The 57,671-nt window shown below is 60.5% G+C and carries 43 protein-coding genes and 3 pseudogenes (1 of these 46 running past the window's edge); 19 read left to right on the plus strand and 27 right to left on the minus strand.

The annotated features are described in order from the left end of the window. The 4 genes and pseudogenes from ACERIM_RS16890 to ACERIM_RS16905 form a co-directional block, all read right to left on the minus strand. Positions 1-225 (minus strand): annotated as a pseudogene (locus ACERIM_RS16890) (hypothetical protein); the annotation flags it as partial. 97 nt (positions 226-322) lie between these two features. Beyond that, on the minus strand, positions 323-1,936 hold the full coding sequence (locus tag ACERIM_RS16895; protein WP_373633547.1) for a Mur ligase family CapB protein: 1,614 nt from the start codon (positions 1,934-1,936) through the stop codon (positions 323-325). After that, positions 1,933-3,099, minus strand: a complete 1,167-nt coding sequence (locus ACERIM_RS16900; RefSeq protein ID WP_373633548.1) for a poly-gamma-glutamate biosynthesis protein PgsC/CapC — start codon at positions 3,097-3,099, stop codon at positions 1,933-1,935. Before ACERIM_RS16900 ends, ACERIM_RS16895 begins: the two co-directional genes overlap by 4 nt. Before the next feature lie 53 nt (positions 3,100-3,152). After that, the gene (locus tag ACERIM_RS16905) at positions 3,153-3,524 is read right to left on the minus strand and encodes a response regulator transcription factor (protein ID WP_373633549.1); all 372 of its coding nucleotides are present in this window, start codon (positions 3,522-3,524) and stop codon (positions 3,153-3,155) included. A 151-nt stretch (positions 3,525-3,675) separates the two neighbouring features. Here ACERIM_RS16905 and ACERIM_RS16910 point away from each other — a divergent pair, with 151 nt between their 5' ends. Next, entirely contained in the window at positions 3,676-7,581 is a 3,906-nt protein-coding gene (locus ACERIM_RS16910; protein ID WP_373633550.1) for a PAS domain S-box protein, read from the plus strand. A gap of 276 nt (positions 7,582-7,857) precedes the next feature. Continuing rightward, the gene (locus ACERIM_RS16915) at positions 7,858-9,162 is read left to right on the plus strand and encodes an RNA-guided endonuclease TnpB family protein (RefSeq protein WP_373633551.1); all 1,305 of its coding nucleotides are present in this window, start codon (positions 7,858-7,860) and stop codon (positions 9,160-9,162) included. 486 nt (positions 9,163-9,648) lie between these two features. Here the strand turns inward: ACERIM_RS16915 and ACERIM_RS16920 are convergent, their stop codons facing one another. The 5 genes and pseudogenes from ACERIM_RS16920 to ACERIM_RS16940 form a co-directional block, all read right to left on the minus strand. After that, on the minus strand, positions 9,649-10,155 hold the full coding sequence (locus ACERIM_RS16920; protein ID WP_373633552.1) for a twitching motility protein PilT: 507 nt from the start codon (positions 10,153-10,155) through the stop codon (positions 9,649-9,651). Then, positions 10,155-10,520 (minus strand): UPF0175 family protein, encoded by a 366-nt coding sequence (locus tag ACERIM_RS16925; RefSeq protein ID WP_373633553.1) that lies wholly within the window; start codon positions 10,518-10,520, stop codon positions 10,155-10,157. Before ACERIM_RS16925 ends, ACERIM_RS16920 begins: the two co-directional genes overlap by 1 nt. Positions 10,521-11,426: 906 nt before the next feature. After that, positions 11,427-11,771, minus strand: a pseudogene (locus ACERIM_RS16930) (type II toxin-antitoxin system PemK/MazF family toxin). Next, positions 11,768-12,139: a MarR family transcriptional regulator gene (locus ACERIM_RS16935; protein ID WP_373633554.1), complete on the minus strand. Its 372-nt coding sequence runs from the start codon at positions 12,137-12,139 to the stop codon at positions 11,768-11,770. Before ACERIM_RS16935 ends, ACERIM_RS16930 begins: the two are co-directional and overlap by 4 nt. Before the next feature lie 723 nt (positions 12,140-12,862). Then, positions 12,863-14,092 (minus strand): HAD-IIA family hydrolase, encoded by a 1,230-nt coding sequence (locus ACERIM_RS16940; protein WP_049905428.1) that lies wholly within the window; start codon positions 14,090-14,092, stop codon positions 12,863-12,865. A gap of 333 nt (positions 14,093-14,425) precedes the next feature. Between ACERIM_RS16940 and ACERIM_RS16945 the strand changes: the two genes are divergently transcribed. After that, entirely contained in the window at positions 14,426-15,229 is an 804-nt protein-coding gene (locus tag ACERIM_RS16945) for an IclR family transcriptional regulator (RefSeq protein ID WP_373633555.1), read from the plus strand. Positions 15,230-15,320: 91 nt separating this feature from the next. Here ACERIM_RS16945 and gdhB read toward each other — a convergent pair whose 3' ends face one another. Both gdhB and ACERIM_RS16955 read right to left on the minus strand, forming a co-directional pair. Next, positions 15,321-16,610, minus strand: coding sequence for a glutamate dehydrogenase GdhB (gene gdhB / locus ACERIM_RS16950; protein WP_006648164.1), 1,290 nt, complete (start codon positions 16,608-16,610; stop codon positions 15,321-15,323). Positions 16,611-16,727: 117 nt separating this feature from the next. Beyond that, positions 16,728-18,038, minus strand: coding sequence for an aspartate aminotransferase family protein (locus tag ACERIM_RS16955; protein ID WP_049905426.1), 1,311 nt, complete (start codon positions 18,036-18,038; stop codon positions 16,728-16,730). A 1,367-nt stretch (positions 18,039-19,405) separates the two neighbouring features. On the opposite strand from ACERIM_RS16955, the gene nhaC reads away from it, so the two are divergent. Next, a complete protein-coding gene (nhaC, locus tag ACERIM_RS16960) occupies positions 19,406-20,872 on the plus strand; it encodes a Na+/H+ antiporter NhaC (RefSeq protein WP_373633556.1) in 1,467 nt (488 codons plus the stop codon). Between the two features lie 291 nt (positions 20,873-21,163). On the opposite strand, the gene ACERIM_RS16965 is transcribed toward nhaC, so the two are convergent. The 4 genes from ACERIM_RS16965 to ACERIM_RS16980 all read right to left on the minus strand — a co-directional run bounded on the left by ACERIM_RS16965 (position 21,164) and on the right by ACERIM_RS16980 (position 26,606). After that, complete coding sequence (locus ACERIM_RS16965) at positions 21,164-22,483, minus strand: aspartate aminotransferase family protein (protein ID WP_373633557.1); 1,320 nt, start codon at positions 22,481-22,483, stop codon at positions 21,164-21,166. Between the two features lie 166 nt (positions 22,484-22,649). Then, positions 22,650-23,606: an arginase gene (gene rocF / locus ACERIM_RS16970; RefSeq protein ID WP_373633558.1), complete on the minus strand. Its 957-nt coding sequence runs from the start codon at positions 23,604-23,606 to the stop codon at positions 22,650-22,652. A 520-nt stretch (positions 23,607-24,126) separates the two neighbouring features. Then, complete coding sequence (locus ACERIM_RS16975; RefSeq protein ID WP_006648169.1) at positions 24,127-24,927, minus strand: IclR family transcriptional regulator; 801 nt, start codon at positions 24,925-24,927, stop codon at positions 24,127-24,129. A gap of 146 nt (positions 24,928-25,073) precedes the next feature. Beyond that, a complete protein-coding gene (locus tag ACERIM_RS16980) occupies positions 25,074-26,606 on the minus strand; it encodes an aldehyde dehydrogenase family protein (RefSeq protein WP_006648170.1) in 1,533 nt (510 codons plus the stop codon). A gap of 389 nt (positions 26,607-26,995) precedes the next feature. Here ACERIM_RS16980 and ACERIM_RS16985 point away from each other — a divergent pair, with 389 nt between their 5' ends. Both ACERIM_RS16985 and ACERIM_RS16990 read left to right on the plus strand, forming a co-directional pair. Continuing rightward, positions 26,996-28,678: a Na+/H+ antiporter NhaC family protein gene (locus ACERIM_RS16985; RefSeq protein ID WP_373633559.1), complete on the plus strand. Its 1,683-nt coding sequence runs from the start codon at positions 26,996-26,998 to the stop codon at positions 28,676-28,678. A gap of 187 nt (positions 28,679-28,865) precedes the next feature. Beyond that, positions 28,866-30,512, plus strand: a complete 1,647-nt coding sequence (locus ACERIM_RS16990; protein ID WP_373633560.1) for a thiamine pyrophosphate-binding protein — start codon at positions 28,866-28,868, stop codon at positions 30,510-30,512. Positions 30,513-30,562: 50 nt separating this feature from the next. Here ACERIM_RS16990 and ACERIM_RS16995 read toward each other — a convergent pair whose 3' ends face one another. From ACERIM_RS16995 to ACERIM_RS17015, 5 genes are all read right to left on the minus strand, one after another. Then, entirely contained in the window at positions 30,563-31,843 is a 1,281-nt protein-coding gene (locus tag ACERIM_RS16995; RefSeq protein WP_373633561.1) for an RNA-guided endonuclease InsQ/TnpB family protein, read from the minus strand. An 881-nt stretch (positions 31,844-32,724) separates the two neighbouring features. Further along, entirely contained in the window at positions 32,725-33,495 is a 771-nt protein-coding gene (locus ACERIM_RS17000; protein WP_006648173.1) for an IclR family transcriptional regulator, read from the minus strand. Positions 33,496-33,635: 140 nt separating this feature from the next. Then, on the minus strand, positions 33,636-34,427 hold the full coding sequence (locus ACERIM_RS17005) for an enoyl-CoA hydratase/isomerase family protein (protein WP_006648174.1): 792 nt from the start codon (positions 34,425-34,427) through the stop codon (positions 33,636-33,638). A gap of 77 nt (positions 34,428-34,504) precedes the next feature. Beyond that, complete coding sequence (locus ACERIM_RS17010) at positions 34,505-36,076, minus strand: acyl-CoA carboxylase subunit beta (protein WP_006648175.1); 1,572 nt, start codon at positions 36,074-36,076, stop codon at positions 34,505-34,507. Beyond that, on the minus strand, positions 36,073-37,749 hold the full coding sequence (locus ACERIM_RS17015; protein ID WP_006648176.1) for an AMP-binding protein: 1,677 nt from the start codon (positions 37,747-37,749) through the stop codon (positions 36,073-36,075). The genes ACERIM_RS17010 and ACERIM_RS17015 overlap by 4 nt, the downstream gene beginning before the upstream one ends. Before the next feature lie 127 nt (positions 37,750-37,876). Here ACERIM_RS17015 and ACERIM_RS17020 point away from each other — a divergent pair, with 127 nt between their 5' ends. From ACERIM_RS17020 to ACERIM_RS17030, 3 genes are read left to right on the plus strand one after another with little or no spacing between them, the layout of a single operon-like run. Then, positions 37,877-38,146, plus strand: coding sequence for a hypothetical protein (locus ACERIM_RS17020; protein ID WP_006182226.1), 270 nt, complete (start codon positions 37,877-37,879; stop codon positions 38,144-38,146). After that, on the plus strand, positions 38,143-39,576 hold the full coding sequence (locus tag ACERIM_RS17025; RefSeq protein WP_373633562.1) for a sodium:solute symporter: 1,434 nt from the start codon (positions 38,143-38,145) through the stop codon (positions 39,574-39,576). The genes ACERIM_RS17020 and ACERIM_RS17025 overlap by 4 nt, the downstream gene beginning before the upstream one ends. Before the next feature lie 9 nt (positions 39,577-39,585). After that, positions 39,586-40,134: a hypothetical protein gene (locus tag ACERIM_RS17030; RefSeq protein WP_373633563.1), complete on the plus strand. Its 549-nt coding sequence runs from the start codon at positions 39,586-39,588 to the stop codon at positions 40,132-40,134. Positions 40,135-40,588: 454 nt separating this feature from the next. Here the strand turns inward: ACERIM_RS17030 and ACERIM_RS17035 are convergent, their stop codons facing one another. Beyond that, a complete protein-coding gene (locus ACERIM_RS17035; protein ID WP_049967052.1) occupies positions 40,589-40,945 on the minus strand; it encodes a winged helix-turn-helix domain-containing protein in 357 nt (118 codons plus the stop codon). An 81-nt stretch (positions 40,946-41,026) separates the two neighbouring features. Then, entirely contained in the window at positions 41,027-41,410 is a 384-nt protein-coding gene (locus ACERIM_RS17040; RefSeq protein ID WP_373633564.1) for an ArsR/SmtB family transcription factor, read from the minus strand. Between the two features lie 155 nt (positions 41,411-41,565). Here ACERIM_RS17040 and ACERIM_RS17045 point away from each other — a divergent pair, with 155 nt between their 5' ends. Beyond that, complete coding sequence (locus ACERIM_RS17045; RefSeq protein ID WP_006648181.1) at positions 41,566-42,150, plus strand: response regulator transcription factor; 585 nt, start codon at positions 41,566-41,568, stop codon at positions 42,148-42,150. Between the two features lie 6 nt (positions 42,151-42,156). On the opposite strand, the gene ACERIM_RS17050 is transcribed toward ACERIM_RS17045, so the two are convergent. Both ACERIM_RS17050 and ACERIM_RS17055 read right to left on the minus strand, forming a co-directional pair. Then, complete coding sequence (locus ACERIM_RS17050; RefSeq protein WP_373633565.1) at positions 42,157-43,806, minus strand: bacterio-opsin activator domain-containing protein; 1,650 nt, start codon at positions 43,804-43,806, stop codon at positions 42,157-42,159. Then, the gene (locus ACERIM_RS17055; RefSeq protein ID WP_373633566.1) at positions 43,799-44,920 is read right to left on the minus strand and encodes a sensor histidine kinase; all 1,122 of its coding nucleotides are present in this window, start codon (positions 44,918-44,920) and stop codon (positions 43,799-43,801) included. Before ACERIM_RS17055 ends, ACERIM_RS17050 begins: the two co-directional genes overlap by 8 nt. A gap of 284 nt (positions 44,921-45,204) precedes the next feature. On the opposite strand from ACERIM_RS17055, the gene ACERIM_RS17060 reads away from it, so the two are divergent. The 4 genes from ACERIM_RS17060 (at position 45,205) to ACERIM_RS17075 (ending at position 49,515) form a co-directional block, all read left to right on the plus strand. After that, the gene (locus tag ACERIM_RS17060; RefSeq protein WP_373633567.1) at positions 45,205-46,119 is read left to right on the plus strand and encodes an ATP-binding cassette domain-containing protein; all 915 of its coding nucleotides are present in this window, start codon (positions 45,205-45,207) and stop codon (positions 46,117-46,119) included. Beyond that, positions 46,116-46,925 carry an ABC transporter permease gene (locus tag ACERIM_RS17065; protein WP_373633568.1) on the plus strand — a complete coding sequence of 270 codons (810 nt, stop codon included), beginning with the start codon at positions 46,116-46,118 and terminating at the stop codon, positions 46,923-46,925. Before ACERIM_RS17060 ends, ACERIM_RS17065 begins: the two co-directional genes overlap by 4 nt. Beyond that, positions 46,922-47,734: an ABC transporter permease gene (locus ACERIM_RS17070; protein ID WP_373633569.1), complete on the plus strand. Its 813-nt coding sequence runs from the start codon at positions 46,922-46,924 to the stop codon at positions 47,732-47,734. Before ACERIM_RS17065 ends, ACERIM_RS17070 begins: the two co-directional genes overlap by 4 nt. A 119-nt stretch (positions 47,735-47,853) precedes the next feature. Further along, a complete protein-coding gene (locus ACERIM_RS17075) occupies positions 47,854-49,515 on the plus strand; it encodes an ATP-binding protein (protein WP_373633570.1) in 1,662 nt (553 codons plus the stop codon). 107 nt (positions 49,516-49,622) lie between these two features. Here the strand turns inward: ACERIM_RS17075 and ACERIM_RS17080 are convergent, their stop codons facing one another. Then, a complete protein-coding gene (locus tag ACERIM_RS17080; RefSeq protein ID WP_233274389.1) occupies positions 49,623-49,811 on the minus strand; it encodes a TM2 domain-containing protein in 189 nt (62 codons plus the stop codon). A gap of 1,218 nt (positions 49,812-51,029) precedes the next feature. Here ACERIM_RS17080 and ACERIM_RS17085 point away from each other — a divergent pair. The 3 genes from ACERIM_RS17085 (at position 51,030) to ACERIM_RS17095 (ending at position 52,660) form a co-directional block, all read left to right on the plus strand. Then, positions 51,030-51,293 (plus strand): HalOD1 output domain-containing protein, encoded by a 264-nt coding sequence (locus ACERIM_RS17085; RefSeq protein ID WP_373633571.1) that lies wholly within the window; start codon positions 51,030-51,032, stop codon positions 51,291-51,293. Positions 51,294-51,514: 221 nt separating this feature from the next. Then, positions 51,515-52,099: a hypothetical protein gene (locus tag ACERIM_RS17090; RefSeq protein WP_373633572.1), complete on the plus strand. Its 585-nt coding sequence runs from the start codon at positions 51,515-51,517 to the stop codon at positions 52,097-52,099. A gap of 9 nt (positions 52,100-52,108) precedes the next feature. Then, the gene (locus ACERIM_RS17095) at positions 52,109-52,660 is read left to right on the plus strand and encodes a hypothetical protein (protein WP_373633573.1); all 552 of its coding nucleotides are present in this window, start codon (positions 52,109-52,111) and stop codon (positions 52,658-52,660) included. 44 nt (positions 52,661-52,704) lie between these two features. Here the strand turns inward: ACERIM_RS17095 and ACERIM_RS17100 are convergent. Next, positions 52,705-53,338, minus strand: a pseudogene (locus tag ACERIM_RS17100) (IS6 family transposase). A gap of 565 nt (positions 53,339-53,903) precedes the next feature. Between ACERIM_RS17100 and ACERIM_RS17105 the strand changes: the two are divergent. After that, positions 53,904-56,342, plus strand: a complete 2,439-nt coding sequence (locus ACERIM_RS17105) for a heavy metal translocating P-type ATPase (protein WP_373633574.1) — start codon at positions 53,904-53,906, stop codon at positions 56,340-56,342. A gap of 26 nt (positions 56,343-56,368) precedes the next feature. Here ACERIM_RS17105 and ACERIM_RS17110 read toward each other — a convergent pair whose 3' ends face one another. Then, complete coding sequence (locus tag ACERIM_RS17110; RefSeq protein ID WP_373633575.1) at positions 56,369-57,013, minus strand: heme-binding protein; 645 nt, start codon at positions 57,011-57,013, stop codon at positions 56,369-56,371. 432 nt (positions 57,014-57,445) lie between these two features. Here ACERIM_RS17110 and ACERIM_RS17115 point away from each other — a divergent pair, with 432 nt between their 5' ends. Further along, positions 57,446-57,671, plus strand: the 5' portion of a protein-coding gene (locus ACERIM_RS17115) for a universal stress protein (protein ID WP_373633576.1). Its footprint extends 200 nt past the window's final position; only the first 226 of its 426 coding nucleotides appear in the window; its start codon is at positions 57,446-57,448; its stop codon lies beyond the right edge, outside the window.

A 57,671-nucleotide genomic window follows, 5' to 3' on the forward strand; every position in this document is an offset into this window, starting at 1 on the left:
CCTCCGACGACGAGGCTTCTCTTGTAGGAAGCCCCGTCCTTTAGGACGGGCGAGGATGTCACGATGCGTGAACCAAACTCCTGAGACGATCCGGACATCCGACTCTAATCCGGCAAGTGAGGTGCGGTCGTACAACGGTGTCGAATCGTACGCTGGCCACTCAACGTACGACTGTCGTACAATTTGTCGAAAGACTGTTTTCCGAGATTCAGTAGTAATGGGCACTACCGGACAATCGTTATGGCCCCCTCAAGAACACGTCTACGTCTAACGAAAAGGCCAGCTTCTTACAGAAGCTGATGTTTTATCGTGACTTTTTGGTTTAGTCGCTTCCCCGTTCAGAACGGTCAACAGCTTCGCTTGCCGAGGCAGCCTGTTTTTTCTCTTTCACTCGTTGTTCAATCGACGCCTGCATCTCACGCATGAACTCGTCCACCGTGTTCCCCATAAGGATGACCGGTCGGCCATCGGTGAACAGTTCAGTTAGAACCTGCTCCGGGTCCGCATTCTGACTGTGGCACTCGGTCGGAACATCGACGTTTTCGGCGAACGCACGTGTATTAGCCCCACCGACGTGGGCTTCATCGATTAACTCTCGCTCGAATAGCAACTCGATATATTGAGCAAATGACGCTGTACGCCCTCGCCGGTCTCTTCGGAGGTACACGAACGGGGTGATACATTCGTCATCGACGAGTACCCGTCGAACCATCTCAGTACTTTCGACGTCGTTCACTTCGGCAGCGTTGAAGATACGTCCGTCTTCGAGTTCTATCCACGTTGGTTGGATCGCACTGAGGAATGATTCGATTTCTTCGGCTGGAAGTGGCGGTTCGCCAACAGCATCTAACACCGCATTGACTGCGTGAATCGTTTCAGAACCGATCAGTCCGTCGTGTTCGTCGGGAATTTCAACCTGCTCGATAGTCCCTCCGCGACGTTCGATTTCTTTTCGCATATATTCGTGCAACACCGGGTGTTGCTCACCGCTCACGACGTGTGTTCCCGCCGGAACCGACCGCGCAAACGAACGTGCAAGGTCTGTCCGAGTCTTCCCAAGGGTATCTGTGTGGTCCTGGCGGACGTTTGTTAACACGATGATGTCAGGGTCGGTCAGACGCTGATTGAACAGTCGGGTCGTATATTCTGTGATTCCCTGATTCTCGAAGATTGCTATGTCGTCCGGTTCGTACGCATCGAGTTCGGGGACGAACTCAGCGATGAGACTAATATTCTCGTAGAGCGTCGTTCGAGGCCCCCGTCGTTCGATAGGATGGACCTCGCCGTTATGGATCAGTAGTGGATGGTTGCCGGTGATCTTCGTGAGTGTATCATACCCCCGACGGTTGAAGACATCGTCGAGGCGCTGGGTAGTAGACGATTTACCACGAGTCCCCGAGACGACAATCTGAGTATCGATTCGATCGAGAATCTTACGATGTCGGATACCTCTCGTCACTTCACTCACCAGTCCTGTCAAACTCGACGACCCGACTTCGATTGGGTTCGGACCGGTCTTCCACTCGTATTCGGCCCCGACGAGAAACATCGGAAGTGCCCCCGCCGCATAGTCTAAGAACTGGTCCGCTGCGGACTGTGCCGACACTTCTGTCGGGAAGCGATCGGCACTATGCCCCAGTACCCCGTTTGCAGTTTGGAGCCGCCAGACCCAGTTGTTTCGTTCCTCCGGGAGTTCTCCTGACGGTGTGGCCTCTTGTTCGACGATGATGTCGGGCGCGTCGACATCGGTGTCTCGGAAGGACTTTTCATTTCCCGATAGTTCTGCAACAGCGGCGCGAACAATGTCAATTGCTTCGCGTGCTGCTCGGGACGTATCGTAGTGGCGACTGCCGGTTGCTAGTACTTCCGCTGGACCCCTAAGACGCCACGACCAGCCGAACCCACGGCCGTATATCTCGAAGGCGGTCTGACTCATCTTTCACCCCCTTCAGAGAGAACCGATGCAGAGAGAACCTCCGCTTCGCTCGGAGGTGATACCGTATACCAGTACGCGATACCCAGGGCAACCACCCAGAGAACCGCTGCAATCCCCAGGACAGGCAACGTCAACTCTTGTGGAAACCCACGAGATTGGGGTACACTGAACAGTCGAGCAACGATCAAAGCGGGGACGAAGACCACGATCTGAAGCGGGACGACGAGACGGCGCTCGAAGGGAGCCGACGCATGCGCGTTGTACGCCCCGACACCCGCCAAGATCGCAGTGAAGAACGCCGACAGTCCACGCTCAATCGGCAAGACAAACGTCAGCGATACCGCAGCGAAGATCGCGACTGCGACAGTCACTCCGAGAAGGACTCGTCCGTACCGGAGTGTGAGGAAGTTCGAAAACTGGATGAATCCGAACGATAGCGCAAGCAAAAGGACGTACAGGATTACGAGCCAGTAGCTCGCTAGTGCATAAATCGCGAGGAGGACCGCACCGATGATTCCGACACGAACACCGAACCGATCCCGGAGCCGTTCAGAGAGAACGAGGCCACCAGCGAACAGTCCGGCCACGATTTCTCGAGGGAGTATAACAGATTCGGGGTCGATGGGCACTGCAACACCTTTGTAGATAGCGACATCCGCCGTCGAAGAGAAAAGGACTGGCGGTGTCAGCGTACCAAATTGACGCGCAAACCCATTGGAGACCAGTACCCAGCCGAGCGCAGTGAGGGTAACGAATAACCCGACACTCGCCAAGAGGTCGTTTCGGCGATATTCCGGTTTGATTCGATGGTAATTATACGCTGCTAGTCCGGGGAGAATACTACCCAGAAACGCAACTACTCCCACCTCAAGGCCTAACTGCAAGATGAAAAAGAGCGTGACCACTGGAACAGCTGTTCCGATGACCATCGCTGCGATAAGCTCGTCACGCCCAAAAATCAACGTTCGGCGACGGAGGATCCACAGACCGACGTACGCGGCTGCCGCGCTCAACACAAAAACGGGGAGCATGACGAAATTCTTCAAACAGTACACGGCAAGAACGGGAATGGTGATTGACCCTCCCATACGATACCCGGTGAACTGAGTGATGGCTCCGACGCTCAAGAGACCGATAACGGCGACTAGTGTGGCCACCCACATTGTAACGGTCTACCAGCTAATACACCTTTATAGTTTCAATTCTGTACGGTCGCTTACTGGAGAGTTTGCTGTACACGTCCGTAAAGCTCTGATTTATTAAATGGCTTAGCCAGGAAATCATCCGCGCCTGCCTCAAGTGCTCGAACGATGTCCTCCTCCCGACTCCGTGATGTTAGCATAATAACCGGCATATCCTGCATCTCGTCGTTCTCTCGGATATGGTCCAGAACCGAAAATCCATCCATCTCTGGCATCATGACATCAAGGATAACAGCTTTCGGTAGCGAATCCGAGTCCTTTTCTAAGTACTCCCATGCTTCCCGACCATCATTCACCGTCTCCACGTCGAACTCCTCACTAAGACTAACATCGATCATCGCTCTGATGTCTTCGTCGTCGTCGGCAGCCAGAATTTCCGCAGGCATACTAGCAGCGTATCGCCCCTTTTCCTTATATTGACCGGCATACGGAAATTCCCTTGATTATTGGGCTTTTCCGTCCTCAGAGACCTCGATAGCCCACGAGGGGGTCTCGCAAGAAATATTTAACCAGTCAGACGGTCAAGTCTCTGTAACTGTGCTCGGTACTACTGACGAACTGGACGACCCAATCCGCGTCCTCTACGTGAACTCCGATCCCGCGTTTGCGGAGTTGGTTCAAACCAAACTCCAACAGACGAGTACCGAGATCGACTGTATACCTGCCGACGGTATCGACGAAACACTGCACAATCTTGCTACGGAACGAATCGACTGTATCGTAACGGCGTACTCGCTCGAAGATTCCGACGGCATCGGGCTTACGGAGTCGATTCGCCAGCAGAACGACGATATCCCGATACTCCTCTTTACTGGACAAGGGAGTGAGGAGATCGCGAGCGAAGCGACTCGTGCCGGCGTCTCGGACTACATCCCAGTCCGATCGGAGCGTGATAACTTCACACTACTCGCGGCCCGCATTCGAACGCTCACGAAGGCTGCTCGTAAACAAACGGAGGCCGAGCAGACCAAACGGCGCTTCCGGCGAACGCTCGAGCGCGCAACTGACGCGATTTACGCCGTCGATGGCGACTGGCGCATCGAGTATATGAACGAAAAAATGGCCGAGCGAATCGGCCGTGACTCGGACGCGGTCGTCGGCGAAACCATCTGGGAAGAGTTCCCGTCGATCGTCGGGACGGAACTCGAAGACAAGTATCGAACGGCGATGGACACTGGTGAACCGGTATCGTTCGAACAGCGTCTGGGAGAGCCGTTCGACTACTGGGTCGAAGTGCGAGCGTTCCCAGATGACGACGGGTTGACCGTCTTTTCACGCGAGATTACGACCGAACGAGAACGAGAACTGAAGCTAGAGCGCAGTGATTCGATTCTGGAGAACATCCACGACGTCGTGTTCGTCCTCGACGAGACGGGGAACATCGAGTTCTCGAATACGGCCGCGAAGCGGTTGCTCGCAGGGAATCAGTCGGCCCAACTCACAGGACAACAGCTCGAAACGGTCATCGGTGACCGCATTAGCAATTCTGCTGTAACGCGATTCTCCCAGGCAATCGAATCGACGCTCGACGAGGTCGAGAGCGATGATGGATCCACCGGGCTGTACGATACAGACCTCCAATTCGACGTCGTGGCCGGGGGCAGTCAGCGAACGTTCGACGTCCGGATAACGCCGTTCCAGAGTCGAAAAAGTAAACAGATACTCGTTGTCGCTCGAGACGTTACCGAACAAAGCGAGGTGAAGCGGCAACTGGAACGAGAGCGGGACGCACTCCAGGCCCTCCAAACCGTCATGGCAGAAAGCGATGTCTCGGCCGAATCACGCCTCCAGAATCTACTGGAAGTCGGCTGCCAGACGCTCGGGCTCGAAATCGGAATCGTCTCGCGGATTCAGGACAGCGACTACATAGTCCAAGCAGTTCATGCACCAGAGGCCGATATCGAAACTGGCGATCAGTTCGATCTCGAATCGACGTACTGTGCAGAAGTCGTCGGCACGGATTCGGTCTGTTCGTTCGTCGACGCCGTTAGCGACGGGAAAGAGACGCATCCTGCCTACCGTGACTTCGAGTTAGAGTCGTACATCGGCGTGCCACTCGTCGTCGACGACACGCGTTACGGAACCGTCAATTTCTCGAGTCCAACGACGCGAGTCGCTCCGTTCGGAGCACTTGAACGAACGTTCGTCGAGTTGTTAGCCCAACTCGTGAGTGCCGAGATTTCGCGCAGTCGTGACCGTGCCAAACTTGAGCGTCAAGAGTTCCTGTTCGACCGCGTTCAGGACATCGCGGATGTCGGTATCTGGGAATTCTTCCCATCGAGCGGCGAGCTCATTTGGTCTGACGGGGTCCGTCAGATTCACGGTGTCGACGAGGACTACGAGCCCTCCTTCGACGACGCGATCGAGTTCTACCACCCCGACGACAGAGAGATGATTACCGCAGCAGTCGACCGGGCAATCGAAAACGGGGAGCCGTACGACCTCGATCTCCGAATCGTTCGACCCGACGGAGCGGTGCGTGACGTTCGGGCGTGGGGTGAATACGTCGACGACACACAGCGCGGCGACTCAGCACTTCGGGGCGTTTTTCAGGATATAACGGAGCGAAAAGCGGAAGGGCGTGAGCATCAAGAGCTCGCGGAGGAATACGAGGCGTTGCTCGAAACATCAGGGGACGCGATATTCTTGCTTGACGTTGATACTACTGGTGAGGACCCTTCATTCGAGTTTGCTCGACTCAGCCCCGGATACGAGACACAGACCGGGCTCACAACTGAGGAAGTTCGCGGCAAGACGCCGCGAGAAGTGTTCGGCGACGAGCAGGGTACTGATCTCGAAGTCAATTACACTCGTTGCGTCGATCAGGGTGCCCCGATCTCGTATCGTGAAGAACTCGATATCAGTGACGATGCTCGGTTCTGGGAGACGAGTCTCGCACCGGTCATCGTCGATGGCGAGACCGTTCGAGTTGTGGGCATCGCTCGAAACGTCACCGAGCAGGTCGAGCGCGAGCGCGAACTCGAAGCAACGAACCAGCGACTGGAATCACTCATCGAGGCCACGCCACTCACGGTCATGGAGATCGACACTGACGGCACCGTCATTCGTTGGAACGATGAGGCTGAAAATATGTTCGGCTGGTCGCGGGAAGAAGTACTTGGCGAGTTCAATCCGATAGTCCCGGACGACCAGGAGGCCGAGTTTGCGTCACACAAGCAGCGCGCCCTGAGCGGCGAGCGAATTCGAGCGAAGGAGATACGCCGGGAGACAAAAGACGGAGACGAGTTGGACCTGCTCTTGTCGGTCGCGCCGATTACAGATTCCGACGGGGAAACCACGAGCATCCTTGCCGTCTTGGAGGATATTACTGAACAGAAACGGTTGGAAACCCGCCTTCGATCGCTTCAGGAGACCGCACAGCAGCTTAGCGGTGCTGAATCAAGCGAAGAGATCGGAGCTATCGCCGTTGATGCGGCAGCCGAAATAATTGACCTTGATATTACTGGGATCTGGGAATACGACGAGCGAGAGGACGCACTCGTCCCAATCACAGAGACTCCCACAGCACGAGACCTATTTGGCGCTTCTCCCAGATTTACCCCCGGGGACGGTCTCGCTTGGGACGCGTTTGAGGCCGGAGAAACCCAGGTATATGATGATGTCCAGACCGAGGGTCAACCCCACAACCCGAACACAGAGATCCAAAGTGAGATTCTCGTCCCACTAGGAGAGTATGGGCTCATCTCGACAGGATCGATTTCCACGCAGGCCTTTTCTGAGACAGACGTCGATCTGTTTCGAATTCTCGGTGCGACTGTCGAGGCAGCACTCGCACGAGCGAGTCGAGAAGCGGAGTTACATCGACAGAACGAGCGACTTGACCAGTTCGCGAGCGTCGTTGCCCACGACTTGCGGAACCCGCTCTCCGTCGCAATGGGATTTCTCGAGATCGCGGAGGAGACCGGGAACGCGGAACACTTTGAAAAAGTAGAATCTGCACACGACCGAATTGAACGGCTCATTGAGGACCTTCTGACGCTGGCACGTGGGGAGACGACGATCGAGAATGCAGAAGAGATCGACCTCGAGAGTATTACGACGGAGGCGTGGGGATACGTCGACACGGAGGAGGCAACGCTTACAGTTGCAGATGAAGTCCTGACAGTCACCGGGGATGCAGGGCGGCTGACCCAACTCTTAGAGAATCTATTCCGGAACGCAATCGAACACGGTGGTGCCGATGTCACGGTGACTGTGGGTGGACTAGACGGAGACGATGGATTCTACGTTGAGGATACCGGCAGCGGGATTCCCCAGGAGAAGCAAGACGACGTGTTCAAACACGGCGTCACGTCCAGCGAGGGGGGAACTGGCTTCGGGCTCTCGATCGTGGCCGACATCGCGAAGGCGCACGGTTGGACGGTTTCGGTGACAAACGGAACCGATGGCGGGGCACGCTTTGAGTTCAAGCGGTCCAAATAGTACTCGTTGTCAGTGAGCAAACCGTGCCTGCGACCTATGCATTGAGACGACCGGTCTCAACTACTAGTGTACTTTGGAAGATGAGAAAGCTTCCAATTTCCATATCTTTAGCATATTGGGGAGTCGATCGGGTATCATGCCTTCCAGAAGACGGTTTCTAAACGAAAAACAGCGCGAGTTCCCCCGCCCCACCGTGGGCGGGGGTGAAGCGCGTGCGCTCGACTGCCGTCAGGAGAACTACCCACATTTTTGAGAGAGTGAATGCCAAATCGAAGTATGGGTGAGGAAGCCACGAAGACGATTCAGACGCGCCTTCACGTAGCGTCTGGTGACCGATCGTGGCTCCACGACGCCCGCCTCGCCGCACGCGAGATCTTCAACCAAACCATCCGCCTCAAACAACAAGGGTACACTCGCACCGAGATACAGAAAGAGGTTGACCGCGACGACTTCTTGCGGAACAACAAGTGCGCAGTCGTCGGCAAAGCCCTCCAGACGTGGGACTCCTATCAGTCACTTCTCGACTGGTGGCACGAACAGGACGATCCCGACGGAGGGAAGCCGACGCCACCGAGTACCGACAAATCTGGTGCGTACCCGCTTGTGATGGCGCACACGGAAGGCTACCGGCTCACCGTTGATGACAACACGAACCGCGTCCAGTTTCGTATCAGCCCGAAGCCCTACAAGAAGGTGACGGGGAATCTGCGCGGTGAGTCGGACGCGATGGACGAACTTCGGGACGCTCTCACATCGCATGAGGTGGATGTGGGACAGGCCGAACTCCTGTACCGCGATGGCGTGTATTACCTACACGTCACGGTCACACGCGAGTTCAACATTTCTCAACCCGAGACTAGCGATACGGTAGTCGGCGTGGACATCAACGAGCGCAACGTCGCTCTCACCGCCCTCGACCGTGAGACGATGCAGACGAAGGGTACGCTCGTCCTCGACTACGGACGAGTCAAGCAAGAACGCCAACGCTACCACACCATCACTACTCGCTGTCAGGAACACGGTAAAACGAGTATTCATCGGCAATTCGGTGACAGGGAAGAACGGTTCACCGAGTGGGTATTGCATCGTCTCTCCCGTGCTGTCGTGAAGTTTGCAGAGCAGTTCTCGAACCCGGTCATCGTGTTCGAGGATATGAGTGGTATCCGCAACGAAATGCAGTACGGGTCATACATGAACCGACGGTTGCACAAACTGCCGTTCCACAAGTTCGAGAGGTTCGTGTCGTACAAGGCGACGTGGCAAGAGATACCCACGGACACGGTGGATGCCTACTACAACTCGCGGACGTGTTCGTGCTGTGGTGAGCGTGGAGATCGGCAGGGGCGGCGGTTCCAGTGTCCGAACGACGAGTGTGACGTGGCGCAAGACCACGCCGATCGGAACGCATCGGTGAACATCGCGTGGCGCGAGAAGGCGAAACTCGGCGATACGGATACGGATTACCGGACTCACAAAACCCAGCCGCAAGTTCGGTTGGTGCGTCTGTCCGGGTCGGGGCGCGTAAGCCGCCCACCCTCATCCCGTTCCCTCGCGGAACAGGGAGTGCTAGCGCACGCCTGAGGGAATTACAAAAGCCTCGGGCAACCGCGCCCGAGGCTGTTTACATCAGACCTCTCGGTAACAGTCAAAACAACCGACCACTCACCATCAGCAACCTTCGAGAGCGTGGTTCCATCGGGTGATACCGAGATTCGGCGTGAGTTCGTATCAGCTCCGGCTGGAACGACTGTCACGCTGAAGGTGCGTGTCGAATCGTTTGCCGAGGATTGGATTTCGTTCTCATTTATCCCGAGCGGAGACGGCTCTGAGAGTGATACTCCGCCACAATACGTCCGGTTACATATACCCGGTTCCGATGGCGAAGTCAACTGGCAGTCACGGAAAGCAAGTAATTAACTCCGAGTCTGTAGTGAACACTGTGATATACTCGCATACACATTGAGCGGGGAATCCCTTCTGAGGAAGTCGAAACAACTGCCGGAGATGGTTCGATCACACGTAGAATTCCAATTGTACTCGGATGACGGAGTCACTGAAACCGAAACGTTACCGGTAGTCCGTAATGTTCCGATATGGAACGTAGTATCCGATTTCATCAATCCACGTTGAGAGCCATTCATCTGCAGTTTCCTCGCTAATCCGCCCAGCATCAATGGCGGCCAGGAGGACGCCGACCGAACCGACAACGGTCACGCCCTGTTCTTTTGCGAATGCTCTGGCGTCGCTGTCGTCCGTCAGTAACCGACCGTCGTGTGCGTCGGCAAGCGCAAATGCCTGTGCTTCTCCGGGATCGAGATGGTCGCTGACGACTGCTTCACGGTTTGCAACAGTATCCGAAACTGTCGCGACTGGAATCTCCGCATTGAGTACGTCCAGCGCTGACTGAAGGTAGGAATGGTCATCGACACCATTGTGGAGTTCTTCGCGAACGACCGGCACCGTACAGATTCCCGAGAGTCCAGCCACCACCCACAGTTGGTTGATATAGGCGAAGTTCGAGAGAACGGTCGTATTGAGAACGCTTGGGTCCGCTGGAATATCGGCAGTCGTCATTACGAGTCCGATGTCTCGTTATCAGCAGGCTCATCATCGAACTCGAGTTCCGTCGCCGCCTCCGCTTCGTAGGCTGCATCCTTCTCGTCCGCGAGCCCGAGACGAAGGTCAACGCCGTGTTCACGGAGAATATCCCGCATCGTCCAGCGGTCGACATCAGCAAGTCTCGCAGCATCACCCAGCGTGATCCGCTCGCGTTCGTAGAGGGCGACTGCAGCAGCGATGCGTTCGTTTTCGTGGTCTTCGAAATACTCACGCACGAACTCTCGCAACGCATCGCTCTTTCCCCCGAACACACCAGCCTCGACAGCACCCTCGATGAGGAGATCAAGATCGTCTGGATAGGAACCGGTGATTCGTGCCATCGTTCTACCCCAGACTACGTCTTCATACTATTTATGAACTACGGCGGACTGCCATATGCATTGAGACGACCGGTCTCAACTACTGGTGTACTTCGGAAGATGAGGATAAAACGAGTATAGCGGGCCTGTAGTGCGTGGTATCGACCGAACCGATAACCAGAATCTGCTTCAGATCGCTTTCTAAATGGAAAGCAGCGCGAGTTCCCCGCCCCACCGTGGGCGGGGGTGAAGCGCGTACGCTCGGCTGCGTCCCTGTTTTTAAGTACTGGGACGCCCTACAGCAGTTTGGAACCCACGTTATCGGCCTCGCAAAACCCGCGCACCCACTTCGGGGTAAGACGCGGTGTCGTGCGAAAGACGAAGTCTTTCGTGATCACGAAAATCTCCGATTTTCGAACGACGCCGGGCCTGTGTCGCGCCCACGTGAGGGGGCGGACGCCCACGGACACACCGCCACGGCAGCAACAGACGACCTCTGTTGCGGTGGCACTTCCGGTGTGTTCGAGTGTTACCGGTTCCACGCAAGTCTCTCCAGAGACGAGCGCAGGCGGAATTAAATTCGCCACCGGTCGTTTCGCTGGCTCCACGCCAGAGACCACGGCGAAGCCACGGGCCACCGTGCCCGTGGTACTTCACACGGCCATTCCTGTTCCGTAGGCAACTGATTCGGGATCTTTCCGAGAATCTTAGTGTCGCCACTCAAACGACGCGCAATCGCGGGGAGAGTTCCGTTACTATCCAATCCGGTCTCCTGCTTCAACAACATGAGCGTGTTATCGGCTATGCGAACGCGAAGTAGAAGAACCGCATCCCAAAACCTTTCGAGATCGTCGCAGCCATGAATCGCTTGATCGACCTGCCCGCTCTCGATTACCTACCTATAGAGGTACGAGTGTTCGAAAGTAGCTACCGTAGTTCGTCGACGAGAGCGGTAGTTGCGGTGTCGACGATATCGTCCGCCAGACGACCTTGCCAGAAATCGATGTTTTCGTGACCGATCGATTGCACACTCTAGGGGACGATCCGACTCTCGTCTGGCGTACCACCACGAAGCCACCCCGCCTCAGGAATGTCGATGAGTCCGTCCATCCACGATTTCGACGTCAGCGCGATATACTGATCGCCGTGGAACGGACGGCCTTCGTGGTTCGAGAGAATAAGCCAGGGCCGAGCGTCTTCCTCCCCTTTGAACGGATCATCACCGTAGACGACGTCGCCACGCTCAAAAATTGGTGTCTCTCCGTCGGTCACTGTTCGCCCTTGACGCTGGGGTGTGGTTTCTGAGGTGCTTGCCCGCGCCACGCTTTCTTGTCCTCGGGACCGAGTTGGTCGTTGAACAGTTCGGTCGCCCGCTTGTATCCGCTGTATCCTTCGAGGCGCTCGGTGTCATCAGTCACCGCCCAGTACGTCGCCTTGTGTTCGACGAGATCGCGGTCCTTCAACCGCGAGAGAGCGGTGCTGACTGCGCCCTCGTCGACCCCGATCTGGGAGGCGATTTCGCGGGCTTTGAATGCACGATCGTCGTTGGCGGCGAGAAACCCGAGGACCTGATCGGGGACGGATAGTTCCTCGAGTTCGTCCTCGCTCGTGTTCTCGAAGGTGTCTCGGTCGATAGACATCGTTGAGTGGAGGTACGTCAGCCACTGTAAAGAGCGTTAGAGATGAAAGCTACGAAAACGCCGACGGAGATCACCATTGACGACGACGCGGTTCAAGAACCGTCTGCAGTGAGACGATCGGCCTCACGTCCAGATTCTCCGTAAGCGAGGGTTTTCTATGACAAGCACGGCATTGTTCCAGAAATACCGGCCTTGGAATCACCGACAACGCATAACTATCGGATTTATTATTATGACAGTAGGCGGACTACTAGGCCGAACTGAGATCTCGCTGCCGTTACGTGACCCCGCTGACGTCCCGTCGCTCACTTCGGACGGTTCCACGACCTCCTCTGTCTCGAGATAGCGTCGATCCACTCGCCACGCTGGCTAATTTCCTCGAGTCTGTCGAACGGGTAGTGAGTATCGCCGTCGGTCGGCCGATCGGTAACAGCGCGAAGCGTCCGGCGGAACATGCCTCCTGTTTCCCGGTCGAGTAGACCCGGATCCGCCAGCACCCGGATGTCCTCAGTCCACTCGAGAAGCAGGTATCCAGCCGGGGTAAGCGACTACTCGGTTTCCGTCTCCTTCTTCAAGAGCGTGTTGTCGGCCGCCACGATCGGCGAGTGAGTGTACTCGTCAGGGAACTCGACCTGTCCAAGTGAACGGCCTCGGGGTCACACTGCAAGAGACCGTCCACGTCACGCTCAAGAGTCCGTCCAACTGGTTAGTCCGGCCTGTAGATTATCGAATTGCACAAGGGCCGCTCATATCAATGGCATCAGCAATCCACTGTGGCTGCATCGGAAGGATGTCGGACGGCAAGTCGTTTACGCCGAAGAATCCGACCTCAAGTGCTTCCTCTTCATCGGCTTCGGCTGTCCCCGCCTCGATGGTACACCGGAAGCAGTTCGTAATGAAGTGGACTGTCTTTCCGGATGGATACGAAAACACCTGTTGCTCAGGCTGGGAATACACACCGGTTAACTCCTCGACCTGGATACGGATTCCCGTTTCCTCCATGACTTCCCGTGAAATTGCCTCTTGGACTGGCTCACACCGTTCGACCGAGCCCGTTGGAAGCGCCCACTGTTCCGTATCAGCGCGTTTTAACAACAGTACCTCATCCGAATCGGTAGTCACGACCGCCGCGACGCCCGGCCGAATCTGATCCGGCCACGAATATGGCGGCGATTCCCACGGCTCGATTTCCTCGGTAAACAGGTCAGCAAGCGTCGAAATCGTCAGCTCTGGCTCCTGTCGGTCACGAGCGGATGCAGCAGTCGGTTCTTCGTCGGCTACCAGAATCCCAGTGTGTCCCGCGTGGTGTGCACCGAGTACGTCCGTGGCCGGGTTATCCCCGATCACGACAGCGCTCATATTAGCGGACAGTCCATCGATGGCCATCTCGAACATGAGTGGTTCGGGTTTCCCGACGACTGTCGGCTCCGTTCCGGCGGCCGCTTCGACTGCACGGACGATGGCCCCAGCTCCGGGTGCAGGGCCATCCGGCGTCGGGAACGACCCATCGGGGTTGGTCCCCACGAACGCTGCTCCCCGATCGATATGCCTCGTTGCCCGCCGAATATCTCGGTACGTCGTCTCTTCATTTGCGCCGACAACCATCGCTTCTGGATCAGTGTCCGTGATCTCGATCCCCGCTGCCTGGAGTTCGGTTTTCAAGCCTTCACTGCCGACGACGGCGGTCGTGGTCACATCCTGCTGGGAGAGATACTGTGCAGTCGCCCAGCCTGACGTGACGATTTCGTCTTCCTGTGCGTTGATCCCCATCTCTCGAAGATCGCTTGCGACCGCCCGCCGCGTCGGGCGTGGATCGTTCGTCAGAAATCGCAGCTCCTTGTCCATCTCGTAGAGTCGGGTTACCGAGTCAACTGCAGCAGGCAGTGGCTCGTCCCCAACGTAGACCACCCCATCGAGGTCGAACAAGAACACGTCGAATTTCTCAGCAATCATACTACAGAGTAGCGGAATCAGCCACTTATATCTCATTGTAATAACACACCCGTAGTCTATCAGACATCGATCTCATCGTGGTAACAACAAGCAATGCCAAACACACTGAGAGTTCTCTAAAAAACGAATTTAAATGACATATCATGTTCCAATGATCGTATCGCGGAAGTACGATCGACTGTGCAGTGATGTTTAGTGGCTCCTCGAGACTGTGTCATCGGTTCGACTGTGACACGATTGTGACCGTTGTCCCGAGCAGCGTCGTAGCATGGGACTGTCCCCGTGAGTTTGGTATATACAAACCTATATGGTGCGATGAAGATGATAACCGATATGGACGCCGACGACTCGAGCGATTCACCCCGCCGTATCAAATCGATTCAGACAGCGAGTGCTATCTTGGAAGCGATTCAGCATCTCGAGACACCGACGTTTACCGATCTCTGCGGCGAGGTCGATATTTCGAAGGGGACGGTCCATACGTATCTCGAGACCCTCGAGAGCGAGGGGTTCATCACGAAATCGGGGAACGAGTATCGGCTCGGGGTACGGCTGGTAACGATGGGGGAAAGCGTTCGAAACCAGACGGATATCTACCGCGCAGGGCAAGACGAAGTAGAAAAACTCGCCGAGAAGACGGGCGAGTGGGTACATCTGACGGTCGAGTGTCAGGGGCAGGAAGTGACGCTCTACGAAAGTAGCGGTGACAGGGCGATCGCGATGGATTACCACCTCCGAATGCGGGAGTCACCGCAGTACCTGTACCACACGGCGGCTGGAAAGGCGATGCTCGCGTGTTTCGATCGAGACCGGGTCCGAAAGCTGATCAACCGACAGGGGTTCGTCCAACGAACCGAAAAGACGATTACCGATCTCGAAACGTTGTTCGAGGAACTCGACCGGATCCAAACGCAGGGGTACGCGGTCAACGATGAAGAGGAAGTACGAGGGATGCGCTCCGTCGGCACTGCAATCACGGGACCCGATGCCGCCGTCTGTGGGGCAATAAGTGTGACAGCACCGACCAGTCGTCTCTCTGGGGAGTACTTCGAATCCGAGATTCCCGAGTTAGTTATGGAAGCGGCCAATATCATCGAAGTGAACCTCGAGACGGCTGGCGTCAAACAGCCACGCTAAGTCCGGTATCCGAGCCGAAGACGGGACCGCTCACGAATCGCCGTCGGCGATCACGTCACGAAACGATGTCTGCCGGAATCTCTCGACCGACCTATGGCCAGAGTCCCCGGGCTTCCTTTGCCTCGCCGATGCGGTTGAGCGCCACGACGTACGCCGCGTCCCGCCAACTCAGTCCTCGGGCGTCGACTTCCGCTTTCACGTCGGCCCATGCGTCGAGCATCGCCGATTCGAGTTCGTCGTTGACTCGCTCCTTGGACCACGTTCGGCGGTTGATGTCCTGGAGCCACTCGAAGTAGGAGACGGTGACACCGCCGGCATTCGCGAGGATGTCGGGAATGACGTGTTTGCCACGCTCGTGAAGGATCGTGTCCGCGGTCGAGGTCGTCGGACCGTTTGCGCCTTCGACGATGATGTCGGCCTGAATTCGATCCGCATTGTCGGCCGTGATGACGTTCCCGATGGCGGCCGGGATGAGAACGTCTACGTCCAACTCGAGGAGTTCCTCGTTGGAAACCGTCTTCGAACTGTCGTAACGCAGTACGCCTTCCGGCTCCTCCTTGTGGGACGGAACGTCCTGTGTATCCAGGCCGTCCGGGTCGTACAGTCCACCGTTGACGTCGCTGACGGCAACGATGTCCGCACCCCACTCGTCGAGCAGGCGGGCGGCGTTCGCACCGACGCTTCCGTACCCTTGCACTGCGATCGACACGTCCTCGAGACGCTCGTCGTAGTACTCGACCGCTTCCCGTGCGACGATGGCGACGCTCCGTCCGGGGGCTTCCTCTCGACCGTAACTCCCGCCGATGACGGGTGGTTTGCCGGTGACGACGCCGGGGATCGTTTCCCCTTCCTGCATGCTGTATGCGTCCATGAACCAGGCCATCGTCTGGGCGTCGGTGCCCATATCGGGTGCCGGGATGTCCCTGCTGGGACCGACCTCGTCTCGGATCTCTTCAGCGAACCGGCGGGTCAGCCGTTCTTTCTCGTCGTCGCTGAGGTCTTTCGGATCGACGACGATGCCGCCTTTCCCGCCGCCGAACGGGATGTCCATCACGGCACATTTCCACGTCATCCACATCGCGAGGCCGACGCACTCGTCGGCGTTCACCTCGGGGTGATAGCGGAGTCCGCCCTTGTAGGGGCCGCGAACGTCATCGTGCTGTGCGCGATAGCCGGTAAAGACGTCGACGGAGCCGTCGTCCCGCTCGAGCGGAATGGAGACCTCGACGACTCTGGTCGGGTGTTTGAGGCGTTCGATGACGCCGTCGTCGACATCGGTCCGGCTCGCAGCGGTGCGGAGCTGCCGGCGAGCCGTTTCGAGGGGTGATTCGGTCGTCGATTCGCTGTCCGATTCCGAGTGAGTGGTCTGTTTCTGTGTCATTGGTGAAGTCGGTTGGTGGTGTCGAGAGTCGTGATCGTTCGGCGACTAGCACTGTGTACGCGGGTACGTGGTCGGATCGTGCCGACAGGGCCGCGTGATCATCGAGGGGATACTCGATTACGATCCGACGTGGTCGATCGCATCGTCGAGGAGGTCGACGGCGATATCGAGTTCGCGGTCGCGAACGTCAAGCGGCGGGAGCAATCGGAGCGTTTTCTGCCCGCATCCGAGCGTCAGTAGCCCCCGCTTGAGGGCAGCGTCGACGACTGCTTCCCGACGTTCCTTCGTATCGAATTCGATCGCAGTCATGAGACCGAGCCCGCGAACGTCGACGACCGTCTCGGGGTGATCGGCCTGAAGCTCCTCGAGCTGGCCCACGAACCGCTCGCCGGCCTGTTTCGCGTGGGTAAGCAGGTCGTGTTCCTGGATGGCTGCGACCGTGAGCGTCCCCTGAATCGAGGAAAGGATATCGCCGGCACCCCACGTCGAGGAGAGACGGCTCTTTTCGTCCGGGAAGATCTCTTCGGACGAGATCGTCGCGCCGACGCGCAGCGCTTTGGCGCTCGTGATGACGTCCGGTTCGAAGTCGAAGTGATCCGAGGCCCACATTTTCCCGGTGCGACCGACGCCCGACTGGATCTCGTCGGCGATGAGCGGGATATCGTGTTCGGTACAGAGGTCATTGACCGCACGCATGAACTCCGGTTCCGGGACTTGGTAGCCGCCTTCGCCCTGAACCGGCTCGAGGATGAGGAAGGCAACCTGTTCCGGCGGGATGTGTCCGTGTTTGGGGTCGAGTTTCTCGCGGAGGCGTTCGACGCCGGCCATGCTGTGGGGGACGTCGTGGATGCCGCTGAGTTCGGGGAACCCACGGCGGTGGACGGATTTCGATCGGTTCAGCGAGAGCGCACCGAGCGTGCGCCCGTGGAACGCGCCCTCGAACGTGAGACCATATTTGGGCTGCTCGCAGTTATCGTAACAGACCTTCATCGCGTTCTCGACCGCCTCGGCTCCGGAGTTCGACAGGAAGACCGTATCCATCCCGTACTGATCGGTAATATCCGTCAGCGTATTCATGAGATGGGCGGGGCCCGGAAGTTCCGTGTCTTCCGGCGTTCCACCGGTACTGACATAGAAGTCCTGCCCCGCAATCTTCAGCGGGTCGACGAGGTCGAACTCCTGCAGTTTGTCCATCAGCTTCGGGTTGTTATAGCCCAGCGGCGCAGCGGCGACGTGGCTCGTAAAGTCGAGCAGCACGTTCCCGTCGGGATCTGTACAGAACGGCCCTTCAGCGTCTTCGGTGATGTCCCAGACGAAGTCATAGACGTATGTACTCGTTGCTGCCGCCTCGTGGTGAAAATCGACCCACTCTTCGGCCTTTGGTCCTGGTAAGTTTTGGACTGATGGCTCAGCTTTTTGTCTCTGCATACATTGGCCACATCCACTACCACAATATAAATATTTCGTACGATGACCGTGTCTCGGTGCGATAGGACCGGCACTGTTTGTTCGATATATCCAAACTTTTCCAGCACGAATCGTTGGTAGCCGCTGATTACCGTGATCCGGAATGTAGCTTTCCATTACAAACATACGACTGTATTGGTGATCGCCTGTTCGGCTCCATCGTCTCGCCCCGTAAACGGAACGTCGACGATTATCGGGTCCGTTACTTTGAAAGTTTCAAACACATCCGTGATCGGATTGCCGTCAATCGGATGAGCAGACGACCGCCGGGTTCTGCTCGTCCGATGTTCGGTCGGTCGGCATGGTATCGTGCCGGCTATTGACTCGAGCGCTTAGCGTCCGCTCGTCAGCGGTTCGGACGTTGCCCTTGGGCTGCTTTTCGATCGAATTTGTAGTCTCTCCGAACTCGTATCACGTGGCCGTCGTTGCTGATCGCAATCGTTTCGAACTCCCCTGCTGCACTGCGACATCTCCAGTTCAGTGTCCGATCACAGTACACGAACGAGTTGCAACGAGAGTACTACTGAATCCTCTCCCCCTAGAAAGCGGGGGAGAACGCGAATTCGAACGACCGTCCCTGGCCCGGGTTCGTGTTCCTCAAACAGGTGGCTCGAATATACTGGCCGGTTTCTCGGTGGCAGAGCGGCGTATAACCGCGCCGGGTTGTCCGGCTCGAGGTGGGCTATCGTCGCGCTTGAAAGTCACTGTACACCCGAGCGCAGGGCAGCGTTGGATCAGTGTGTCTCGTTTCAAGCGCGACGATAGCAATAGCGGCAAACAGACGGCGCCTGATCTCGATGGACCTATAGTAGCCGTTGAAAGTCATTGTACACCTGATCGAACGACGGCGTTGCGATCAGTGTGTGAATCGTTTCAACGGCTACTATAGCGCTGCAATGGAGTAAGGCAATCGTCGCTGAATCACCTCGAGAACCGCTGTAATCGACACCCGAACCGGAGCGATGACGAAACGCTGTTGGTTGCTCGAGCGGGTAGTGGCCCGGGCCACGTGCGACTTCCGTCGGACCGAGCGGGATGCATCAGTCCCAATGATCGCGTTCTGTGGCCGCTACGTGGATCTTTCACTCTTGTACTTCGATATATCCAAACTCTCTACTGTCCTTTTGTAGTTAATATTCTCACAGATATCGACGCACGACGGTCTCCAAGAGCATAAGATACATAAATGATCATCGGAATCGTTGAACCGACATGCATTGTCAACCCTATCCTTACGGAGCGAACATACTGTCGACTGAGTCTCGAGGCACGGTTGTCCGGACCGCGGCCGCATCCGAATATCGCGTGGCCTGTCACGACTGACAACAATGGAATACGATATTACACTCTTCGACGAACTCGATCCGGACGCCCGCCCCTCGTTAGGTGAGGCGTTGGTACCGGTTGCGGGAATGCTGTCGTTCCTCGCCCTCGGGATCGGTATCTATGGGCTGGACCCGCAGTTCCCCCTCTTCTGGGGCATCACGTTTACCGGGTTGTTCAGTTACTACTGGCTCGGTGTCTCGTGGGATACGTTGTACGAAGGGATCACCCAGAGTCTCCTGATGGGGATTCAGGTGGTGTTCATTCTCTTTATCGTGTATGCACTCATCTCCACGTGGATCCAGGCGGGAACGATACCCGCGATGATGTACTACGGGCTTAGTCTGTTGACTCCCGCAGTGTTCCTTCCGATGACCGCAGTGATCACTGCCGTTATCACGTTCGCCATCGGGTCCTCGTGGACGGCGGCAGGGACGCTCGGCGTCGCCTTTATCGGAATCGGCTCCGGGCTCGGCCTCCCCGCACCGATGACGGCCGGCGCGATCCTCACCGGGGCGTACACGGGTGACAAGCAATCACCGCTGTCGGACACGACGAACCTCGCGGCAGCCGTCACCAACACCGATCTCTACGACCACATCAACGCGATGCGGAACGGAACCACGCTCGCGTTCGTGATCAGTGTCATCTTATTCGCGGTCCTCGGTCTCCAGGCCTCCGGAGCTATTCCGGCCGACCGGGTTGCCGAGATACAGACGGCACTTGCCGGTACGTACACGATCTCCCCGCTCGCGTTCTTCCCGATCGTGGTAACGTTCGCGCTCGCGATATACGGTATTTCCGCGATTCCGGCCCTCGGGACGGGTATCTTTGCCGGCGCGGCGACCGCGCTCGCACTGCAAGGGACGGGCTTTGAGCAGATCTGGTCCGCGGCCCAGAGCGGTACGAACCCCGAAACCGGACTCGAGGTCGTCAACGACCTTCTGGCGAGTGGCGGAATGGTCGGCGGCTCGTGGGCCGTTACGATCGCCATTTCGGCGCTTGCACTCGGCGGAATGCTCGAATGTACCGGTATTATCGCTGTCCTCGCTCACCATCTCGGCCGGCTGAGTCGTAGCGTCGCGAGCCTGACCGGCGTGACTGCGTTCTCGGCCGTGTCGATGAACGTTCTCGCTGCGGAGCAATACGTCAGCATCGTCGTTCCGGGGATCACGCTCCGGAACCTCTACGAGGAAAAAGGACTCAAGAGCGAAAACCTCTCGCGGGCCATCGAGTCGTCCGGGACGGTGACGAGCGCGCTCGTTCCGTGGAACAGTGGCGCTGTCTTCATGGCGGGAACGCTCGGCGTCAGTACGTTCGACTATGCGCCGTACTATTTCCTTGGCTTCCTCTCGCCCCTGATACTCATCCTGATGGGTGTCACCGGATGGAACATCACGCATAAGGAATCAGCAGACGCGGAGGGTACCGCAGTCGAACACGCCGAACCCGTTCCAGCCGGGGACGAGTAAGGCTCACCGATCGTTCGGCGCGGCTCGATATTCGAACCCCGTACCGTTTACCGTCGAATCCGTCTCGACCGATCGCCGTCGCTGCCGAAGCCGCGTTCGTCTCTTTTCGACCATCGCGTTCCAACCTCGAGGCGACGGTCTCGCCGCTTCCGCGGTGGTTACACTACATCACTCGAACCGTGCGTCGGAGAGCGGTGCCGAAATATCGTGGTACGGAGGACGACTCGATGGGGAACCCGGCGGCCGCTGCGGTCACTCGGCGTGGTCCATCGTCGGACCTGCAGGTCGTAGTCAGACGGTCGCGGCTCGGCTGACGCTCGCGATCGCCTCGTCGAGGAGGTCGACGGCGATGTCGAGTTCGCGGTCGCGAACGTCAAGCGGCGGCAGCAATCGGAGCGTCTTCCGTCCACAGCCAAGCGTTAACAGGCCGCGCTCGAGCGCGGCTTCCATGACCGCTTCACGCTGATCGGGGGTCTCGAATTCGATAGCGGCCATGAGCCCGAGCCCGCGTACGTCCTCCAGGGCCTGGTACTCGTCTTGAAGGGGTGCGAGACGGTCGAGGAGCCCTTTGCCCTGTCGGTCGGCGTGATCGAGCAAGTCGTGTTCGTCGATCGCAGCGAGGGTGAGCGATCCCTGAATCGAGGAGAGGATATCGCCAGCCCCCCACGTCGAGGAGATGCGCGCTTTCTCGTCGGGGAACAGCTCCGATCGCGAGATCGTCGCACCGACGCGTAGTGCCTTGGCGCTCGTGATGACGTCCGGCTCGAAATCGTAGTGGTCGGAGGCCCACATTTTCCCGGTTCGGCCGACGCCCGACTGGATCTCGTCGGCGATGAGCGGGATATCGTGTTCGGTACAGAGGTCGTTGACGGCGCTCATGAACTCGGCGTCGGGGACCCGATAGCCGCCTTCACCCTGGACCGGCTCGAGGATGAGGAAGGCGACCTGTTCGGGTGGGATGTGGCCGTGTTTCGGATCGAGTTTCTCGCGGAGGCGTTCGACGCCGGCCATGCTGTGGGGGACGTCGTGGATGCCGCTGAGTTCGGGGAACCCACGTCGATGGACGGATTTCGACCGGTTCAGCGAGAGCGCACCGAGCGTGCGCCCATGGAACGCGCCTTCGAACGTGAGGCCGTATTTGGGCTGCTCACAGTTATCGTAACAGATCTTCATCGCGTTCTCGACCGCCTCGGCTCCGGAGTTCGACAGGAAGACCGTGTCCATGTCGTATTTGGCGGTGATCTCGGTCAGCTTGTCCATCAGGTGGCTCTGTGACGGTAGTTCGGCGTCGTCGGGTGTGCCACCGGTACTAACGTAGAAATCCTGCCCGGCGATCTTCAGTGGATCCACGAGGTCGAATTCGCGGAGGTCGTCCATGATCTTCGGGTTGTTGTAGCCCAGCGGCGCAGCGGCGACGTGGCTCGTGAAATCCAACAGTACGTTGCCGTCCGCGTCCGTACAGAAGGGGCCCTCGGCGTCTTCGGTGATGTCCCAGACGAAGTCGTAGACGTACGTACTCGTCGCTGCAGACTGATGATGCAGGTCGACCCATTCCGTCGCGGTCGGGCCTGGCAGTTGCTGTACAGCTGGCTCTGCTGTTTCGCGCTGCATACTCTCTCACATGGTCACGCGTGTCTTAAAACTCAGGGTATCAACAAAACGGTGGCTCGGCGGGCGCCGATGCGTGACTGATAGGCGGGTCGTTTCGACGGGGCCGCTACGCTGTGCCGGTCGGTTCTCCTCCAACAGGGACTCCGATCGAAGGGCTACCGAAGCGTTACGCTATCCGTTTGCCGAGGAGACTGGCGGCGAGTTCGGCTGCGACTTCCGCGGTGCGGTTGTTCCGATCGAGAATCGGATTCACCTCGACGATATCGACCGAGCGAAGTAGCTCCGCGTCGCGGTCGCGCTCGGCAACGCACTCGAGTGCAGCGTGGGCTTCCCTGTATTCGACGCCGCCGCGAACGGGGGTCCCGACGCCCGGTGCGACCGTCGGGTCGAGCCAGTCGAGATCGAGGCTGACGTGAACCCCGTCCACGCCGTCGGTTGCGATATCGAGCGCGTCCTCGACGACGGCGGTGATACCGCGTTCGTCGATATCGTGCATCGTGAACACGGTTACGTCACTTTCCTTGAGGGCGGTTCGCTCGGCGTTGTCAAGACGTCGTGCGCCGACGATGACCGTATTCGACGGGTCGACGGTCGGCGTCGTCGTCCAGTCGAGTCCGTCGAACTCACCGGTGCCAGTGACGGCTGCCAGGGGCATCCCGTGGACGTTGCCACTGGGAGAGGTGTCGGGTGTGTTGTAGTCCCCGTGGGCGTCGAACCAGAGAACCCCGATGTCCGCCGCTCGTGCTGCGCCGCGGATGGTTCCCATCGCAGTCGCATGATCGCCGCCCAGAGCGATCGGAACGTCACCGTCCGCAATCGTGTCGGCGACCTCGTCCGCGAGTTCGGCGGTGACGTCGGCGATCTCGTCGAGATACTTCGCATCGTCTTCCGTAGCCGGGACATCACACTGCTCGATTCGGGGGACGCGAAGATCTCCGCAATCGGTACAATCAACGCCGGCTGTTTCGAGTTCGCCGGCAATATCCGCGTACCGGATGGCTCGCGGTCCGATGTCGACGCCGCGCCGATCCGCTCCGAGATCGAGCGGCGCGCCGAGCAGGCGAACGGTTCGAGTCGTCGATCGGTTCGGGTGGTCGATTCTGGCGTCGGTTGGTGTTGTCATGCTGGTGGAAAGACTCGTCGATGGTTCCGTTTCGTCGGCAGGATGTTAGCCCTCGTGTCCCGCGCGTCGCTACGTCGTAGCCACTGGGTAGCACGCACGGCAGTTCCCCGGAGGACGTTTCGCTTTTCGACTGCCGTCCGGATCGTCTGCCAGGCGTCGAACGGGAGGTCCCCACACTCGAGCGATCGGCTCCGACGGGTGAGCTGTCGGAGCAACTCGCCGTCGTTCACTGTCACGCCACCCGGGGTAGCGAACGTGTCGGCATCGGCCGGTCGGTCGCGACTCTCGCGGCGGCTACGAGCGGTGCGGCTGCCGAAGACACGCGTCAGTCACTCGGTTGTTTCGTACCGTTACTCCAGTAGCAGTTCCCGCATCTCGGTTCCGGTTCGTGGGTGTCAATAACAGCACCGCACGCTGGACACCGTCGCTGGGTAGTTACAGGCATGTTCCGTGTATCGTCACGGTAACTCTACGCCAGTATATATATTCTTTGCAACTCCCGGCTCGACATCACGTCGAATCAGCCGTCACGCTGTGCGGTCTCGAGGTTGACTTCGATGAGATTGGCGGTCTCCATGACGAGTTCGGGGACCTCCGACCGAAACCGCTCGCCTTTCAGCCGACTGGCCGGTGCGCTCATGCTCACTGCACCGAAGATGGAACCGTCGGGAACGCGGATCGGTACACCGACGGCACGCATGCCACGGATTTCCTCCTCGTCGTTGAGCGCATAGCCGTTCTCTCGTACCGTCTCGAGCGTTTCCCGAAGTTCGGTCTCGTCCGTGATCGTGTTTGCCGTCTGTGCCTCGAGTTCTTGGGCGTCGAGTATCCTGTCTCGACGGTCCGCATCGAAGTGTGCAAGCATCGCTTTCCCGGCGGCGTTGTGGTGGAGATACTGCGGTGTCTCGCGCAGACGGAGGTGGTAGTCGGTCGCGATCGCGTATTCGCCGCGACTCTCGTAGAGGGTGACCTCGCGACCGCGTTCCTCAGCGACGAGGTGTACGTATTCCCCGGTCCGTTCGGCGAGTTCGTCGATCTCGTCGTGGCCCGCCATGTACAGGCTGGTTTCGTTTCGTACGTGTTCCGCGACCGTGACAAACTGTAAGCTGAGTCGGTAGACGCCGTCTTCCTCCGTGAGGTAGCCACAGTTGTGAAGCGTCCGGAGATACGTATGGACCGTGCCCTTCGTCAGGTCGACTTCCTCGGTGATCTCCGTGAGCGTTCCCTCGGTGAGCCGTTTAATAGCGGCCAGTATTTCATCGATCTTGTGGACTGATTTGATCTCCCGCTGACCGTTCGTTTCCTTTGCGGTTCCGAACATAGCCCTTCATCTATAGCGCTGTTTCTTAAACACTTGCATATATCAAACGCGTTTATTCGAACGCGGAACCGAGGCCGATCTCGGGTGGGAACCGCGAAAGGGGAAAATCGTCGCCGGTTCGCAGTCGATCCGACTCGTGAGCCCAGTTATTCGTCGGTCGTGATGTCGGCCGACAGTCCCTGGGCCATCTCGATCTCTTTGGAGTTGTTCAGCGTCCAGGCGGTGCGCTCGGTGACGGCCTCGATGGCCTCGCGGGCGCTCGGATAGCCGTTGCCGGATTTCTTGACGCCGCCGAAGGGCAACTGGACCTCCGCGCCGATACAGGGCAGGTTCGCGTACGCGAGCCCGATATCGGCGTGATCGCGGAAGTAGTTGACCTGTCGGTAGTCCTCCGAGATGATCGCCCCAGCCAGCCCGTAGGGCGTATCGTTGTGGATCTCGACCGCGTCCTCAATGTCACCCGAATACTCGAGGAGGGCGACGTGGGGGCCGAAACACTCCTCGTTGAGACAGCGCAGGTCCGACTCGTAGTCGATTTCGTAGACGAACGGGCCGACCCAGTGGCCCTCCGCGTGGCCGTCCGGAATTTCGTCGTCCTCGAGTTCGAATCGATCGACCAGGACGTTCGCGCCCTCTTCGCGCGCGAGTTCGTTGTGCCGGTGGATCTTCTCGACGTGGTCGGCCTCGATCGCCGGCCCCATGAACGTCTCTTCCTCGAGGGGATCGCCGACGGCGACGTCCTTGGCGATCTCGACGAACCGCTCTTTGAACTCGTCGTAGACGTCCTCGTGGATGATCAGCCGCTCGCTCGAGACACAGCGCTGGCCGGTCGTCTTGAACGAACTCATGACGGCCGCGTGGACGGCGATGTCGAGGTCGGCCTCCTCGGTCACGACGATGCCGTTTTTGCCACCCATCTCACAGGCCGCGAGCTTGCCGGGTTCGCCGCCGACCTTGCCGGCGATCTCGTGGCCGACTTCGGCCGAGCCGGTAAAGAGGACGGTATCGACGCGCTCGTCGTCGGTAATCGCTGCGCCGGCATCACCGAACCCTTGGACCATGTTGAAGACGCCATCGGGAATCCCGGCGTCCTCGAACATCTCGGCGATGATCTGGGCACACCACGGGGTCTGCTCGGCGGGCTTCCAGACGACGGTGTTGCCCTCGACCAGCGCGATGGCCATATGCCAGAACGGGATCGCGACCGGGAAGTTCCACGGGGTGATACAGCCGATGACGCCCCGCGGTTTCCGGCGCATGTACGCGTCCTTGCTCGGAATCTCCGACGGAACGACGTCGCCGTGTGGGTGGCGCGCGTTGCCCGCCGCCCATTCGACCATGTGCCAGGCCTCGGTGACGTCTGCTTTCCCTTCCGAGATCTCTTTGCCACACTCTTTCGAGACGATCTCGCCGAGCTCCTGGTGGCGCTCGCGCAGTTCGTGGTAGATCTCCCACAGGTACTCCGCGCGATCGATCGCCGACAGTTCCCGCCACTCTTCGAAGGCCTCGTCCGCCGCCTCGAGGGCCGCGTCGACGTCCGCCTCGGTGCCACGCTGGAACGTCGCCAGCGTCTCGCCGGTGGCAGGGCTTTCGCTCTCGAAGGTTTCGGAGCCAGTTCCGCTCGTCCATTCGCCGTTGATATAGTGGAGATTAGTTCCACTTGCTGTTGATCGACTCACGTTCGACCGTTCTCCTGTGGCGCATATAATTGTTCATCTTTGCGTGAGCGGTCCGTGATACGGCTCACCGGGAGTACGCGGTTCGTATATATCAAATACGTGTTCGAGCGAATGCGGCGACTGAAAAGGGAGCGAACACGAACGATAGAGTACGGTAAGCGGCCGCTCCTTGGACGTTACACCATCACACACTCTCGGTAACGTTACAGACATACGTTTGTAATACAACGTGATGCGTCTGATTTGATATTCTGAAATGGACGGTATCGTGACGAGAGTTTGCGGGATATCGGCCCTGCGGACGTACACAATGGACTCCGGGCTCGATATCGTGGCATAGTATATCAGCCATGGAAAGACTTATCAAAGGCCATGATTCATTGGGGTCTATGGGTGAATTCGGGATACTCTCCCTCGTACCACCGATTTTAGCGATCACGTTAGCGATTACCACGAGACGTATCATCCTCTCACTGTTCGTTAGCATCTGGTTCGGTGCCGTCATCTATACCGGCGGGTTCGGCATCGGACAGACGTTCGATTGGGTCGTCGCAGCCATCATCGCCGATGACGGGTTTCACGCGGAAATCCTGATTTTCACGCTCCTCCTCGGGTCGGGCGTTGCACTGATCTGGCGGTTAGGCGGTGCTATCGCTATTCAGGAGATCGCGAGCAAACGCCTCGAAACGAGACGGAAAGTCGGGATCGTCGCCTGGCTGTTGGGTATGGCGCTGTTCTTCGACGACTATGCAAACACCGCGATCATCGGGAACACGATGCGTGAAACGTCGGACCGAGTCAAGATTTCACGAGAGAAACTGTCCTATATCGTCGACTCGACGGCCGCTCCCGTCGCGACGATCGGTATTTCGGGATGGGTTGCGTTTCAGCTGTCGATGATCGACGAGGCATTCAGCAATATCGAAACCGGAGCGGGCGTCCAGACACCGGACGTCTTCACCGTCTACCTCGAGTCGATCCCGTACAACGCCTATGCGATTCTTGCGATCGTCATGGTCGGCGTCATCGTCGTTACACAGCGGGATTACGGTGAGATGCTCACGGCGGAGCGCCGCGCCTGGGAAACGGGCAAGGTCAACGACGACGATGCGGACCCGTTACAGGAAGTCGAGGGCCATCTCAGTGATCCGATCACTGACCGACCAATGCTTCGGACGTTTCTGCTCCCGATCGTGGTCCTGATCGCCGTTACGATCGGCAGCGCGCTTCGGACCGGTTACGATGGTCAGCCGGTGGTCGAGTCACTGCTCGCAGGTGAGTTCGCGACGTTCGTCGAAACGGCGACGACCATCGCCGGCAACGGGTCCTGGACGACCGCACTGGTCTGGGGATCGTTCGCAATGGTCTCGACAGCGTTCGGTATCGGTATCGTATACGACCTGTTTACAGCCGACGAAGGCGTCGATGCCATCCTCGAAGGGTTCGAACTCATGCTGACTGCGGTGACGATTCTGATCCTGGCGTGGTCGATCAGTACCGTCGCCGATGCACTGGGGACGGGGGCATACGTCGCGACGCTGGTCGAAGGGACGATTCCGGTGGCACTGTTCCCCGTTGCCGTCTTCATCACCGCGACGTTCATTTCGCTCACGATGGGATCGTCGTGGGCGACGATGAGCCTGCTGACACCCGTTGCGATCTCCGTCGCGTTCGATCTCACCGGCGGGTTCGGACTCGCACCCGTCACCGTGGGGGCGGTGTTCTCCGGCGCGATCTTCGGGGACCACACGTCACCGATTTCGGATACGACCGTTCTCTCGTCGACCTTTACCGGTGCCGACCTCGTCGACCACGTCCGGACGCAAGCGTACTACGCGACGACCGTTGCGACCGTTGTCGTCGTCTGCTATCTCCTGTACGGCTTCTTTGCCGTCCCGCCACTGGTATTCCTGCCGATCGGCGTCGTCTTGCTTGTCGGACTCGTGTACGGGCTGTCGGAATTCGACGCGAATCGACGGGGAATCGACGTCGGGACAATGCGACGCGATGTCGACCCGACCGGACAGGACGCCGACTCCGAACACGGTACAGCGCCGGAGGGAACCGATTAACGTCCGCGACGACCGTTCCCGGTAACTGCGTCTCTCGGTATCGTTTCACAATTTGAAGCGCGAGTCGGCCCCCCGACCCTCTTATCCGGGAAGCGACACAGAGCCACGGGCGGGCCACAACCGTTTCAGCTGGCGAAGCGATAACCGGAATGGGAGATCATAAGTATCTGGTTTCCGATGACGAGGTATGGATGTTAATCGTGCCGTGATAGAACGATTGACGAGCAATGGGATCGACACGATGTTCGGCATTCCGGGCAAACAGACGCTCCCGTTGAACGAAGCGATCGGGACACGTGACGATATCCGGTTCGTCGTCGCACGCCACGAAACCGCCGTATCCCATCAAGCGTGGGGGTACGCGGAAACGAGCGGCACGCCGGCAGCGACGGCTGTCGTCCCCGGGCCGGGCGACATGAACGCGATGAACGGGCTGAAAAACGCACTCAACGATTGTACCCCGCTCGTTCACATCGCCGTCGAGACCGAACCCGAGGTTCGCGGGGGCGGTGGAATCCACGAGACGCCACCGGAAACCTACGATACCGTCGTCAAGGAGAACCTGCTCGTCGAACGACCGGAAAGCACGGCCGCGATCGTCGAGGAAGCCATCGCGATCGCCGAGACGCCGCCCAAGGGGCCGGTCCGGATCGGAATCCCGAAAAACTTCTTGACGATGGACGTTCCCCTGGCGACACCCGGAGAGTACAACCGAGAGTACGTCAAGAGCGCCGCCGAATCGGATATCGAGGCGGCTGCGACGCTGCTTGCCGAGGCGACGACGCCAGTGATCCTTGCCGGCGGTGGCGTCCGTGCCGCGAACGCGAGCGACTCGCTTCGACGGCTGGCCGACCGGCTCGAGGCACCCGTCGTGACGACGTACAAGGGCAAGGGCGTTCTCCCCGACGATCCCGACGGGTACGTCGCCGGAACGCTTTCGGGCAGTGCATCCCCCGAACTCCTCGATTGTCTCGCCACCGCCGATGCCGCACTGGCGGTCGGGACGGACTTCGACGCGGTCGCGACCCGGACCTGGAGCGTCGAACTGCCCGATGACCTCGTCCACGTGACCCTCGATGCCGACGATCTCGGGAACGGCTACGATCCCACGGTCGGCATCATCGCCGATGCCGGGGTGGCGCTCTCGGAACTCGAGGCCGCGCTCGCGGACCGACCGATCCGTGCCAGCGACGGGACGGAGCGGGCGATGGCGGTCCGGGAAGCGACGAGCGACCGCCTCGACGAACTCCGTGGCTCGTCGCCCCCGTTGACGTCGGTGAGCGCACTCGAGAGCGTCCGAGACGCCATTCCACAGGACACGGTCGTCTCCGTCGACGCCGGTGGGTTTCGTGTCTGGGCGCTCAACGTCTTTGCGGCGGCCGGTCCACGGTCGTACGTCAACCCGGGATCGTGGGCGACGATGGGAACCGGTCTCCCGGCAGGAATCGGCGCACAGCTCGCCAATCCCGACGACGACGTCGTCGTTCTCACCGGCGACGGCGGCCTCATGATGTGCATCCACGAACTCCACACGGCCGTCGCGGAGAACGTTCCGATTACGGTCGTCGTGTTCACCAACGAGGACTACGCGATCATCAGCGATCAGGCGGGGCGAGACTACGATCTCTCCGACCGTGAGTACAACTGGAGCGACGCGCCGATTTCGTTCACGTCGCTCGCGGAGAGTATGGGAATGCGCAGTGAGTGTGTCGAAGACCCCGACGAGATACGGTCGACGGTCGGGTCCGCAGCCGTGGCGGACGAACCGGTCCTCGTTCAGATCCCCACCGATCCGTCGGAGCCACAGGCGAGCGACTGGATGCGTACTGATTGACATCCTCCCCGCCCTGAAGGGCGAGGATTCCCACGTTGGGATATTGTGGTTTACGACGTGACCTGTTTTTGAGGTGCGAACGCACCAGTTTCCTTGTCAAACAGGAACGTCGATGGCTGTGCCAACCAACCGTTACTCCTATTCGCCGAAAGACTCGGCGAATTCGGAGATACTTTCTGCCGGATGTTCTCAGCACCGTTCACATCAGCGTTCGCCACCGTCTCGCAGTCATCACAGACGTACAGTCCGCGTTCAACACGGTTTGCATCACGTTTGCGACCACAACACGAACACGTTTTCGAGGTATCCCGCTCGGACACTTCCTCAACCGAGATACCTTCCATCTCGGCCTTGTACGTGAGGAGGTCGGTGAAGCGATCGAACGCCCACGAGTGCAGGTCAAGGTTGCCGTGTTTCCCCCAGTTCTTCGCCTTGCCGTTCTCCTCGTCATCACGGATGCCGGAGAGGTCGCCCACTACAATTGTTCCAACTCCTTCGTCCACACATCGTTGGACGATGTGCTTGGAGAGGGTGTGGAAGTAGTGGGTGCGCCGAGCGGACTTCTTCTGGTTCAACCGATTGGCCTGCTCTGAGTCAGAGTCATCACAGCGAGCGAGTCGCTTGCTGAAGTAGTAGTCGTCCTGCTTCAAGCAGTTCAACGGGTACAGTTCGCTGTGACCGTCTTCGTAGGCAAGCGCGGCGAAGTTGTTGATACCAAGGTCAACACCCACCGTCTTCTCACCGGGAACTTCTGAAACTTCGACTTCGACTTTGCACACAATGTGCAATTCCCACTCTTCACCTGTCCAGACTGCCCGAACCTGTTGTACGCTCTCCACGGTAGAGAGGTCAACGTCGGGACGAGTCTGGTACTCGCAGAGAACGAAGTCCGACCAGTATTCTTTGAGGTTCGAGCCTTTCGAGAGTCGGACTCGGTTGTACTCGGTGTCGAGTTTGAAGCCTTTGTTCTTGAACGTGACCGTGCTACGCGGGTGGTCGTCGACGTGTTTGCGGTAGCCGGGCGGGTTCGCCCGTTGGTCTCCGTTGCGTCGTTTGCCGTACCAGCCGTTGAACGCCTCAGCGAGTTCTTGAAGAACGCGCTGACTTGACTGAGAATGCAGGTCATCGTAGCGTTCATGGCTCTTGAGGTAGGCAGTGAGTTCGTCGTGTTCGGGGATGTAGTCGATTTCATCCCAGACACGACTAATTGTCCACCGTCCGACATTCCAGAGTTTCGAGGCGGCGAACCCGAGGGCGTCGAGGTCATCCTGCACCTGTTGCTGGTTCTTGATGGAGGCAGTGTAGGTGCGGGCGACGACCTGTTTCGCCATACGTAATCTATGTTGACAAACCTACTTGAAAACATGGATTCGACCGTGGAATATTCTGCCGTGCCATCGAATAGTGGTTTGTGAAGAAAAGTGTCGGATTCATCCCCGCCCTAAAGGGCGGGGCTTTCTCCTTGTATTTCCGTAAACGCCGGGATTCTCTCGCTGCTTAAAGATAGATGTACAACCTATCGCATTCACATACTATTCTGATAGAGTATACATTCTCGAGCTGCCAGGCACGAACGATGGAACACGATCGACCGCAACGGGAACGACGACGGTCGCTTCCCGGCACCAGTCCGACTGCGACGGACGCGATGAACCCGTGGACCCGATTGCCGAGTTCTTGCTCGGTTGTTGCCCAGGCCGTCTCGAAACGACCTGATGCCTGTCCTTAAAGCTACCTGAGGGAGAATACGGTACTCACGGTATCCCTCACCAACCGGTCGAGGCACGCCACGTCGCGGAACGTTTTCCCGGTCGATGTCACCGATTGGCCGATTGCCTTACTCCATCGATATGCGGTCGGTTTCGATGGGCACTGTGTAGCGCTCGAGGGCGTGATAGACAATCTCCTGAGGTAACCGTAGACATATATGCATATAGATAGCTATTCGGGGGTGAGGGAACCGATTACCATGTCGACACGAGGCCACGGGGGATCGCCGAAGCGTGACTCCCGACTGCGATATCCCGTTCGAACTCGCGGAACGGGACGACGACCGGTTCGTGGGTCACGTGCGTCGATCGAACGCCTTCCGGTTCGGTCGCTCTCGATTAGGTTTACAAGTATATCGTTGTAATATCGGGGCGACCATCCGATCGACTCGAACGAGATGATACCGACGGTCGACGCCGCTGCCAATCGGTGACTGGGGGGCTCACCTGATCGAGAGATTGACTTCGATCTCGTTGCCGGCGGTTTCGATCTCGTCGACGAGTTCGTGCCGGTAGTCGTCATCGTCGAGTCGCTTGGTCGGACCCGCGATCTCGAGGGCACCGTGGGGATGCCCGTCGTCGTCCAGTATCGGTATCGCGATTTCGAGCAGTCCCTTGACGCTCTCCTCGCGAGCGTACGCGATGCCGTCCGTCCGGATCGTCTCGAGTTCGGTGGCGAGTTCCGTCTCGTCGGTAATCGTTCCCGGAGCCGCTTGGGGCATCCCCCATCGTTGGACGATCTCGTCGACCCGTTCGGGTGGCAAGTGTGCGAGAATCGCCTTGCCGGTCGCCGTGTTCGTCATCCGTGCCTGGCCGCCTGGCAGGAACTGCCTGCGGATCGACCGCTCGCCCTCAGCGACGACGATATTCGTGGCGAGACCGTTTTCCTCGACGGCGAAATAGGCCTGTTCACCCGTCTCAGCAGCCAACGTTTCGACCGTCGGCGAGACGATCCGGCGCAGTTCGTGTGACTGTTCGATCGTCCGACCGAGGTGGACGAGGCGATAACTGAGACGGTAGGTCCCGTCCTCGTTGATCAGATAACCCAGTTGGTTGAGCGTCGTCAAATGCGAATGGACCGTACTCTTGGGTAGCTCGAGCTGTTCAGCGAGCGTCGAGACGCTCTCGGCCGTGTTTCGTTTGAGTGAGTCGATGATTTTGAACGTCGTTCGAACGGATTGGAGCTGATTCGTTTTCGGACCCTGTTGTGCCATACCATAGACCGTTCGGGCCAGTTACTAAAGCCATCCGATAATATCGGACGGGGGTCGCTCGAGAGAAACGACGCGGACTCGCGTCGCCGATCGACCCCAACTGAAGTGGATGTCCCAGCCGGAGAACGGGCGAGTGACCGCTACTGTCCGGTGAACTCCGGCTCGCGACCCTCGAGTCGGGCCGCGAACCCTTCGGTGTAGTCGTCGGTCTCGGTCAACGTTTCGCCGAGTTCGCCTTCGCGTTCGAGGCCCTGCTCGAGCGGGGTCTCCAGCGCGGCGTTCAACAGCTGTCGGGCGTGTTTCATGCCGAGTGGCGCGTTTTCGGTCAACGAGTCGGCCCACTCGCGAGCCCGGTCGTCGGTCGCCGACCGGTCGGAAACGACCTCGTGGACGAGCCCGCACGCTTTGGCCTCCCGTGGATCGATGTACTCGCCGGTGAGGACGAGTTCCTTCGCCTTCGAGAGACCGACCAGCCGCGGGAGTCGCTGTGTCGCCCCACCGGAGGGAAACAGCCCGAGTTCGACCTCGATGACGCCGTATTTGGCGTCCTCGCTGATGATCCTGAAATCGACCGGCAACACGAGTTCGAACGCCCCCGCAATGGCGGCCCCCTTGATGCTCGCGACCGACGGGACGCTCATGTCGTCGATGAAGTGGGTGATGTCGTCGAGTCCCATCTCGAAGTCGGGCGCGTCGTCCGCGCCGCGTCGTTTCATCATCTCGAGGTCCATCCCGGCACAGAAGACGTCGCCCTCGCCGAGAAGCACCATGGCCCGAACGTCGTCACGCGCTTCGACCTCCTCGAGTGCCGTTCGGAGATCGCGAAGCAGCGCTTGGTTCATCGCGTTGCGTCGCTCCGGTCGGTTGAGTACGACGTCCGCGCGGTGGTCGTCGATACGCAGCAGTACGTTACCGTCTCCGATCTCTCGCATACATCTATTCTATCATAAACATTTATATAAAACTTCAGTCCGATCGTCCGGTCGGCGGTACGACGGGTGCGGGCCGCCTATATCGGGTTGATCGATCGCTTTTTCGGCGGCCAGTCCCGGTCGCGGCCGTCGTCGGCCCGGTCGAACGCCCGTCGGATTCGGTCACGCGTCTCTTCGGGTTGGACGACGCCGTCGACGCCGACGCGTGCGGCCGCGCGGACGGCGTCGGTCCGGTCTTCGAACTTGTCGATCAGTTCCCGCCGGCGGCTCTCGGGGTCGTCGGCCGACTCGATCTCGTGTCTGTAGGCGATGTCGACTGCGCCTTCGATCCCCATCGCCGCGAGTTCGGCCGTGGGCCACAGCACCGTCAACTCGGAGTCGAGCGAGCGGCCGCCGCCCATGGCGACGTAGCCGAACCCGTAGCCGCGTCGCAACACGACGTTGGCGATCGGGACCGTCGCTCGAGCCAGTTCGAACGGGAGTTTCGCGGAGTGGCGTGCGATCCCCTCCCGTTCGGAGTCCGGGCCGGGCAGGATACCGGGCACGTCGGTCAGGGTGACGATCGGCAGTCCGAACGCGTCGCAGACGGCCGCGAAGTGGGCGGCCTTCTCCGAGGCGGCGGTATCGATCGTCCCCGCTTTGAACCGCGGATTGTTCGCGATGACGCCGATCGGCTCGCCTTCCAGGCGGGCGAACGCCGTGACGATGTTGCGGCCGTACGTCGGTTTGAGTTCGAACGTCGAGTCCCGATCCACGATGCCCTGAATGATCGCGTCGATATCGTAGCCCTTTCGCGGACTCGAGGGAATGATCTCGCGCAACCCCTCTCGAGCGCTCTCCGTCGGCGGTGTCGGCTCGACGGTCGGTGGCTCACACTCCGCGTTTCGCGGCAGGTACGAGAGGTACGTCCGGATGGCATCGAGACACGATTCGTCGTCCTCGCAGGCGAGGTCGGCCATCCCGGTCTCGGTCGTCTGGAACCGCGCGCTGCCGAGTTCCTCCTTGGTCCCCTCGACGCCGAGGGCGGACTCGACGAGCGAGGGGCCGGCGACGCCCATCGTTCCGGTCCCCTCGACGATGGGGACGAAATCAGAGAGCGCGGCGAAGTTCGTCGGCGCAGCGAAGGCCGGCCCCATCATCGCGGAGACGACGGGGACCCACCCCGAGAGCGCCGTCTGAAGGTTCGAGAAGCCGTTGTCGCCGCGAGCGAACGGTGCCGCGTCGAGGCCCTCCTGAATCCGGTGGCCGCCGCCGTCGTGCAGCATGATAAGCGGGGTACCACGCTCGAGTGCGCGTTCGGTCACGCGCGCGATCTTCCGACCGCCGGCGTGGCCGATCGAGCCGCCCTTGACGGTAAAGTCCGTCGCGAAGATGGCGACGGGTCGATCGTCGATCCGACCGAATCCCGTGACGACGCCGTCGGCCGGTGCGTCCTCGCGCTCCCAGTCGGTCGTCTCCGGCGTCGTCGGCATCGGCGCGGCGAGCCGTCCGATCTCGTCGAACGACGCCTCGTCCAGCAGGTAGTCGATTCGCTCTCGAGCCGTGAGCTTGCCGAGGCCGTGTTGGTACTCGACGGCGTCGTCCCGGGCGTCGTCCGAGAGCGCGTCTTTCGCGTCGGCGACGGCCTCGAACGGATCGTCGTCGGTCATTCGAGGAGTCGCTCCCTGAGTTCGACCTTTCGCATCTTGTTCGTCTCCGTCGTCGGGATTTCGTCGACGATAAACGTCTCGTCGGGGTGCATGAACGACGGGATCCGTCCCTCGAGATGCGAACTGATCGTCGCTTCGGTCACCGACTCGTCGCCGCGGGGTTCGACCGCGAGCCCGATCCGATCCTCGCCGCCTTCGGGTGCCGGGATCGGGAACACGGCGGCCGCTTCGACGGCGTCGTGAGTCGAGACGGCGTCTTGAATCTGCATCGAGGAGATGTTCTCGCCGCGCCGACGGATCACGTCGCCGAGCCGATCGACGAAGTAGAAGTTGCCGTCTTCGTCGCGATAGGCCGCGTCGCCCGTGTGAAACCACAGGTTCGACATCGCCTCGGCCGTCCGCTCGGGTTTCGCGTGATAGCGCTCGAGTAACAGCCCTGGCTGTTTCGGTCTGATACAGAGTTCACCGACCTCGCCGGTCTCGACCGCACGATCGTGTTCGTCGAGGACGGCGACCTCGGCGATGTCTTCGCGAACGCGACCCATGTATCGCTCCTCGTCGACGCGCTCGACGACGGGAAGGTTCATCTCGCGGGCTCGCTCCTCGACGGCGGCGGGTTCGAGGCCGCGGCGGTACGACGGCGGCGTTCCGCCCGCGTCGTCCGTGCGAATGACGCCGACGATCGGCGACCCGGTCTCGGTCTGGGCAAAGGCGACGGTCGCGATCTCGAATCCGAAGCGTTCGGCCAGGTCCTCGTACTCCTCGGGCAGTGGCTGCATGTGGACCTTGTTGAGCGTGTTCTCGTGGTCGGAGTCGGTCCGCGGTGCGTTCATCAGCCACGGCATCATCACCGAGATGAGCGTCACCGACGTCGCCTCGTAGGTGTCGATGCGGTCCCAGAACTCCTGTGGGGAGAACCGGTCCCAGAGCGCTACCGTTCCGCCCGCGACCAGCCCGGCGACGACGTCGGCGTAGACGCCACCGATGTGATACAGCGGGAGCGAGGTGTGGACGACATCGTCCTCGTTCAACACGGCGCGTTTGGGCGCGATGTAGTTCGCGAAGATCCACCGGTGGGGAATAACGACGCCCTTCGGCATCCCCGTCGTCCCGGAGGTGTAGACGATACTCGCGGTGTCGTGCCAGGCGACGTCGACGTCTGGATCGGTCGCCGGCTGTTCCCGCAACTCGTCGAACGACGTCGCTTCGAGGCTCGTCTCCGGACTCGGTCCGTCCGTCTCGATCACGACGAGTTCGGGGTCGGTCTCGAGGCCGTCGCGGACGGCCTCGAAGCGGTCGAGATACCGGTCCTCGAGAACGAAGACGTCGGGGTCGGTATCGTCGAGTTGGTAGGACAGCGTCTCGCCTTCGTACTCGAAGTTGATCGGCGAGTAGACGCCGCCGGCCTTGTTGATCCCGAACATCCCATGCAGGGTCTCGAGCGGATGGGCGGCCATTACCGAGACGTTCGATCCCCGTTCGACGCCCAGCTCGCGGAGGCCGTTCGCGATCCGGTTCGCGGTCGCGTTGAGCTCGTCGTACGTGACGTGGGTGTCGTCCGGGCCGTAGATCAACGCCGTTTCGTCCGGGATCCGATCCGCTCGCGCCCGGAGCATGCTGTCGACCGTGATCTCGTCGATGGGTCTATCGTCTAGTGTGCTTGCGATTCCCATACTCACAAATCGACAACCACCTTTGATAAACGTTCTGGTGAATTACACTGAGTCGCGGTGGTTCGCTGTCAGTACGCTACGAACTGCCATAATTATTATATAGTGGTGTATTATACCGTGGTATGAGATGTCACAACAGTACGATAGCGACCGAGTAGACGATGGCACGGTCTCGACATCGGGGTTCTTCCGACTCGACCGACTGTCCGCCGGGATGCTTGGCGTCGCGGCGATCCTCATTGCAGTCGCGTATGCACCGCTGCTCACGGGCGTCGAACTGATGATCGCCGGGCAGCCGTGGCTCCTCCTGTCTCAGCCGATCGTAATGGTCGTCCTCGGAACCCTGTTCGTTGCGGCGACGTACTACGTCGAACGTCGGGGCGGTGAGACGGCATGAGCCAAGCCAGCGAACTCGCGATCGTTCTGGGATATTTCCTGGTTATCCTCGGGATCGGCTACTACTTCAAAGATCACCGCTCGGGCGAGGAGTACTGGTCGGCGAGCGGGGAGATCGGCACCGTGATGAACACGCTCGCGATCTTCGCCGCCTTCGCGAGCGGCGGGACGTTTCTGGGCTCGATCGGGTTCGCGTACACCTTCGGGTTGCCGTTCGGCTGGACGGCGATCACCGGCTCCGTGGTCGGGTTCATCGTCGCGGCGATTCTCGTCGCCAAACCGATGCGACGCGTGGACGCGTACACGATCACCGACGTCTTCGACTTCCTCTATCGGGATCGACGGATCAATCTCCTCGTTCCGATCGTCGTCATCCTCGCGTTCGTCCTGTACATGGTCGCACAGCTCAAGGCCGCCGGCGTCGTCACGGAGTATCTCCTCGGGATCGGCTATCTCCCGTCGGTTATCGTCATCGGCCTGATCTTTATCGCGTACGTATCGCTCGGCGGCATGTGGGCGATTACGGTCACCGACGTCCTTCAGGGCGTGCTGATCTGGGGGCTGATGCTCGTCATGGCGGGTATTGGGTTCGCCTACTACGGGTTCTCGATTACCGCCCCCGGCGCTGCGACGCCAAGCTTGCTCGAGATGGCACCGGTCCATCCGGCCTCGTATCTCGGGTTCTTCGTCATCTGGGCGTCGACGGTCGCGATCCTCCCCCACATCGTGATGCGCGTCCTCTCGGCCGACAGCCCGAAATCGGCCAAGATCGCCTACAGTTGGGTCGCGATCCTGTACGCCGTCTTCAGCGTCATCGCCTTCTACATCATTCCCTCGGTCGCGCTCAGTATCGACCCGAACCTCGCCGATCCCGATCTCGCGCTCGTCGTCGTGATGGAATCGCTGTTGCCGGCCGTCATCGCGGGGCTGGTCGCGGCCGCGATCCTCGCCGCGGTGATGTCGACGACCGACGCGCTGTTGCTCGCGATGTCGGCGTCGATCGCGAACGACATCTACGGGACGGTCCTCAACCCCGACGCCTCGGACGACCGGGTCGTTCGTCTCGGGACCGTCGCGACCGTCGGCGTCGGCCTCGTCTCCATCGCCATCGCCGCGCTCGATCCGCCGAGCGTCCTCGTTGTCCTCTACACCGACGCGACCGGGATGATGGCGGCCGCGTTCTTCTTCCCGCTCGTCCTCGGTATCTGGTGGAAGCGGACGACGACGTCCGGCGCGCTCGCCGGGATGGTGACCGGACTCCTGAGCTACGTCGGGGCCTGGCTCTTGCTGCCCATGTTCTCGGCGATTCTGCTCGCCTTACCGCTCTCGCTGTGTGTCACCGTCGCCGTGTCGCTGGTCACGGATGCACCCTCGGTCGAGAAGGTCGAACGACTCCGCGACGAACTGGGACACGAGGACGCAGGCTGGTAACGACGATCAATGAACGCACAGCGCTCACTCGTGCGACGATTCGTCGACACGGTTCTCGTCGGGAACCGCTGGCGAACGTTCTGTGGCTGTTCGCAAGCGACGCTCCTCGAGAGGCTTACCGAAGCGCTCGAGGACCATGGCCTGCCGTTCGAGATCGATGAGCGGTCGCCCTCGGGTACCGATCGATTCCTGTACGGCAGCGATGCCGACGGGGTTCGAGTGACTATTACCGAACCGTCCGAGACCGAACTCACCGTCGTCCCCGTTACTGCCGACCCGGTCTCGCGCACAGTACTCTCGATGGCCGTCCGCGAGGACGTTCGCGAGCGAACGACCGCTGGCGTATGTCTCGTCGACGTCTCGCCGCTGCCGGACGACGAGGGCGAACTGGCCGCCCTCATGCGGACGGTCATGGATCGCCTCGAGCGTGACCCGTGGGATCTCGCCGATCATCCGCGGTTCAGGCTCGCGGTCGTACAGCGGTACAAAATCCGAGCGAAGTGGCGGTACTGGTCGCGACTGGACGCGGCTGGCGGTTCGGTGTCGACCTCGTACTGACCGAGACCCCATCGTTGGAATCGCATCAGTCCGGCGTGATTCAGATAGGTATGTCGGTTTCGAATACTAGTTCGCACCTCGACATATACGGCCGAACCCGATGCAGTCCGTTTCGGATACCTGCCCGATCTCGGACCGCGTTTCGTGGTTTCTCGTTCCTGTGAGACGAACGCAACCGGAACGACGGCCAACGTTCGCCGTCAAAGCAGCGCTTCTGATCCCGTGAGTGTGGATTTTCCACGATATGGGGTTCGTATCCGTTCGAAAACGGGCAGTAAGACGCTGGAACTGAGGTTCCCCATATATCTATAAAAAATCTTAATAATTCGTTGTAGTCCGTCATATTATACAAGTCCACCGAGCATCGGCTGTGACATCGTCCGGCGAAACACCACGGCGGTCGCCGTGAGGTAACTCGACAGTCGGCGAAACGTGATCGTTCCGACTTCTCCTGTCAGCTCCCGTCTGCAACTGCGTCCACATCGGCCACGAGTGGGACCTCGACTTCTTCGAGAACGAGTTCGAACGCCTGCCGGCGTTGTCCGCCGGGGGACGGAACCATCGTCGTCTCGAGGACCCCGATCGCCTCGAGTCGGTTGAGACGCCGATACACAGTCGGGCGGGAGGCACCTGTCTCATCGGCGATCTCGCGAGCAGGGACGGATCCCGTGCCTACTGCCGCGAGGATCTCGGTCGTGTAGTCCTCGGCCAGCACTGCGAGGAGGGCGTCGATATCGATCGAACGCTCTGTATCGCTCGAGACGGCCCCGAGCGCGGGATCGGATCGTGATTTGGATTCGGAATCGGACATCGGGTACGTCGTTCGTACCAGTTGGACGGTCGTGTAGTGTCTCGCTACTATTCGGCACTCCCGATCGAGACCACCCTCTAGCTATGCAGGGTCGATGTTGCGGTCGCGTTCAACGCGATCGCTCGCTTCGATCGCGAGCCCATCGCTGCCGAACTCGAGTCGCACTCGATCGACGGCGATGTGATATCGCTGCCGGTGGTGACCGTCCGCCCGGACGCTCATCGCACTCCGGACGAGTCCCGCGTCCTCGAGGCTGTCCAGTCGGCGGTATACGGTCGCACGGGAACTGTCCGTGCGCTCTGCCAACTCCGTCGCCGAGAGCTGATTTCCGTCGAGTTCGTCCAGGAGACGCCGGGCGTGATCGTCGCTCAGGAGGTCGAGCGCTGTCTCCGTGTCTATCACCGTCTCGTCGTTCTCGGACGGGGTCGGCCGTCTCTCCTTACGGGCGGGATCTGCCTTCGACATCGATAGTCGTTGATTCGGCGGGACGGTCCCTGTACGGTGGTGCTACCAGTCGCAACGGTCTCGTCACGCGACTCTAGCTATCCGCAGCGACGTCGTCTGACCGCGGTCCGATCGTACCGGGATATTAATACGGTGACGGCTTACCGACCTGTAAGATGGGAAACGAGATGCGCGTGACAGCGCCCCGGGTCCTCATGGTCGACGACGAGAAGAAGGTGGCCGACGCGTACGCCCTCCGTCTCGAGGACGTCGCCGACGTGACCGTCGCGTATGATGGCGAGGAAGCCCTCGCGGTCGTCGACGAGCAGCCGGTACCCGACGTCGTCCTGCTCGATCGACACATGCCCGGTCTCTCGGGGGACGAGGTCCTCGATCGCCTCCGGGAACGGGATCTCGAAACGCGGGTCGTCATGGTGACGGCGATCGATCCCGGACTGGACATCGTCGACATGCCGTTCGACGACTACCTCTCGAAGCCCGTCGAGCGCGACGACCTCCGGGCGGCTATCGACCAGCAGTGTCAGGTCCTGGCGTACGAACTCCTCGGCGAGTACTTCCGTCTGGAGTCGACGCGAGCGGTCATCGACGCCGAACTCCCCGCCGACGAGATCGAACGCGACGATCGGCTCGCCGACCTCGAGGCGCGCCGGGCCGCTATCGAGGAGCGCGTTCTCGGTCTCCTCCCCGACGCCGAGGAGTTGCTGACCGAGTTCTCGGGTATCGACCGCGGCCGGTACTGACTCGAGTCACGTCCCGTCGGTCGCACTCGGTTCCGCGTCGTCTATAGCCGCATCCGAACCGCCTGCCTCCGTCGCCGAGTCGGCGTCGAAAAAGGCCTCGACGAGTTTCTGCTCCGCCCGCCGGAGGTGATACAGCATCGTCGATCCGGCGATGTCGAGCGTCTCCGCCACCTCCGCCGAACTGCTCCCGCGCGGCGACGTGAAGTAGTCCGACAGGTGGGCAGTCCGAAGCACCGTTCGCTGTCTGTCGGTCAACTGCTCGTCGAGGGTGTCTCGAAACCCCTCGGTCGGCTCGGGCGCTCGAGTCGTCTCCCGTTTGGCGACCAGTTGCGTCTCCGAAACGACGGCGTCGACGGCCTCGAGCAGCCGTCGGACATCGCCGTCGGACGGGACTTCGGCGACGAGTCGGGCCGACTCGATGCCGTACTCGCCGCCCTCGATCGTCGCACCCCACGCCGCGAGCGCGGTCACCGGTGTGTCGCCGCTGACGGTCGCCTGGAGGAGCGGTTCCGTCTCGTCCCGTATCCGCCGCACGTTGGCGACGGCCTCGCAGTCGGTCAGTGATTCGTCGACGCCCTCGAGCGGGCCGTCGGCAGTGAGATAACAGACGACCGCGCCGTCGCCGCGCGGGATCGCCCCCGCCAAGGACAGGGCGCGGTCGGCCTCGCGTGCGGCACCGACGAACGGGACCGTCTCGCCGCGGACTTCGACGGTTACCTCGGTACCCGTGTCGGCAACCAGTAGGTCCTCCTGTTGGCCGGCATTGATCGCGAACCCTGCGACGCCGCCCAGCGTCTCGAGGGCGACTCGCTCCTGATCGCTGAATCCGTCTTCCCGGTCGGTGTATACCGTTACGACGCCGTAGACGGTCCCTTGGTACGCGAGCGGGACCGCCAGACACGACTGGAGGCCGTGACCGAACGCGGCTCGACGGATCCCGCGGGGAACGGTATCGTCCTCGGCGATCGCCTCGTGACGTTGCGTCTCGCCGGACGTGACCGCGGCTTGGCCGGGGACAGTGCGCTCGTCCTCGAGGCTCTCGCCGATCCGCTCGCGCAGGTTGGCTGCATCGCCAGCCGCGGCGAGTACTCGGAGACGTTCCTCGGAGAACGACCGGTCGCCGACCCAGGCGAACCTGTAGAGGTCGGTGCCGCCCAACTGCTCGCAGACCGTCCGAGCGATGTCCGAGCGGTCCGACGTGCCGATTACCTGCTGTAACACGGTCGCGACCAACGAGTTGATCCGCTGGATCCGATCGAGTCGCTGGTCGATCCGATCGACGGTCTGCTCGGTTTCCTTGCGCGGTGTGCGGTCTCGGACGTAGACGAGCGTTCCCTCGTCGACGTGAACGTCGACCGCAAGCCACCGGTCGATCAGCGGGTAGTACTCCTCGAAGGAGGCGGGCGTCGGCGACGGGCCGCCGAAGGCCTCCCGCAGCGTCCCGTCGGCCGACTTCGGGAAGCACTCCCCGATCGCCGTCCCGCGTATCGCGGACGGGTCGGTCTCCAGTAGCGTCGCAGCGACGTCGTTGACGTCGACGACGCGTCCGTCGGTCGTCGTCTCGATGATCCCGATGGGAGCCCGTCGTAGTCGGTCGTCCATCGCGTCCGAATCGATACCGCCTGCCGCCGTCTCGTCATCAGACCGGTCAGTCATCGTCTGTGATCGGGCGAAACTCGAACGTCGCACCACCGCATGCTCCTTCGGCAACCGAGACCGTCCAGTCGTGCGCGTGGGCGATCCGCTCGACGATCGTCAACCCGAGACCGGTTCCGCCCCCCGCGTCGGTCGACGAGTAGCCGGGTTCGAACACTCGCTCGCGCTTGTCGGCCGGAATTCCGGGCCCGTCATCGGCGACAATAAACCCACGGTCGGCGCTTTCGACCCGGACGCGGACCGGATCGTCACAGGCCGATTTGGTCGCGTCCGGACCGTCTGTCGAACTGTGTTCAGTATCCTGACCAGCGGCCGAGCCAGGGCTTGTCGAGCCATGCTCGACTGCGTTCCGGAACAGGTTCTCGAACAGCCGCTGGAGCCGGTCGGGATCGGCATCGAGCCGCGGGAGGTCCTCGGCAACCTCGAGCGACGCGGCCTCCGTCTCGACGGTCGTCCAGGCGTCCGATGCAACGGCATCGATCGCGACGTTCTCGGACGCATCGATCGCGCGGTCCCCACGGGCCAGCGTGAGCGCATCTCGAATGATCCGCTCCATCCGGTCGTGGGCGTCTTCGACCTGATCGAAGTGGTCCGTTTCGCCCGTCTCCCTAGCCGCCCGGAGGTGTGCCTTCGCGACGTCGAGCGGGTTCCGCAGGTCGTGCGTGATGACGCTCGCGACGCGGTCGAACTCGACGGGATCGGCGCCCGTCGGTTTCAGTTCGGTTATCAGGACGTACCCGTCAACCGCGTCCCCGCCGTCCGCTCCGTCGCTGGTATTGTCGTCGCTCGAGCGGTCGACGCTGCGAAGCCGGACCGGGCGACGTTCAGCGTCGTCCGTTCGGACGCCGATCTCGATATCGATCGCGTTCCCGGCGGCGAGCTGATCGCAGGCGGTCGCGATCGTCGATTCGTCGACTGCGCGGTTCCGACGCAGCCAGTCGCGGACGCTCGTTCCGGTCGACGCCGCGTCGAAGGTCACATCGAACGCATCGTTCGTCGCTGCGATCTCCGGCGTTCCGGCCGAGGCGTCGTACCCCATGACCGGCACCGGAACGGCGTCGATCGTGATGGCGTCGGACTCGTCCGCCCGACCGTCATCACGGCGGTCCGTCATGGAGATCACCGACGCCCGGCCGCTGGGGCGGCGCGCTCGTGGTGATTCGTTCGACGCGTCGCAACGGCCGATCGAACCGCTACTCGGCGTACTGCTGTGGAGATCATACACTCATCGTTGTAACCCTGACCCATAGACGCACACCCTAGTAATAACGAAAACCGATCTGAAACGTCTTTCGACTGTCCGACATGACGCGCAACGGTTGGGGTCCCAGCAAACGGTGTTTCTCGGCGTGACACACGGCGGCGGTCGTTTTCTTCCCCGTATCCGAAGCCGCGACTATGGCAGCGATCACCGCGAACGGGGTATCGAAACGATACGGAACGGTCACGGCACTGGATCGCGTCTCCCTTTCGGTCGAGGAAGGGGAAATATTCGGGTTCCTCGGCCCGAACGGTGCCGGCAAATCGACGTTCATCAACGTCTTGCTGGATTTCGCTCGGCCGACCGACGGCTCGGCCGAACTGTTCGGTCGCGACTGTCAGGCCGACGGCGTCTCGGCGCGCGAGCGCGTCGGCGTCCTCCCCGACGGCTACTCGGTGTTCGACCGACTCACCGGCCGCCAACACGTCGCGTACGTCGTCCGGTCGAAAGACGCTGACGACGACCCCGCCGAGGTCCTCGAGCGCGTCGGGATTTCGGCGGCGGCCGACCGGCCGGCAAGCGACTACTCCAAGGGCATGAAACAGCGCCTCGTTCTGGGAATGGCGCTCGTCGGCGAGCCCGATCTCCTGCTCCTCGACGAGCCGACGACGGGGCTGGACCCGAGCGGAGCCGCCGAGATCCGATCGATCCTCCGCGAGGAACGCGATCGCGGCGCTGCGGTCTTTTTCTCGAGTCACATCCTCGAGCAGGTCGAGGCGATCTGCGACCGCGTCGGCATCTTGCAGGACGGCGAACTGGTTGCCGTCGATACGATCGACGGACTTCGACAGTCGATCGGCGGCGGGACCAAGCTCCTGATCGACGTCGGCGAACTGGACGACGCGACGACCGAGGCGGTCCGCGGCGTCGACGGCGTCGAGACGGTGACCGTCAGCGACGGGACGACGCTCGAGGTCACGTGTACGAACGACGCGAAGATGGACGTCGTGGTCGAACTCCAGCGCCGCGGTGCGGACGTGATGAACTTCCGGACCGAGGAGGCCTCCCTGGAGGAGATGTTCCTCGCGTACACGGGGGGCAGTCGGGAATGAACTGGCGGGTCATCGCCCGAACGGACGCCGCGCTCGCTTCGGCACCGCGGTCGACGCGACTGGTGCTTGTACTCCCGGCCGTCACGATTCTCGCGGCCGCGTACCTCTATCCCGTGTTTGGGTCCGACCCGATTACGACCGCCCGCTTTTCGGGGTTCGTCGACGGCTGGCTCGCGACCGTCGTTCCCCTGACCGGCGTCTTGCTGGGCCACGACGCGGTCGTGAGCGAACGCGAGTCCGGCTCGCTGTTGCTCTCGCTGTCGCTGCCGCACGGACGTGGCGACTTCGTTCTCGGGAAAGTCTTGAGCCGCGTCGGGCTGGTAAGCGGCGTCGTCCTCGTCGCGATGGTCCTCGGTGCCGGACTCGTCGTGTATCCTTTCGGCCGACTCGAGGTCGTGCAGTTCTGCGGCTTCGTCGGGACGACCGTCGCTTTCGGGGCGATCTGGACCAATCTCGGAATCGCCGCGTCGCTCTCGACCGCGACCAAACAGCGCGCGTTCGTGGTCGCGTTCGGGCTCTTCTTCCTGTTCGTCCTGGTCTGGGACGCCATCGCCGACGGGCTCCAGTACGGACTCGACAGGGCCGGACTCGTCGATGGGAGCCTTCCCGACCCCGTCCGGTTCGTCTTCGGCCTCGAGCCCGGGGCCGTCTTCCAGCGGGTCACTGCGGGCTTTTTCGATCCGAGTGCGAGCGTCGACGGTCCGTGGTATCTCGGCGAGTGGGTCGCACTGGCCGTCTTCGGCCTGTGGCTGTTCGGGCCCTTGACGGTGACCTACAGCCGCTTTGCCGGCAGTGATCTGTCATGAGTTGGCGGACCGTCGCACGCAAGGATATCCACGACGCCTGCCGCGCCCGAACGCTCTGGCTACTGCTCGGACTGCTATCGATCCTGTTCGGCGGCTACGCCGTCGCGTACGCTACCGTAGACGATGGGACGTTCGCGGGGTTCGTCACGGGTTCGATCGGACTCGTCGACGGGGTCCTGCCGATACTCGGGCTCTTACTCGGCTATCGGTCGATTTCCGACGACCGGACTGACGGGAGCCTCTTGCTTTCGCTGTCCCTGCCGCAGTCCCGTCGGGAGTTGCTCGTGGGAACGGCGGTCGGTCGGACGGTCACGTTGCTGGGACCGACACTCTTCGGACTGTCGATCGCCGGACTGTACGCGGCGCTGCGGTACGGGAAAGCCGGTGCGATCGCGTATCCGTGGTTCCTGTTCGCCACTGCCCTCTACGGCGCGTCGTTCGTCGCGATCGCCGTCGCACTTTCGGCGTCGACTACGACGGATCGCCGGATCACCTACGGTGCAGTCGGTGGCTACCTCCTCTTGGTGGTCCTCTGGCGAACCCTTACGTCGATCGCCGTGACGGTGCTTCACCGGTTCGACACGAGTCTAGACCTGCCCGACTGGGTGCTGTTCCTCCAGTTAGTCGAACCCGGCGAAGCGTACGTTCGACTCCTCTCGGTGGGATTCGAGGTCGAGCGGGCGAACCGGTACGTCGGGAACGGGACGCCGGCGTTCGTCGACTGGTGGGCCGCACTGGCGGTACTCGTCGCCTGGATCGCGGTACCGCTGCTGGTCGGCTCCCGTCAGTTCGAGCGCGGTGATTTATGAACGATCGGCCCGTTTCTCTCCGCTGCCGGCGGTGAGAGCCATCGGACGGCTGCTCTCTCGGTCGGCCGAGACCACCGCGTTCATTACATCCCACTGTCAACACTGCGAGAGAGGAACCGATGTCACTCGTCGAGACGTCCGCGGCCGTCGCTCTCGACGTCACAGCGGTCGCGCTGCTTGGCTGGACGCTCTGGCTCGCCGTCCAGTCACGGGACCGGCCCAGCGCACCCCCGTTTATCCTCATACTGACTCTCCTGACGGTTCTCGGGGGCCTTTCGGTACTGGCGGAACTGCCGGGGACGTCGGCGGTTCCGGCGCTGGCGACGATCATCGACATCGGCCAGTTCGGCGTCGGGATCGTCGTTCCGGGCGTCTGGGTCGTGTACGCGCTCAGCTACACCGGTCGGGGAACCGGCCTCACGCGGCGGCGCATCGCCATGTTTCTCGGCATGGCGGTCCCGGTTGCGCTGAGCGCTCTCGTCGTCGCCGTTCGGCCCCCGACCACCGTCGGCGAGCAACTGCTCGCATCGTTTATCGGGACGGAGATCATGCTGTTGCTGGGACTGTTCACGTACGGCACCTATCTCCTGGTCGGCCACGGGTGGAACCACGCCCGCATCTCGAGGTGGCAGGTCGCGATCGTGATCGCCGCGATCGCGGCGCCGTATCTCGCCGGCGGGAGCGGGAGTAGCGGCCCCGTTGCGGACGGTGTCACGGTTGGCCTCCTCGTCTCCGGCGGGCTGCTCACAGTCGCAGTGCGGCAGTATCCGGTGATGACCGGCTTTCCCAAGGCGGAGTACGTCGCCCGAACGCGCGTCGTCGAGGCGCTCCAGGAGGCGGTCATCGTACTCGACTGGGAGGACCACGTCCTCGATGCGAACGCGACGACTGCGGAGTTGTTCGGTCAGTCCCCGCAATCGATGATCGGTGACCCGCTCCGTTCGATCACCACTGGGCTCGAGGGGGCCGACCTCTCTGCGGGTGCGACGGGAACGATCCCGCTCCAGACGACGAAGGGACGCCGACGGTTCCAGTTCAGCGTCTCGGCGGTCGACGACGCCGAAGCCGATACCGATGGCGGGACCGGTCCGGTTGCGAGAACCGTGCTGTTACGTGACGTGACCGACCGCCAGACGCGCGAACAGCGACTGGCTGTACTCAATCGCGTCCTCCGGCACAACGTTCGGAACGAACTGGACGTCGTTCTCGCGTACGCCGACCGTATCGATGACGAAGACGTACGGGACGGAATTCGTGACAGTGCGACCGACCTCGTCGAACTCAGCAGCAAGGCCCGGGCGGCCGAGGACGTGATGACCGCCAGCGCCGGGTCGCCCGAGCCGGTCGATCTCGCTGCCGTCGCACGGGAAGTCGTCGAGGAGTACCGAACTGCCAACCGCCCGTGTGAAATTTCGTTGTCCTGTCCCGGCGAGATACTCGTCTCGTCGCATCGATCCGTCGTCCGGCGCGTGCTGTCGGAACTCGTCGATAACGCGATCACGCACGCGGACCGCTCGCCCCGGATCGAGATCACGGCTCGAGCGAGTCCCGACGGTACCGCCGAACTCGTCGTCGCGGACGACGGACCGGGGATTCCGACTCGAGAGCGAAAAATACTGGATAACGGAACGGAGACGCAACTCGAACACGGGAGCGGTATCGGACTCTGGTTCGTCAACTGGGCCGTCACGCAACTGGGCGGGGACCTCTCTTTCCGTGAAAACGAGCCGACGGGGAGCGTTGTGACTGTTCGTCTATACGACACCGAATATACGTCGTGATCGGACTGAAAAGACGAGTGTCGGCGGACGGATGGCGTGTCAACTGGCGGTAGCTATCGCTCCGGTATTGCGGAGCGACAGGGGTCTGGCGAGCGGGATCGCCTTCCTCACTGGACTGTCGTCTGGTCACCTCGTTCGGCTTCGGCGTCACTGATAATCTTGTACACGTGCAGCGGAACGATGACGATACCCAGCAACAGGTAATTCAGCGTGAGGAAGTTGATCACTGCTAGCTTCGTCCGGCCGACGTAGTAGTACGCGGCCGGAGAGAGGACGAACGCTAACAGGATTGCCACGGGTGTGGACTTGTCTGCGAGTGGCTGTACCTGTCGGCTGTCGTCGTCAGCGGGGGACCTATTCGTCGCCATGGCTATCAGAGGAATCGATCGAGCGGCGCCGATAGAGCGCGTATCCGAGTGCGGTCGTGACCGCAACGATGCTCGCTATCCTCGTTTTGCTCACCTCCATGTTCGAACAATGGGACGGGAATCAAATAGGCCCCGAGCCAGTGTCTCAGCCCGGGAAACACCGGTGGGTTTCGAAGCATCAGATTTGTTAGAACCCATGAGGAGGTGAAAATCCCTCACCTCCTTATTACAGGCTAAGAATGAAATTTATAGGCTGAACAGGCGCAATACCACGCCCTTCAGGCCGTGGATACGCGCCGTCACTCTGGGAAACGTCCCACCGTTCAAACGCCCGCCGTGAGTTTCCCACAGTGACGTTTAAGTGACAGACCGCCCTACTGAAGAGCAGGAATCGGTCGGAACGGAGCGGATTCCGAACCGTCCTTCGGAGGCGGCCTGTCCGCCCACGTAACGAGGCAGTGTCCGGAAAGCGCAGTCGGTGAACGCACATTCCAGAAGAGTGTGTCCGTGCCGACTGCTCAAAGCGAGTATCACGATACCCCTGACTCTGCTGACGCCTGCCGGCGTCCCCGTGGCAAAAACAACACTGGGACGCCGTACACGGTTGAGGATAGGGGTAACGGCGGTTTGGCACCGCCAGCAGTCCACCAGTCCGACGTTGTGGGACTACCCGCGCCCGAAAGGACTGGTAGTCCGGTGACTGGACTGCAGACCTGAAACTCCCACCGCTCGGGATTCCTCCGCGTTCACGCAGAGGAGGATGTCAATGCTGAAAATGCGATTCAGTCTGTGGTGACTCTTCCTGGCTTCCGAGGAGCCAGTAAAGCGCCAACCCCAGTACAGCTTCGAGCGGCCCAATGAAAACTGCACCAAGAAGAAACAGAAAATACGTCGAGAGACCATGGTTGGAACGGCTGGTATCCATCTCGGTCTCGTATTCCGTTGATTCCACAAAAAGTTCTGCGCTCAGTTCGAAGACGGAGGTACCGAAAGGACGATCTCCGAGAATTGGACCAGAGTCGGACAGGAGCGCGTGAATCAGCGGTAAGTACAGGGAATATACCTATCACATCATACAGGATGAAAGCGAATTCACTCGGTTTCTTACAACAGCTATAATCCCATACAGAGCTAGTAGCCTACATAGTGAATTATTCAGAGTCGATCCAGAATCAGTATGACTGGTCGAATACCGCACCGAGTCAAGCCATTGTGGAGGCTATCGCAGCCATAGAAAACGTTGATCCAATCGCTCTCTCGGTAGAAAAGGGCTGGACCCTGCACGATACTGTCGATCCGGAAGCGCTTGATACACTCCTGAATGAGGGGAGTCTCATCTCGGTTTCATTCACTATTGGTTCCTATAAAATCCAAATCGAGGGGAAGACCTTACAAATCTGCTTTAACTGAGATTTCCGGCACTAGCTTCACAATCAGTTCGCAGCCCTACGTAACGGCTATTTCATCGAGAACAGTGCCTAATAAATGGGTTTCAGCAGAGCCGAACGCTTGCGACCGCGCACGAGGAACGACGGTGACGGCAGACAGCGTCGCTGGGACAGAAACGGAACTGTTTCGGAGCCAGAGACACCGCAACTGGGTTCTTGCTTCCGTGGCCACAGGGACTGTCCATGGAGGCGTCGAACTACGATATCGAGGGGCTCGACCTCTCGGCCGACCAGTACACCGTCGAACAGAACCTGATACGGAACCAGTACACGGCCCTCGATGACCGCGGAAATACGGTCCTCGAGGGGAAGCAAAAGACGTTCGAACTCAAAGAGGAGTTCCCGTTCGTCGACGCGGACGGCGAAGACGTGTTCACCGTGACGGCACAGCAGATCCGGGACTACGAGGGTCAGTACGTTCTCACGGACGCTCGGAGCGGCGAGGACGTCGTCGTTCTCGACCACGAGTACTCGCTCCTCGAGCAGATCACGGGAGCGACCTGGACGATCCGTGACCCCGAAACCGACGCCGAGCTGGCGGCGATCACGTCTCGGAAGTTCGTCGGTCTGTTCCGGACAGGGCTCTTGGGGAACCTGATCCCACACCACTACGAAATCACCGACGCCGACGGCGGCCACGTGGGTTCGATCTCGGGGCAGCTCTCGATGAAAGATCGGTACGACATCGAGATCGACGACGCCAGTTCCGTGCCGCGGGTCCCAGTCGTGGCCGCCGCGATGGTCATCGACGCGATCGAGGGGCACTGAGTTCGAACCATGGAACGGAACGACGCCTCGAGTGACGGCATTCGCCGCCGAGATCGCAGTCGGGAACGGACGCCTCGGGACGGCACCCACACCAGACGGGCGGCTCTCGCTGCGAGCGCAACGGCGCTACTGACGGCGGTAGCCGGCTGTACGACCGCAATGGACTTCATCGGAGACCGGTTGCTCGAACAGGTCAACGTGTTCAACGAAACCGACCGACGAGTCGCCGGTTCCATCGCCGTCGGCGACCCCGCCGGTGAAACGGTTCTCGACGAGACGTTCGACCTCGCTCCGTCGGAGTCAGGGAACGACAACGAAGGGTCGGCCTCCGGAGACGACGAACAGTCCGTCGCAGTGTACGACGACGTGTGGGGTGATGCCGGCTCGTACGAAGTGACCGTCGAACTGATTGACACCGAAATAGACGGACGATCGCGGGCGAGCGAAACGGTGACGATTAGCGATCCCGACGAGCAGTTACTCGGTATCGCACTCGGTTCCGAGGAGGTTGGCGAACCGATCGGCTTCCGCGTCGGCGAGAGCCTCTCCGATCTGGCGTAACGCGAACCGCTATATAAAAGCATTCCTAGAATTACGGCTCGTGTTTAGTTTGTAGCATTCTTCCAGACGGCGAAGGCTTGAAGCCACGATTCTGCGGTTGATGGGGTAGCATGGCTGAAACAGTTTGAGAACGAAGAGGTACGGCGTTTTATCTCCCTAAATAGACGTTCGACAGCATTCCGATTTCCGTGCTTTTCGTATCGAAATCGGAGTCCGTGTCGACGGAGTGCTGTCTGGAGATGCTGGGCGCCATCGACGAGAAACACGATGTCGAAGACGCCGTGTTTCTCCGTGAATTCTTGCAGAAATCGTTCAGTCAACGCGGTCGTAGTCGTCGAGAACGGCCGCATATGGAGAATTCTGTTCGTTTCAGGATCGACTGCAGCGTACAGCCAATACCGATGATCATCGATTTGAATCACGGTCTCGTCGAGCGCAACGTGATTCGGAGTCGCGTCAGCTCTGGCTGTAGATCGGCTTTCTGCACCCAATCATGAACGGCCTTTCGCGATCGTTCGACCCGGATCTTTCGATTTCTTGAATTGTATTCGAAAGCGACAATCAAGCAAGGTGGAGTCGAATACCGAGTTCCAGTAGTTGACGCGGTGTCCGTTCTCGCTCCACAAAGCTCAAATCGATCCAGTCGCTACACCCGCTGAGCCGGTCGATTTTTGGCATAGGCACCAGAAAATCGTGCCGCCTCACTTTTCACGCTTAACGAAACACGGCCACTATCGCCGCGATTGAGCATTTCGCCTCTCGAGTAGCGACTTTCGGCAGCCAACGGAAGCGGAAGAGTGTTCCGTCCGTTGGGGACGGAATTTCTGAGCGGGTGGCCGACCGCACTACGCGGCCCAAACAAGGAGTTGTGCAACAGGGTATGGGTTCGATAACTCCCGGGAGAGGAGACGAAATACATTACCCTTCCAAGCGACTAGCTCGGCCGATATCACAGTCCGAACTGATCGACATGTACCAGGTTCCACGCTTTGGCAGTGCCGTGGCGTTGTTTCTCGCGGGAGTGTACTGTATCGGAACGTACATCTCGCGTGCCGTGATCGATGCCAGTGATGGCAGTCGGTGCCGGCGAGTACACCGATTACGTGGAGTCGCGGTCGTCGCGCTCGAGGATGTCCTGCTGGCGCACGAGGTGAGAAGACCGCGGATGCGACACTCGAAACGATCGTTCTACGGAGGAATCGACACACAACAAATCGCGGCAACGGCTACTAGTGACTAACGAATGTCCGACACCTCTCCGTCAGAACCCAGCTGTACACTCTGTGACCTCCCCGTCAGTGGGAGTGACATCGTAGCGGACGGCAATCGGTTCTGCTGTACTGGCTGTCGAGATGTCTACGTCACCCTCGGGGACGTCGACGACATCGACGCCGACGATGTCCGCCGCGCTCGAGACGATTCACAGTCCGATCGCGAGGTCCCGTCGGATCACGACGCGACGTTTCTAGAAGTCGACGGGATGCACTGTGCGACCTGCGAGGCGTTTATCGAATCGGCTGCGACGACGATCGACGGCGTCAGTGACGCCAGCTCGAGTTACGTGACCGACACGGTTCGAATCGATCACGATCCGGACCGCGTCTCGGCGGCCGACCTCCAAGAGGAGATCAGCGGACTCGGCTATAGCGCCTACGCCCGTGACGATACGTTCAGCCGTCGGAGAGCGAATAACTGGGAAATGGGGCGAATCGCAGTCGGCGTCCTCATGGGAATGTCCGTCATGTTGCAGTACCTCGTCATCATCTACCCGACGTACTTCGGCGGCCTGTTTTACGGCGATCGGGTCACGGAGTTTTTCGAAAGCGCGCTCGCGAGTTCCGTCGCCACGCCATTCTACGTCGTCATCGCGGCGCTCACGACGATCATCCTGGGCGTGACTGGCAAGCCGATCCTCCAGGGGGCGTACGTCAGCGTGAAAACGCGGTCGCCGAACATGGATCTCCTCGTCGCGATCGCGGCCGTGAGCGCGTACCTCTACAGTACGCTCTCGATCGTGTTCGGTGGCGAACACATCTACTACGACGTGACCGTCGCGATAATCGTTATCGTCACGGTCGGCAACTATTACGAATCGTCGATCAAGCAGGAGGCGACCGAGCGCCTCTCCGACCTGACCTCCATCCAGGTCAACGAAGCCCGTCGCGTTCGCGAGGACGGTGAGGCAGAAGCGGTCGCAGTCGAGGACCTCGAGGTCGATGATCGCGTGTTGGTCCGGTCCGGGGAACGAGTCCCCGTCGACGGGACGGTCGTCGACGGTGACGCAGCCGTCGACGAGGCGGTCGTCACCGGTGAGTCCCTTCCCGCTCGGAAGACCGCGGGCGATACCGTCGTCGGCGGCTCGATGGTGACGGACGGCGCGGTGACCGTCCGCGTCGGAGCGGAGGCGACGAGTAGCCTCGATCGGATCACCGAACTCGTCTGGGACCTGCAAAGCGGCTCTCATGGGATTCAGAAACTCGCGGACAAACTGGCGACGATCTTCGTGCCGGTCGTTCTCGCTCTCGCAGTCGTCGTTACGGGCGTGAACCTCCTTCTCGGGAACGGCGTTTCCGCCCTTCTCGTCGGGCTCACGGTGTTGATCGTTTCCTGTCCCTGTGCGCTCGGGCTGGCGACGCCGCTCGCAGTCGCCGCAGGGGTCCGCGACGCGTTGGAACGCTCGATCGTCGTCTTCGACGATAGCATCTTCGAGCGAATCCGCGACGCGGAGACCGTCATCTTCGACAAGACCGGCACACTGACGACGGGTGAAATGACCGTCACCGAGACCGACCTCGAGACGGCGTTGCTCGAGAAAGCGGCACTTCTCGAGCAGCGCTCGTCACATCCGGTCGGTGAGGCCATCGCCACCGAGCGACCGGTGCCCGACGGTGGATCGGTCGAGTCCGGGTCGGACGCCGATTCACCGGCCGATCGCGTCGATTCCTTCGAGAGCTATCGGAACGGCGTCGCGGGTATCGTCGACGGGGACGAGATCGTCGTCGGCCATCCGGATCTGTTTCGCGAGCAGGGCTGGGACGTTCCCGCGAACATCACCGATCGAATTGCGAACAACCGTGAAACCGGACGAGTTCCGGTCGCTGTCGGTCGCAACGGGACTGCTGAAGGCGTAATCGTCGTCGGTGACAAACTGCGGGAGAACTGGGACGAGACGGTGGCATCTATTTCCGACGATGGGAAAGATGTGGTCGTCCTCACCGGCGACGATGCCCGGGCGGCACAGCAGTTTCGGGATCACGCTGCCGTCGACGACGTGTTTGCGGGCGTTCCGCCGGAAGGAAAGGCCGAGACCGTCACGCGATTCAACGAGACGGGACGGACGGTGATGGTCGGCGATGGAACCAACGACGCACCGGCGCTGGCCGCGGCCGATCTCGGCATTGCTCTAGGCGGTGGGACTGCGATGGCCGCTGACGCCGCGGACGTCGCCCTCGTCGATGACGACCTCGCGTCCGTCGGGACGGTTTTCGACCTCGCTCGAGCGACGAATCGCCGTGTGAAAGGCAATATCGCGTGGGCGTTTTGCTACAACGCCATCGCGATCCCGCTTGCCGTACTCGGTCTGTTGAACCCGCTCTTTGCAGCGCTTGCGATGGGCGGGAGCAGTCTGCTGGTCGTCGTGAATTCGACTCGTCCACTACTGTCCGACGAGGATACCGCCTGAGTTCCGGACTACTCCCGTGTTACCGTTTAGTTATGGTCGCTGTAGCGGTCGTCCGGAACGTCCGCAACGGGGACTTCGATCTCGTTCGTTCGCATAAACGGCGGCGTCCACGGATCGTTGTACTGGAGCAACGCCGGCTCGCCGTCCGTCTCGAGACCTCGTCGTGTGAGTTCCTCACGGAGCCGCTCCCGTTCCCGACGGACGCGCTCGTCCGTCGCGTACCACGAGAACCGGCGGACTGCGACCGTCCGCGGCGGTTCGACGACGAGTCGAACGTCGGCATCGGTCGGCGTCGGCGCGGTTTCGGACGTGTACGTCTGCGGGAGGTAGAACGCCATCGTCACGTCACCACTGTCGGACCCCGTTCGCACGGGCGCGGTCATCGGAATCGCAGTACCGCGGACCGCCACCGGCGCGGTCATCGACAACTCCTCGCGGCGCGCGTTCGCGCCCGAGATGTAGCGAAAGAGACGTCCAAACGCCGTCCGCGCATCCCCTGCCGTCGTTTCGGCGACAATCGTCCTGGGATAGCGACGGATCTCAACGCCGTCGAAGCGGCCCAGCGTTTCCGACGGGACGCGTTCGGTCGTTCGATCGACGTACACGCCCCACCCGATCCACAAGACGAGCAGGCCGCCGATACCGACTAGTATCTTTCGTGCCGATCGCATAGGATCCGTACACCGTACTGGTCAATAGTCCCACGGGGTAGCTTCGAGGTATTTCACATCGGTCGTCGATCGCGCCGACCGTCTCGACGTGACGCCGTGTACCCGATGCGGGACGACGACGGTTCGCTCGGATATACAACCCTCGAGACGATCGTCCGAGGAGGTCACTGCCGTTGGCGGTGGCTTCCCAACTACCGGACTCGTCACTCGAGTTACCGAACCTATCGGCAACCCGATGCGCATCGATAGACTCGTACGGATCGCTACCGTCTCGTACGAGCCGACTTCGGTTTCGGAGAGGTGACTCACAGCGTCCGACGAGGGGGAAGTGAGCGTTTGGGAAGCCGAGGGGCCCCTCGCTCCCTTACCGCCGCTCTTCCGCCCTTCGAACCCGGGTGATGGGTATATACCGAAAGGACGACTCCGTTCGGTATGGCCGATCGAATCCTCGTCCCATACGACGGATCACCACGGGCAACAGACGCACTCGAGTTGGCCTTCGACGAGTTTCCGGAGGCAACGGTCATAGCGCTGTATGTCATCGAAGTCCCGAACGGACGCTGGGCACAAATCGTCGGTCCCGAACTGCAACTACCCGTTACTGAGCGAGCGCAGGAATACGCGGATGACGTCCTCGAGTCCGCGACTGAAATCGCAA

The organism is Natrinema sp. H-ect1, assembly GCF_041821105.1.
GTDB lineage: Archaea > Halobacteriota > Halobacteria > Halobacteriales > Natrialbaceae > Natrinema > Natrinema thermotolerans.

Bases quoted from the DNA above. Each gene is read 5' to 3' on its own strand.
- ACERIM_RS16895 (WP_373633547.1), bottom strand. From the start codon at position 1,936: ATGAGTCAGACCGCCTTCGAGATATACGGCCGTGGGTTCGGCTGGTCG.
- ACERIM_RS16900 (WP_373633548.1), bottom strand. From the start codon at position 3,099: ATGTGGGTGGCCACACTAGTCGCCGTTATCGGTCTCTTGAGCGTCGGA.
- ACERIM_RS16905 (WP_373633549.1), bottom strand. From the start codon at position 3,524: ATGCCTGCGGAAATTCTGGCTGCCGACGACGACGAAGACATCAGAGCG.
- ACERIM_RS16915 (WP_373633551.1), top strand. From the start codon at position 7,858: ATGGGTGAGGAAGCCACGAAGACGATTCAGACGCGCCTTCACGTAGCG.
- ACERIM_RS16920 (WP_373633552.1), bottom strand. From the start codon at position 10,155: ATGACGACTGCCGATATTCCAGCGGACCCAAGCGTTCTCAATACGACC.
- ACERIM_RS16925 (WP_373633553.1), bottom strand. From the start codon at position 10,520: ATGGCACGAATCACCGGTTCCTATCCAGACGATCTTGATCTCCTCATC.
- ACERIM_RS16935 (WP_373633554.1), bottom strand. From the start codon at position 12,139: ATGTCTATCGACCGAGACACCTTCGAGAACACGAGCGAGGACGAACTC.
- ACERIM_RS16940 (WP_049905428.1), bottom strand. From the start codon at position 14,092: ATGATTGCTGAGAAATTCGACGTGTTCTTGTTCGACCTCGATGGGGTG.
- ACERIM_RS16945 (WP_373633555.1), top strand. From the start codon at position 14,426: ATGGACGCCGACGACTCGAGCGATTCACCCCGCCGTATCAAATCGATT.
- gdhB (WP_006648164.1), bottom strand. From the start codon at position 16,610: ATGACACAGAAACAGACCACTCACTCGGAATCGGACAGCGAATCGACG.
- ACERIM_RS16955 (WP_049905426.1), bottom strand. From the start codon at position 18,038: ATGCAGAGACAAAAAGCTGAGCCATCAGTCCAAAACTTACCAGGACCA.
- nhaC (WP_373633556.1), top strand. From the start codon at position 19,406: ATGGAATACGATATTACACTCTTCGACGAACTCGATCCGGACGCCCGC.
- ACERIM_RS16965 (WP_373633557.1), bottom strand. From the start codon at position 22,483: ATGCAGCGCGAAACAGCAGAGCCAGCTGTACAGCAACTGCCAGGCCCG.
- rocF (WP_373633558.1), bottom strand. From the start codon at position 23,606: ATGACAACACCAACCGACGCCAGAATCGACCACCCGAACCGATCGACG.
- ACERIM_RS16975 (WP_006648169.1), bottom strand. From the start codon at position 24,927: ATGTTCGGAACCGCAAAGGAAACGAACGGTCAGCGGGAGATCAAATCA.
- ACERIM_RS16985 (WP_373633559.1), top strand. From the start codon at position 26,996: ATGGGTGAATTCGGGATACTCTCCCTCGTACCACCGATTTTAGCGATC.
- ACERIM_RS16990 (WP_373633560.1), top strand. From the start codon at position 28,866: ATGGATGTTAATCGTGCCGTGATAGAACGATTGACGAGCAATGGGATC.
- ACERIM_RS16995 (WP_373633561.1), bottom strand. From the start codon at position 31,843: ATGGCGAAACAGGTCGTCGCCCGCACCTACACTGCCTCCATCAAGAAC.
- ACERIM_RS17000 (WP_006648173.1), bottom strand. From the start codon at position 33,495: ATGGCACAACAGGGTCCGAAAACGAATCAGCTCCAATCCGTTCGAACG.
- ACERIM_RS17005 (WP_006648174.1), bottom strand. From the start codon at position 34,427: ATGCGAGAGATCGGAGACGGTAACGTACTGCTGCGTATCGACGACCAC.
- ACERIM_RS17010 (WP_006648175.1), bottom strand. From the start codon at position 36,076: ATGACCGACGACGATCCGTTCGAGGCCGTCGCCGACGCGAAAGACGCG.
- ACERIM_RS17015 (WP_006648176.1), bottom strand. From the start codon at position 37,749: ATGGGAATCGCAAGCACACTAGACGATAGACCCATCGACGAGATCACG.
- ACERIM_RS17020 (WP_006182226.1), top strand. From the start codon at position 37,877: ATGTCACAACAGTACGATAGCGACCGAGTAGACGATGGCACGGTCTCG.
- ACERIM_RS17025 (WP_373633562.1), top strand. From the start codon at position 38,143: ATGAGCCAAGCCAGCGAACTCGCGATCGTTCTGGGATATTTCCTGGTT.
- ACERIM_RS17030 (WP_373633563.1), top strand. From the start codon at position 39,586: ATGAACGCACAGCGCTCACTCGTGCGACGATTCGTCGACACGGTTCTC.
- ACERIM_RS17035 (WP_049967052.1), bottom strand. From the start codon at position 40,945: ATGTCCGATTCCGAATCCAAATCACGATCCGATCCCGCGCTCGGGGCC.
- ACERIM_RS17040 (WP_373633564.1), bottom strand. From the start codon at position 41,410: ATGTCGAAGGCAGATCCCGCCCGTAAGGAGAGACGGCCGACCCCGTCC.
- ACERIM_RS17045 (WP_006648181.1), top strand. From the start codon at position 41,566: ATGGGAAACGAGATGCGCGTGACAGCGCCCCGGGTCCTCATGGTCGAC.
- ACERIM_RS17050 (WP_373633565.1), bottom strand. From the start codon at position 43,806: ATGACTGACCGGTCTGATGACGAGACGGCGGCAGGCGGTATCGATTCG.
- ACERIM_RS17055 (WP_373633566.1), bottom strand. From the start codon at position 44,920: ATGACGGACCGCCGTGATGACGGTCGGGCGGACGAGTCCGACGCCATC.
- ACERIM_RS17060 (WP_373633567.1), top strand. From the start codon at position 45,205: ATGGCAGCGATCACCGCGAACGGGGTATCGAAACGATACGGAACGGTC.
- ACERIM_RS17065 (WP_373633568.1), top strand. From the start codon at position 46,116: ATGAACTGGCGGGTCATCGCCCGAACGGACGCCGCGCTCGCTTCGGCA.
- ACERIM_RS17070 (WP_373633569.1), top strand. From the start codon at position 46,922: ATGAGTTGGCGGACCGTCGCACGCAAGGATATCCACGACGCCTGCCGC.
- ACERIM_RS17075 (WP_373633570.1), top strand. From the start codon at position 47,854: ATGTCACTCGTCGAGACGTCCGCGGCCGTCGCTCTCGACGTCACAGCG.
- ACERIM_RS17090 (WP_373633572.1), top strand. From the start codon at position 51,515: ATGGAGGCGTCGAACTACGATATCGAGGGGCTCGACCTCTCGGCCGAC.
- ACERIM_RS17095 (WP_373633573.1), top strand. From the start codon at position 52,109: ATGGAACGGAACGACGCCTCGAGTGACGGCATTCGCCGCCGAGATCGC.
- ACERIM_RS17105 (WP_373633574.1), top strand. From the start codon at position 53,904: ATGTCCGACACCTCTCCGTCAGAACCCAGCTGTACACTCTGTGACCTC.
- ACERIM_RS17110 (WP_373633575.1), bottom strand. From the start codon at position 57,013: ATGCGATCGGCACGAAAGATACTAGTCGGTATCGGCGGCCTGCTCGTC.